We start from the raw sequence: 57,671 nt of genomic DNA on the forward strand, positions 1-57,671 counted from the left end.
CCAGGTGTCGCTACCCACACCTACATTTTTTCGCAAGTCAATTACGGATGCTCCTTGGAGGCCGTGAAAGCGCCATTTGAATCTTGCGCAAAGAGCCTCTCTGCGAGTGGGGAACTAGACCCCGCGCCAGGTGCCAGAAATATCGGAATTCCGGCAGAGGCGGCACATTCGGCCGCAAGCCGTTCAGGCGCAGTTTCACCATCAGACCATCGATGCCTGAATAGAGTCGCAGGCGCAAACCGGCATCAGCTTCGAAGTGTGGAGCTTTCGTGTTCTCGCCGGCTGCGCTGCCCCCAAGGGTTGCAAGCCGAAGACCATTTGCAAGATCAGGCCGCTGACACCGCTCAAGAATATCGGTGAACCACACGAGCCACTCGGAATCTGTCCGATCGGGAAGCTGATGAACGCTTTTCCGATCGCTGCCATCCGATCTCGGGACAACCGCATCAGCCGAACCACCGAGTTGCGCGATGACAAGGTGCGCGCGCCTGATTTCGTCGTGAAATAGAGAAGGATAAAAGTCTTGCAGCTTGGACGCCTGCTTAAGCTGGCCTCTGCAGATCAAAGCGAGCAGGAAATAAGCCCATTCGACCGGATCCGGGTCGGGCGCCCCATAGTCCGTCATCGTTACCTTTACGAGGTCTATCAGAAGGCCGGAGGCACGATCGGCGTCGCCCTCTTGCAATGCACATAAGGCAAGGCGGAATTTCGCTTCGGGCAGGTAGGAGACAAAGTCCAGGCAGCGTTCGTAGCAGTGCTTGGCGTCCTCCACTCTGCCCTGCTCGAGGAGCAAGTCCCCCTGCTTCAGCAAAGCGCGATCGCTCGCTTCTCCAACGATATGGACGCTCTGTTGCATTGAGGTACGCCCTACCTTCGCAAGTTCGCCGAAGGGGCCGGATTGGATGATCCTTTCGCCGACCTGCAGGCCTTTGCTGAGCATGAACCACTGATATATTTGCGGCCTGTGGGTCAATGTATGACACGAATGGACCAAGTCGTAACCGGCTGCGGTGATCCGCCGTATTTCGTCGGGATGAGCAAAAAGGTAATCCAGTTTCTCGACCACGTTGCTGCTGTCGACAAAAACACAGTTCTCCATGTCGACAAAGCCAGCCGACTCCACCGCTGCCGTTCGTTCCGCCACGAGACAGGACTTTGCCCCGGGGATCTCAAAATGCTTGCGCACGACCTCGCCGCCCATGGTGCCGCATGTGGGGGCGACGAGGCTTGCGTTAAGCGCGCGCGCATAGGCCTCTCCGGATAAGAGCCGGGACGCCAGCTTGCTCTCATAGGCGTGTTGCGGTGAGACCAGGCAGGGATAACGGTCGCGGATGATCGGAAAAATCGTCTGTCGCCAGGGATAGAGACCGTAGGCCTGACCTGTGAGGGTGACCGGGATGACCTTTTGCTGCCCATAGTCGTGGTAGACTTCGGGATCGATGAAATTTGGCCAGACGAACAGATTTTCCTTTACCGCCGGCATGTATTCTGGAGTCATCGTTGCGATTGCGAAATAGGTCTCGATGCCCCACTGCTCCATATCGGAAAGGAAGCCGGCGCGCCGATCGCACCATGGGTCGGCATTATGAAGGCCAAGCTTCGGGACCGCGATATTGGTAGTGGTGTTGGTGATTTTTATCCGACGTGAGCCGTGCGACCGATAACCGCTTTCAAACAGCGTCAGATCCGGTTCGTACCTGTCGCATATCTCTGCATAATCGCAGTCGCGGTTAACGACGACGACATCGAAATGTGTTGCCAGGCACTTGACCTGCTGCTGCATGTGCAGCAGCAGGTAACCGGCCGCGTTTGCATTGGGTTGGTGGTCCCATTGGAAAAAAACGAGGCGCGGTTTTCGATGATCAACCTTGCTGTTCATGTCCCTATCGGATGGCTCCAGGAGCAGTGACTTCGACGCTCGGAGCTGCCAGATGTGGATAGGGCTCTTGCCAGGAGTTGACACCAATCCTGTTCTTTAATCCACCAGAAAGCTTCCACTCGAAGTAAGCGATCGTTCTCTCAAGCCCCTCACGAAGGTTCACCTTCGGTTGCCAGCCGAGGTCCTGCTGTGCGCGGGAAATGTCGGGCTTGCGCTGCGTCGGATCGTCCATCGGCAAGGGATTGTAAACGATGCGTGATTTCGAGCCCGTCATCTCGATGACCATTTCGGCCAATTCCCGGACCTGGAATTCTCCTGGGTTACCGAGATTGATCGGACCGGTAACACCGGCCGGCGCACCCATCAGGCGGAGGAAGCCCTCGATCAGATCGTCTACATAGCAAAATGAGCGCGTCTGCGTGCCGTTGCCGAAGATGGTGATCGGCTCGTTTTGAAGCGCCTGAACGATGAAGTTGGAGACGACCCGTCCGTCATTGGTCTGCATGCGCGGCCCGTAGGTATTGAAGATCCGCGCTACCCGAATTTCCACGCCATATTGGCGATGATAGTCGAAGAACAGCGTCTCGGCGCACCGCTTGCCTTCGTCGTAGCATGCCCGCGGACCTATGGGATTGACGCTGCCTCGATACTCCTCGGGCTGGGGGTGGACGGCCGGATCGCCATAAACTTCACTCGTCGATGCCTGGAAGATCTTCGCCTTGGTGCGTTTGGCCAGGCCGAGCATATTGATGGCCCCGTGCACATTGGTCTTCACCGTCTGCACGGGGTCGTGCTGATAGTGGACCGGAGATGCCGGACAGGCAAGGTTGTAGATCTCGTCGACCTCCACATAAAGCGGGAAGGTAATGTCATGACGGAGCACCTCAAAGCGAGGATCGTCGAGAAGATGCAGGACATTGTCGCGCGAACCGGTGTAGTAATTATCCACGCAGAGGACGTCATTGCCTTCTCGCAAAAGCCTTTCGCACAGGAATGATCCCAGAAATCCAGTGCCGCCGGTAACCAAAACTCGCTTGTGTCCGTGCATTGATGTGCTCCATTGTTGATGATTGTGCGCAGGACGAGAAACAGGTCAGCAGGCTCCCTTGCCCTTCAGGACCGCAGGAATTGTGCTGAGAAGAATGTACCAGTCGAACCACAGGGACCGGTTGTCGATATAGAAGCCGTCGAGTTGCTGCTGCAGCTCGATATCCGCATCGCTTCGTTCGGATATCTGCCAGAGGCCTGTCAGCCCCGGTACTACCGAACGCCGCTTGTCACGAAATTCGCTATCCATCGCCGAGAGGTGATACTCCGGAAACGGACGGGGTCCCACCAGGGCCATTTCCCCTGCAATGATATTCACCAGCTGCGGGAGTTCATCGATGCTCGATGCGCGAAGGAGATGTCCGATCACCGGCAAAACGCGCGGGTCCTCCCGAAGCTTGAAGTGAGTGGACCATTCTGCTTGTGCGGCTGGATTGTCTCGGAACAACGCTTCGAGGCGTTGTTCCGCATCTCTGTACATCGTCCTGAGCTTCAGGACGTGAACCGGCTTGCCAAACAAACCTTCCCTGGCATGTCTGAAGAAAACCGGCCCCGGATCGATGGCATAGATCGCCGCAGCAGCAATGAGAATGATGGGCATAAGCACCAGCACCGCGGGAATGGCGATCGCCAGATCGAGGGCGCGACGCACCAGGTTCGAGTTTGCCGCCCCCCCGCTGCTCGCCAAGCGAACACCGATCTCGCCGCCGATCTCCGCCGGTCGCAATCCGGCTACTTTGACGTTTGGCGTATCGGAGAGGAGGATGACTTCGGCGAACGTCTGACGCAACGTCGCCAACTCGGCGATGTGTGAGCCCGTATCATCGGCGATCAAGGCAATCGATGGGCGGTCATAGGGCGATAGGTCCGAAATGTCGGGGACGCAAGATTCCGGCCGAATGCCATACTGCCAATGATCTGTGAAATGCGCGATGAGCGCGGGGATACGATTGCTGCCGCCGATGATCACCGCCTGCTCTCCCCAGACACCAAGTCTGCGCGACAGACCACGGGCAGCCCCATGCATGGCAGGCTGAACAATCAACCCGAGGCCAAGAAACCCAAAGAGGGGAAGCAGCAGTCGCGTCCCTTCCGGTAGAAGGATTGCCCCAAGCGCCGCAATGACAGCCACCTTGACAGACGCCATCGTGCGGCGGCGCAGATGTTCGTGGTCGTGGATCCGATACCCAGGATAGAGCGCGCTCGATGCATAGAGGATGATCGCTGCCAGTGCTGCGAGTGCGCAAGCACGCTCCAGTAGCATGTTCTCCGAACCGTATGGAAGAAACAGCAGAAGAAGAGAGTAGGCGATGAGATAGCTCGCGATGTCGCCGGCAACCAAGATCGACGACGTAGCAAGCCGAGATGCCTTGCGTCTGATGGGAGCTGGTATATTCAGCCTTAGCCCCTTGCTGAACGCAGCGCCCGGCGTGGCGTTTGCCATCGGCGGGACAGAATTTGCCGGACCTGTTCGTGCGGCCACATCGTTTGCGGTGATTGCCTTCGGCAGGTCGGAGATCGACGCTAGTAGGGACATGATGGCTTTACACCTTTACAGCTGCTGCTTTTGGCGCGGTCGATCCAAAAACCTCGTCTTCGATCGGAAATTTCCGAAGTCCCAGTCTCTGGAATGCTGTCAGTGAGATGAAGGTCGGCACGACCAGCGCATAGCGCCGCCACAGCCGCCGCGGCTCGCATAGAAGGCGAAACACCCATTCGAAGCCGCTTCTTTGAATGATCCTGGGAGCCTGTCGTTTCAGGCCGGCGTGGAAGTCGAAAGCCGCTCCGACACCGATGAGCATTGATGCATCAAGACGATCGCGCATGCGAGCCATCCAGAGTTCCTGCTTGGGGCTGCTGAGACCAACCCAGATAATATCCGCGCCTGACCGATTGATCCGGTCTGCAATATCCGTCTCTTCTTGCAGCGACAATTGATGAAACGGTGGTGCGTAGGAGCCGACTATCTGCGCTTCCGGGAATTTTGCGAGAAGGCGTGCCTGCAACCGATCCAGCGTCTCGGTTGTCGCGCCATAGAGGAAATGGCGCACGCCTTTGGCTCTGCCGGCGTCGAAAACAGACAGCATCAGGTCAGGTCCGTAGACCCGGTCGCTTTCCAAATGGCCCGCACGTTTCAGTGCCCACACCAACGGCATGCCGTCAGGGGTTACGAGGAATGCCCGGTTATGTATCGACCGAAGTTCGGCATCGTCCTGGCATCGGACGATGCCGTGCGCGTCGCGAACGCACACATATCCCTTCCTGCCGTCTTCAATCGCGGTTTGAATAAGCCCGGTCGCGCTTCTGAGATTGACCGCCGAAACGCGAACACCAAGGACATTCGTCCATCCCAAGGCGCCCTTCGGATGGAGAACTGAAGTTTGGCTGCTGTCTGCTGATTGCTTTCTCATGACCTGCGCTTTCGCGACCGAAACTGTCATCAGAATATCCTGGCAGACCGATTGCCTCCATACTTGCCGCTCCAGCTATTGGACGTAGAACAGACTTGTCGTTTACGTCTTACGCCGAGATGACGTACAATATTTGAAGTAAGTCTGTGTACCCCATAGCTTGCCACGTTGCTCCTTATGATGAACGCGGCCCCGAAATTGCGGTTTGACCCTAACGGAACTGCAGAAGATACCGTTTCGTGCGAGCAAAGATGGTTAGGCTTGAGCACTAACAAAGCCGGCAAGAGAGAACATGGTGAAGGGGGAGATGACAGCTCCGGCCGGCGAGCCTTCGGTTCGATCGCCGCGCCCAACTCGTCAGTTGCCGGCACCAGGCAACCATCCTTGATCGGCAGTACAAGTTGCCATAGCCAGGCTTAATCGACGCAGAATTCTGCTAGTGGCGGCGCCCTTGTCACTCGGGCGCGACCACGCTTCCCGAGTCCGCGCCGGCCTTCTGAAGATCCGCCAGACTGCCATATTCTCCGGACCGCATGATCCTCGGATCTACTCGGAAGCTCTGGTTGCTCAAATTGCCAATGTAGCGGTTACCCGCGAACTGCACATATCCAGGCCCGTGATCAGGAGCGTGGACGTATGCCGCAAGCCCGTTGCTACTGTCGATCGACACGACATTGTTCTCGATACGATTTGGCTTGGCCCATGGTGGGTGCCAGCCTCTGCCGGTTCCGTCATCGACGCGAAAGGCCGCACCCGATCCGCCGGTGATCACGTTTCCCGTCACCAAGTTGCTCCAGCCGCCGTTGATGCCGATCGCCGATATGTTGTCCGAGAGCGAATTTTCTTCGATGCGGATCCCGCTCGCCTTTCCATCCGTGTAGATCGCCCAGCTGATGGGAGTGGGCCATTCGCTGGTATTTTCGTATTCGGGAGGCCAGAACGTCCCGTCCGGCCTGTTCATAAGGTAGCCGGTCCCGGTCACGACATTGGAGCGGATGGTGCTGTTCAAGGGGTCGGCTTGCTCGCCCATCATCTTGATGGCGCCGCCATCGGCAGTCTGCTGGTTGGCGTTACGGACCACATTGTGCTCGATGACGGCGTTATAGACCGCGTCATTAGAACCCCACAGTGAACCGCCGGCGATCCCGAACTGCGCGGTGTTCTCGACGAGGTTGTCGGCGATCCTGACATTGTCGGCAGCCTGGAACCATACACCGGCTGTCTCAATGTAAATCTTTCCAATGTCATGGATGTAGTTTGAAAGGATTCTGGCACCGTCCGACTTGCCGAAGGTGCCATAATTCGTGCCGACGTAAATCCCGTTGCCAGCCACATCCGCGATCACGTTGCCGGCAATCAACGCGTCCTTGCTTTCCGTCACATGGATCCCGACGCCGACATTCTCGATATTGTTGCCAAGGATTTTAACACCATCGGCGTGTTCGATTCGGATGGCGCCAAATCCTCTCGTATCCGTAAAAAATTTGCCGCTGCCTTGGGGCGCTCCGTCTCTGAACTCGAGCCCCGATACAACCACCCCATTGGCCCCGTCCAACTTCAAGAATGTCGGCAATACGCCAGCAACGACGACGGAATCGGGGAACGACTGATCGATCGGGGTATAATGAAGCTGGCCCGCGGCAGCGTCGTGCCACCACTCTCCAGGCGCGTCGAGCAAGCTCTTGGCGCCGGTCAGGAAGTAGCGGCTGCCTTCGGCGGTAAAGAAATAACTTGTGCCTTTGGTATGGACGGTCCGGCCGCCGCCATCGATGGATACGACCGGAAGCGTATCATTGCCCCACTGGCCTCCGGGTTGATACCCACCAACGATGTCGACGACCAGCCCGCTCGCATTCCCCACATCCGGAAGATCGCCGGCACGGAAACAAAAGCGCGTGTTTCCTTCCCAAATATCGATTGCAGGTTCGCACTTTGCCGCGAATAACCACCCCTTGCGGGGGTCGCCATCAGCCGGAGCATTGGGAAATCGAGCCCGAGTTTGCCGTATCCGATTGACGAAAAGGTCACCGACGCTCTCCTCCGGCGGCAATGTCAGCGGCGTCGTCCAGCGGCCATCGGACTGCCGCGCCCAGTTATCCACGCGTGGCCCTCCATGCAGAACCGGCGCTTCATTGCATCTAGCCGTGAGGATCAAACCCGTATCGCGGGCGTCAAAGACGATCGGCTGGGTAAGGTAGTAATCGCCTTTACCGAGCGCAATTAGATTGGGACCGCCTTTCTCGCGGGCAGCATCACGGGCTCGTTCGATGCTGGCGAAAGGTCCATCATTCCGCTGCTGATTTGCGGTCGGAAGCAGGCCGCCCCAACTGTCTTTTCCATCGGGAGAAACGTAGAATACTGTCCGCGCCGCGGTGCTGCTGCTCAAGGTGTCGCGTAAAGAAGTCCCACTCAATTTGGCTGCCGAAGTCGCGGAAGCTTCCGCGCAGGTCGCGTCCCGGATGAGCATCTGCAGGCGCTCGGGCGCATCCCCCTCTGTCCCGGCTGGAGCCGAAATGCCGGAATTCGGAAAGAGCATGACAGGCAAGATGCTCAGGATCAGTCCAATACGCCGCCTCATGATTTCTGCAACCCTCTCATAAGGCCACGCGAGGCGCCCGCCAAGATGGCGAAGGGCTGCTCGAAACGACGGGCGCGTATAGCGAAAACATGATGATGGCTGTGGTGAACAGGATGAAGATCGCGTCATTCTGAACCAAAAAAATACTCTCGGTCAGATTCATCACCAGGATCATGATCGTAAGGACATTGAGCCAGAGCCATCCATACTGCGCATCATAACAATGAAGGAACGCGCCCTGGCGGATTGCATGGGGAAGCATCAGGGCAAACGGGATCATTCCCATTATTCCAAAGCTTAACAAGATATCGCGATATCCATTATGCGCGTGTGGCGCGGCCCATCCTACTTTTGTCCAGATGTGCGCCGCTTCGGGGTTGGCGTCCGTCCAGAAAGCCTGGTAACCATAACCGAGCAACCAACGATCGGATATGTCGCGATCAACCAGCTCCCATAATGGCACCCGACCCGTCAACGTCGCGTCCTTGCCGAGCGCTTCAAGGGCCGGAACCAGGAATTCGTGAAGCGAAATCAGAATGCCGACAGACAGCTGAACGAAAAACAGGACGATGACGATGCGGCCAATGCTGCTGCTACTTTGCAGGAGGGAATAAAAGCCGATCAGGCAAAACGCGACTGTCGTCGCAATGATTGCTGTCATTGATCCGGAGCTCGCCAGGCAGATAATACCCGCGGCCAACAGGATGAACGCGGTTCGCCGCAGGTCGAGCTTGCCGTCGATCAGCACGGCGGTCGCCACCAAGATCATCAGCGCCGCGTACCAGCCAAGCACGTTCTTGTGAACGAAGATTCCCCGCATCGCACCATCCGGCATAGTGGCGAGGGCTGGTGACACCACAGAGATAACCACACTGAGGAGGATACAGGCTCCCAGGGTCATAAATAACAGGAACAGCAACTGCCTTGGCGTGAAACGGATCGCCAGGACGTAGGAAAGAAGCACGCAAAACAAAAGACCGATTGCGCGCCTCAAGGTCGATGAAGGTCCTATTGACCACAAGGTCGACAAAAACGGCAGAGCAAGGATCAGAGGAACAATCAGATTTCGCCTGACCGCCGTTAGAAATTGCGGAAAATTGCGTATCAGGACCAAGATTGTAAATGCATATATTGGAAGGCAAGGAAGACGCAGTATAGATTTGGCAGATTCGCTGAGCGTTCCGTCCGCATCTGACAGCATAAGTGGCAGAAGGGCGCCTGTCTGAAAAAAAAGGGATATGCCGGCGCCCCAGCATTCTATGGCCCGCCAACTGATGGTTGGTCCGCTGGCAGTTCTGAGGCTAGCTACTCCCATGATCCGTTCCGACTGAGTTGAACAGACAAGCGACTCTTGATCCGACGGATCAAAACAACAGGTGTCGGCCTTTTGCGGCACTGCTTTCAAGCAATCATCCGGCCACATCAGCAGTCAACCTGTCCTAGGGAACGGCGGGCTACGCCTAATGCACCCTCTCTCCACCCAAAGGCGATGTTGGGGTTAAGCTCCGAGCTTGCATTACCCCAAAGGCGGGTCGGTATGCCCGCATGATTGCCCTTAAGAGCAGATGTTGCGCATGTCCGTTCACCGGTACCGTGGCGACGATGTCTTGTGAATCGTGGTGAAGCCGCGCTCCACTGGACTGAGGCAACAATTCTGGCAGAGGCTGTTTCTGCAGTCGAAGCCTGCAAGGTTTAGGATTGCTATGTTCCTGCGTCATGATCCTAGTTCTCCATCCAACGCCACCGGCGCAGCAATCGTCGCGGCGATCTCATTGGCTCCGCGCCAGGCGCTGTTCGGTCGACGCAGTACTTTGGATATCGCCATCACCGGGGCACTAAACTTCGTCGGCTGCGTGACGCTCGGCCTCCTGCGCAACTTTGCGCCGCTGCAGAGCGGCGCATGGCGACAACTTACCTGAGGGGGCGTCATGGAACGGCCGACCCTCAGTGTCCTCATCAACAATTACAACTACGCACGCTTTGTCGGGCGGGCGATAGACAGCGTGTTGAGCCAAGCCGAGGGCAATGTCGAGATAATCGCCGTCGACGACGGATCTACCGACCACTCGCGCTCCGTCCTGGAAGCATACGGCAACCGGGTGAAGGTGATCTTTCAGGAGAACGCCGGACAGGCCGCCGCGATCAATGCCGCGGTAGGATCGAGCACCGGCGAGATCCTCTGTTTTCTGGATGCCGACGACTGGTGGGCACCGAGCAAGCTATCAGCGACCGCTGCAGCCTTTCGCGCGAACCCTCAAGCATCGCTCGTCTATCATCGACTGCAGCCGACGCTTGTCGATGGCACGCCGACGTCCAAGCCAATCCCTCGAACCCTCTGTTCGGGCGCGTTGTCGTCGCTGCTCACACGCTCTGCCGGTTGGTGGCCATTCCCGCTGACGTCGGCGGTCGCGGTACGACGCAGCGCTTGGGATGCTGCGGGCAACATTCCAGAACAGTTCCGCATATCGGCCGACGCCTGGCTCGTGGGAATCTATCCGTTTCTGGGGGATGTGATCGCCATGCCGGATCCGCTTGGATTCTACCGCATCCACAATAACAATTGGTATCGCCCCACCGAAGATGCCGCGACGCTCAGGAGACGGATGACGCACTGGCAGCATACTGTTGAAGCAACGAACCTGTTTCTCTCAACTCATGAACTGCCGGCAAGACTACATCTGAGGGATCACTATCCCTATCGCGTTGCGTCGGCAAAGCTGCAGGGCGCCGATGCGCTCACGAGGGTCAAGCTTGCCATCGAAGGCCTCTTCTTTGCCGGCGAGCCGAACCTGCTCAGGCGGACGCGCGACAGCCTGCGCTCGGCGCGCGGCCTGTCGCGGTTCGGTCTGGATGTGGGCTTGCCGGGGGTAGCGAAATGAAGGCGCTGCTATTGGTGTCCGAACTGGAAGACTATACCATTTCCTTTGCCAGCGGCGTTGCTCAGCACCTCGATGTTGTGCTTGCCGTGCCGCGCCGGCGCTATGCACATCTCGCCTCTTCCTTCGACCCGGCTGTCGATCTGCACCTTCTGGACTGGCCGAGACACCGTTCTCTCTCCAATCCGTGGTTCCTGTACCAGCTCACGCGCCTGATCCGGCGCGAACAGCCGAACCTCATTCATCTCCTCAGCAATTCGACGCTTTGGCTGAACCTCGCTGTTCCGTTCTGGCGCCCTATCCCGCTTGTGACGACGATCCATGACGTCGAAATCCATCCGGGCGACGCCGATACGCGTACCTTGCCTAGCTGGGCTCCCGAACTGATGGTGAAGCAATCCGGACACCTCGTCGTGCATGGCGAGGGGTTGAAGCGGATGGTCCTCGACCGATATGCAAAATCGCCCGACCGCGTCCATGTTCTTTCGCACCCCTCCATCCTTCGCTATGCGGAGCTCGCCCGGCGACGGAAGATGACGGCGCGCGAAGCGGATGGAACGATACGCGTCCTGCTGTTCGGACGGATATTCGCCTATAAGGGTCTGGAACATCTGGTCCGGGCCGAAGCGATGCTCAAGGACGCGCTTCCCAACCTGCGCGTCACGGTCGCGGGCCGTGGCGACAATCCGGCGATATTCCTGCCGCTTATGGGGCATGCCGACCGCTATGATATTCGCAATCGTTTTATCGAGGATGCAGAGGTCGCCCAGCTTTTCCTGGACACCGACATCGTCGTGCTTCCATATACGGAAGCCTCCCAAAGCGGCGTGCTCAACCTTGCCGCCGCATTCGGCAAACCCGTCATCGTTACTGATGTCGGCGAGTTGCGGGATACCGTTGAGCCCAACGGGTTGGGGATGGTGGTCCCCCCCGGCGATCCCAAAGAGCTCGCGGCAGCGATCAGGACATTGGCAGACAACGGCGAGCTTAGAATCAGGTTGGGCGCCAATGCGCTCGAATGGGCCAAGGGGCCGAATTCGCCTGAACGGGTCGGCGGCCGGGCCGCGGCAGTTTATCGGGAGGTGGTCGGGTCATGCTGATGGAAGCCCTCACAGACAGAAGCCGGCCGGCGGCCCGCAGCGCGGCTAGCGTCCGCCATTATCTTCCGGGCGGCTGCGAGAACGGCGGCGGCATCGGCAGGCTTGTCGGCTATATAATAGAGACGGCGAAAGAGACCGGCGCGAAACATTTCGTCACCGATACAAGAGGGGCTCGATGGTCCAAACTGACTTCGCCGGCGCGACTGGTCGGGGCGATCCTGACAATGGCAAAGGACCGGATCGTTACGCCTGATCGCATTCACCATATCCACATCGCTGGCCGCGGCAGCACTTCTCGCAAACTGATCCTGGCCGAGGCTGCCCGCCTGTTAGGGTGCTGCCACATATTGCACCTTCACGACTACGATTACGCCGGCGATTTCGCGCAACGCTCGCCGCGTCAACAACGGCTCATACGTCGAATGTTTCAGAATGCCGACCGTGTCGTGGCGCTGGGCCAGCGCGATCGCGCGACGCTGACGACCCTTCTGGGTGTTGACGAGCGCCGCGCGGTCGTCGCCCATAATTGCGTCCCCGATCCCGGGACGCATAATATTTGCGACGGCGGGACACCGCTGATCGTATTCCTCGGCCGGTTGAGCGAACGCAAGGGGGTCACTGAGCTTCTATCGGCCCTGAACCACCCGCTTATGAAAGAACTCCGGTGGCGGGCCGTGCTGGCCGGCGATGGTCCTGTCGAGCATTATCGCCGTCTGGCTGACGCCATGGCGCTTTCCGATCGGGTCGAGATGCCCGGCTGGCTTGACGCCGGTGAGGCGCGAGCCTTGTGCGCGCGTGCAGATATTCTGGTCCTGCCGTCGCACGCCGAAGGGCTGGCAATGGCCGTGCTCGAAGGACTGTCCCATGGGCTCGCCGTCGTAACGACTCGTGTTGGGGCGCATGAGGAAGTCATTACCGATGGTGAGACCGGGATTTTCGTGCCGGTGGGAGACCAGAATGCCCTGGGCGCAGCTTTGGCAAAGCTGGTATCTGACCGCGAATTGTGCATCCGCCTCTCCGTCCAGGGGCGCGCGCATTATGTCAACTATTTCAGCATGATGGTCTATATGCGCTCGCTTGAAAAACTTTACGAAACCGTATCCGCGAAACACCAAGGATGGGCTGCCGCACGATGACGATTTCCACTGTTCCGCCGGACCGCAACCTTCCGATCTCGCCAATGCGGTATGATCCTCGCGCTCAGGTCGAGACCAAGGCGGATAACCTAGACCTCGCATCCGCCTTTCGTATGCTGCGGCGAAGAATGGTCACGATCATTGCGATAACCTTGCTGCTGGTGGCGCCCGCGGCGATTATGATCTCTGGGTTGAAGCCCACCTATCAGGCCTCGGCCCGATTGATCGTCCACCAGCCTCTCGCGACATCACTTGGTGCGGAGGATACCAGCCGCGGCAATCCGCTTGACGTGAAATCGGAGACTGAGCGGCTTTTATCCAGAAGTATTGCAGAGCGAGTCGTGCGCGAAATGCGGCTTAACATGCGGGACGAGTTCAATCCAGCGCTGCGGAAGGTCTCGTTTTTTGAGAGTATCCGGGCAAACCTGCGAGGCCTTTTCGACACGGAAAAGCCCGCTTCGGCGGCACGAGACAGCATCGAAGCCACTATCCGGGAATATTATCAGGCACTCGGAGTGTGGCACGAAGAGAGGAGCGAAGTTATCCAGATCAGCTTCACGGCAAATGATGCTGAACTCGCAGCCGCTGTTCCTAACCGTGTCGTCAGCATTTATCTCGACGAGCGGAAGGGCAGTGTCGGTGCCCGCCTGGATGCAGCGGAAACATGGATCCGACAGCGCATTGCCGAACAGAAGGGTCGCGCGGTTATTGCTCGCGACGCTGCCCGCAACTATCAAGAATCGATGGACATCGTATCGAAAGAGGACGCTCAGGATGAACGTATCAAAACCCTCCTGGAACTCACCGGGCGCGAAGGTAAAATCGAGGAAAGCCGGCTTGAGGTAAAAGCGACGATATCGGCGCTCGAAACCGCGGATAATCCTTCGGCTGCGGTGCAGAACATCGCCGTCCCCGATAGCATCTCCACGAAGCAACGCGATCTTCGCGCACAGGAGGAAGATCTTTCCCGTCTGCTTGAGCTATATGACAGCAATGCCGAGGCAGTGGTGGATTTACGCAGGAAGATCGAACAATCCCGTATCGATCTCGACCTCGCAACCAAGCAATATCTCCAATCAATGCGCGCCAAGCTTGCCGCCCTTGATCATGAAGCCAACGCAGTGCAATCCATCTTGGCTGTCGCTAAGGAAAAACGCACACGCGATGCCCTGGCGCAGACCGAATTGACACGACTGCAGCGTATTGCCGAAAACGAGCAAGCCGCACTCGACAAGCTTGAGGACCAGCGTCGGGACCTCGCCGCCAAGGCCACACTGCCGGGCGCGGAATTGGAGGTTTTCTCACCGGCTTCGGTGCCGCTCGTGTCACAGGGACGTGGAAGGCTCTTCTATCTGGTGGGCGCCCTCCTGGCTGCAATCTCGGCAGCCGTGACCGCTGCTTTCGTACTCGAGATGTGGGACCAGTCCGTCCGGAGTTTCGATCAGATAGCAGGAATGGCCCGCACGATACCGGCAGGACTTATCCCACGGCTGGCGCGGAAGGAAAATCCGAAGACGATTTTCAGACTTGTGCAGGTCCCGATGTTTGACGAGGCAATTCGCACCGTGATCCTGACGCTCAAACAATCCAACGGGGGCAAGGTGCCGAACAGTATCGTCGTTACGTCGGCGCACAGCGGAGAAGGCAAGTCGCTTGTCGCAAGATCGCTGGCTATCGAGCTCGCCGCCGCGGCAATTCCGGTGCTGCTGGTCGACGGCGACCTTCGACGGGGAGAACTCGATTCGTTCTTCAGGTCGGGGCTACAGCAGGGTTTGAACGAATACCTGAACGGCCAGGCAGATATCCGCGACATCGTCTACCACCATCCAAGCGGTATCGACTTCATTCCATCTGGCAAATTCAGTCTTCAGCGACGCGTTCGTCCGAACGGCCTGACAGATATCATCGAGGTGGCGGGCGCGGCCGGCCGGATTGTCATCTTCGACAGCGCGCCCGTGCTCGCCTCGACAGACACCGTGCTTCTGACTGCGCTCGCGGAAAAAACACTGGCTGTTGTCAGATGGGGAAAGACGAGCCGTCGCGCGGTCGAGTTCAGCCTGCAGCAAATGAAAAGCCCGCGAAATTCGGAAATCCTTGTCGCGATCAACAATGTAAGCCCCGACAAACACGCGCTGTATAATTTCAGTGATTCAGAGCTTTTTTCCAAATCTCTGATGAAATATTACCAGCCTCACACCGACGATACTCTGAAAACAATAATTAATAATATATTTTCTTTGAAATCGAAGATAATACATAAATGAATGAACTGCCGCACTATTGTTCGAGTTGGAGGGCAATCATGGATATGGGTATGACAAAGAACCAAAAAGTTGCACTGATTACGGGCATAACAGGTCAGGACGGTGCGTATTTGGCCGAAATGCTCCTGGACAAGGGCTATATCGTTCACGGCCTCAAACGACGCTCATCGTCCTTCAACACCAGTCGTATCGAGCATCTGTACGAGGATCCCCATGTCGAGAATCCTCGCTTCATTTTGCACTTTGGGGATATGACGGATTCGACCAATCTCATCCGCGTCATCCAGGAAACGCAGCCGGACGAGATTTATAATCTCGCCGCACAGAGCCACGTTCAAGTTTCGTTCGAGACACCGGAATATACCGCAAACGCCGATGGAACCGGCACCCTGCGGCTGCTGGAAGCAATTCGCCTCCTTGGGTTGACCAAGAAGACCCGCTTCTATCAAGCGTCCACCTCGGAACTCTACGGCAAAGTTCAGGAAGTTCCGCAGAGCGAAACGACGCCCTTCTACCCTCGATCACCCTACGCGGCGGCCAAGCTCTATGCCTATTGGATCGTCGTCAATTATCGCGAGGCATATGGCATGCATGCCTCGAACGGGATTTTGTTCAATCATGAAAGCCCGATCCGCGGCGAAACATTCGTGACGCGTAAAATCACCCGGGCGGCGGCTGCGATCCATCTTGGATTGCAGGACAGGCTCTATCTCGGCAATTTGGATGCGAAGCGCGACTGGGGACATGCACGAGAATATGTCCGCGGTATGTGGCTGATGCTGCAACAGGACGAACCCGGGGATTATGTCCTTGCGACCGGCGAGACGCATTCGGTGCGTTCCTTCGTTGAAAAGGCTTTTGCCAAGGTGGGCATGCCGATTGATTGGCGTGGGAACGGGGTCGAGGAAAAGGGATTCGACAAGACTTCAGGTCAGTGTGTCGTGGAGATCGATCCGGCCTACTTCCGCCCGACCGAAGTTGATCTTCTGATTGGCGATCCGACAAAGGCGCACACGAAGCTTGGCTGGAAACACGAGACCAGTCTCGATCAGCTGGTCACGGAGATGGTTCGCGAGGATCTGAAAGTCATGGCACGAAATGTTCCGTCCGTGGGCGTGACGAAAAGTTTTGCTTATGCCTGAAGAGCCCCACGGGCTCTCCGATCAAAAGGGAGTTGCGCCTGCGTGCCGTGCGCGCTGCAATGTCAATCGCCGTCATACCAGTCTTCCGCTCCCATGATAGGGAAGCAATCCGATTCCGGAGAGGCACAGCTCTCGCCGTCGCCCCCTCATTCGCTGCATCCTGCGTCCCCTCGACGTCCTGATGATGAACTGCTCCAACGGCAATCGAAGGGAACGAAATTCAAGCGGTCTGGTTTGGTCCTTGAAGCGCCTGTCGCGCCCTGGCGACAAGGCGGCCCGAGGAGCACGTTGCTGTGAATGTTGTAAGGTTCCCCCGCAGAGAGCACTCCGACGATCCGGATCGCGCTTTCGTAAGCAGCGACGCAGACGCGCGACGTCTCTACAAATTCGCCCTTCAGTACGAGATGGATGGCAAGAGCTGGGCCACCGAAATCTGGGCCTATTCCTCCAAAGACGCCGAAGACCGGGTCGCTGCCATGCGGCGATCGCTGACGATGTGCGGCCAGATCTATGCTGAGGTGGAGGCCGAAGCGCCGACATCACCCTGACCGCCTGCGACATTGTTGAGCCGCCAGGGATCTTTCATTCATCCCTCAGTCCCGGCAATCGTCAGGCGCCTCCGCCGGTCCGCCGGGAACAGTTCGTTCCCCGGAGAGTTCGGGCCGCGAATAACTTGCGGGATTCCCGCTTCGGCACTGTGGGGAGCTAGAGATGTCAACGAAATCAAAACAACGCCCAACAATCGGTGAAAATGCACGGACGGCGGGCGGCTGGGGAGCGGCGAGATCTGTGGGAGAAATCCTTCTGCGCGAGCACGTCCCGCGATCCGGGTCGTCGATGCTTGCGCATCACAATAAACCGGACGGCTATATGTGCGTGAGCTGTGCCTGGGCCAAACCTGCAAAACCGCATGCGATGGAATTCTGCGAGGAGGGCGCAAAAGCAACTGCTTGGGAGATCACCACGCGTCGCGCGAACCGCGCGTTTTTTGCCGCCCATACATTGCAGGAGCTGGAGCAATGGAGCGATCACGATCTCGAGGAGCAGGGCCGGCTTACCCACCCGATGCGATGGAACAGCGCGACGGATAAATACGAACCGGTGAGCTGGGACGAGGCCTTTGACGAAATCGGCAGAGAGCTGCGTGCCATTCCTCCGCAGCAGGTGGATTTCTACACGTCAGGTCGCGCCTCCCTGGAAACCTCCTATATGTACCAGCTTTTCGCACGCATCTTCGGCAGCAATAACCTACCGGACTCGTCGAATATGTGCCATGAAAGCACGTCGGTGGGGCTTCCGGAAAGCATCGGAGCGACCGTCGGCACGGCAATCCTTTCGGACTTCCAGAACTGCGACTGCATCTTCTACCTGGCGCAGAACGTCGCCACCTCGTCGCCCAGAATGCTGCACGATCTGCAGGATGCGGCCGACAGAGGCGTCAAGATCGTCACCTTCAATCCGTTGCGCGAAGCCGGCCTTGAGCGTTTCATCAACCCCCAAATGCCGAGCCAGATGCTGACCGGCCGATCGACATCAATTTCCTCGGAATATTTCCAGGTGAAGAACGGAGGTGATATCGCAGCCCTGTTCGGGGTCTGCAAAGCCTTGATCGAAGCCGACGATGCCTTGAAGGCGATGGGCGCGAGCAAGGTTTCAGGCTCCGACGCGGCCCCCGACAAACCGGACAACGCTGCGGCGGTCGCGTTTGCCGCTTCCATCGCCGCAGCCGACAAGAAGCACGTGCTCGACCACGATTTCATCAACACGCACACGTTGGGCTTCGAAGAGTTCGCCGAGACCGCCCGCCGCCACGATTGGGCCGAGCTGGAGCGTGTTTCCGGCCTGACCCGCGAACAGATGATCCAGGCGGCGCGCATCTATGCTCATTCAGAAGCCGTGCTGATGATCTACGGCATGGGATTGACCCAACATGTGATGGGCGTCCAGAACGTCCACATGGTCGCCAATCTCGCGCTGTTGCGCGGGAATGTTGGTAAGCCGGGCGCAAACATCTGCGCGGTGCGAGGACACTCGAACGTTCAGGGACAGCGAACGGTCGGAATAACCGAGAAGCCCGCCCTTGTCCCCCTCGACAAGCTGTCGGAACTCTATCAATTCGATCCGCCGAAATGGGAGGGTCGCTCGACGGTCGATACCTGCAAAGCCATCATGCAAGGTGAGGCAAGGGCGTTCGTCGGGCTGGGCGGCAATTTCCTGCGTGCGGTCCCGGAAACGGACGCGATGGAAGAGGCATGGCGGAAGCTGCGCCTCAGCGTCCAAATTGCAACCAAGCTCAATCGCAGCCATGTCATCCACGGCGAGATCGCCTATCTCCTGCCCTGCCTCGGTCGGCTCGAGATCGATGAACAGGCGAGTGGCCCGCAAGCCGTCTCCATCGAAAGCTCGGTGGCGCATTTCCACGGCTCACGCGGAAGGGCAAAGCCGGCTAGCCACGAGCTGCTGTCGGAACCCGCAATTATCGCCGGCATCGCCAAGGCGACACTGACGAGAGGCCAGGTGCCCTGGGCTGAATGGATCGGCGATTATTCGAAAATCCGCGACGCGATCGAAGCGACCTATCCCGAAACATTTAGGGACTTCAACAAACGCATGTTTCAGCCGGGCGGCATTCCAAGACCGTTGCCGGCGCGGGAGCGCAAGTGGACAACTCCCACCGGGAAAGCCAATTTCCTCACTCCGCCGCGCCTCTTTCCCGAGCTCGATATCGGTTCCGACGCCGGAGAGGTTCTCAACCTCACCACGCTGCGCTCGAACGATCAGTTCAACACGACGATCTATGCCTACGGCGATCGCTACCGGGGTGTGAAGGGGACCAGACAGGTGGTCTTTATGAACGAGGAGGACATTCTGCGGTTGGGCCTCAAAGAGGGTGATTTGGTTGATCTGACGACGGCCATCGATGTCGTAACGATGCGCCGCGTCATGAATTTCAAAGTCGTGCGGCACGATATTCCGGCCGGCTGCTGCGCAGCCTATTATCCGGAGGCGAACCCGCTCTTTCCGCTGGCGCATCACGATGCGAAGGCCAAAACGCCGTCCTATAAGTTGTTGCCGGTGCGTCTCAGCCTCTCCGCCCAATCGTCGCGGTCCTGAACCGGGGTCCCGGCGATGAACCAAAGCAAGAATCGAAGCCGGGTTGTGGCAGCAACGCTTTTCTGCGTGGCCGCCGCAGCGGCAGCTATCGGCTGGGCAAGTTTCCCACGGCAGGATCGCGCCTATCCCGCCATGTTGGGAGCCCTGGTTCAGTTACCGGCGCCCCCCGACCGAGCAACCGAAAGAAAGCCAGGAATTTGGTTCGTATCGACAGCAATTCTCTGCGCGTTTGCTATCGGCGCCGTGATCGGATCGGCAAGACATCCGAGGCAATATCGCACCGATCCCCCTGTTAGCTCAGCGCTCGACCAGTTCCGACTGATGCCCAACAAGATCGGCGGGACACCTCCCGACGTCTATTTCGCCCTCGACAGCCCCTATGAAACCACCGCCTATGATCTAGGCCAGGGCAAGCGTCTTTATTCCTGGTTCGGGTGCCCTATGTGCCATGGAGATGGGCGAGGCGGAACCGGCCCTTCATTTCTCGATGGCTGGTGGCTGTACGGCTCGGAAATGGTCTCGATCGTGGCATCTATCCGGGACGGACGACCTCATGGCATGCCCTCCTTCGCCAACAGAATGACGAGCGACCAGATCTGGCAGCTCGCGGGCTACGTCAGGACGATCGGCGCCTACTCGGCGCTCTATACCGCGCCGAGCCGGAACGACGACAAACATACCAGACCGGCCGAGAACCGGGCGCCGGCAGCAAGCCATTTCGAGGAGGGACCGACCGGCGTCCGTTCCGATCGAGGTGTTCGGCCTTGAATATCCCCCGCGCCTCCCTGCTATTCCCCCATCTCCTGTTTCTCTCTGGCTGCACTAGCGATCCGCAATCGGCTCTTAATGCCGATGGACCTTCAGCCATGGAGCTTCGAGAGTTGATATCGCTGTTTGTCGCGGTCTGCGGTGTCGTCTTCGTGCTGGTCATGGTCGTCATGACGTGGGCCCTGGTTCGCAGGAGGAACCCGGCGCCCGGCAGGCCTCAGACCGAGCGCTCCATGGGCAGGGCCGTAAGCGCGGCAATTGTAGGGACCGTTCTCGTCATAACCTTTCTGACCGTTTCGAGCTTTTACGCCACGCGCAGCATCGACTGGCGCGAGGCTGATCCTGCGACGGTCGTCGTTCGGGGCCAGCAATGGTGGTGGCAATTCACCTATCTTAATGCGGATCCGGCGAAAACCGTCCAGACCGCCAACGAACTGCATATTCCGGTGGGAACCGACGTCCGGCTGCGTCTGGAGGCAACGGACGTCATTCACTCATTCTGGGTACCTAACCTGACGGGAAAGCAGGACCTGGTTCCCGGCCGCGAGAATGGACTGACGCTTCATGCCAGCAAACCCGGCGTCTATCGCGGTCAATGCGCCGAGTTCTGCGGCCTGCAGCACAGCCACATGGCTCTGCTGGTGGTTGCCGAGGAGCCTGACGATTATGCCCGCTGGCTGGAAGCGCAGCGAAATGCGGCGGTCGAGCCGGCCGACCGCGATGCGGTGGCGGGCAAGCTGGTCTTTATGAGCAAGCCTTGCGCCGCCTGCCACACGATCCGCGGCACGGCGGCGGGCGGCACCTCAGGACCGGATCTTACCCATGTCGGCAGCCGCAGCATGATCGGAGCGGGACTGCTGGAAAATACGCGGGGATCGATCGCCGCCTGGATCGCCGATCCGCAGACGCTGAAGCCGGGAAACAACATGCCCTTGGTTCCTCTCACCAGCGAAGAGCTGCAGCAATTGAGCGCCTATATGAGTGAGCTCCGATGACGTGCCAGGACAAGACTCCGTCACCCGCCGATCTGGCAGCCGGCAATGAACCGGCCGAAGCCTTTCTCAGGCGAACTTGGTCGACGCCGTCGGGGCTGTTGGCCGCGCTGTCCACGGTCGATCACAAGGTCGTCGGACGGCGCTATATCGCGACAGCCTTCATGTTCCTGCTCCTCGGCGGCGTGCTTGCGCTGGCGATGCGCCTCCAGCTCGCTTTCCCGGAGGCGCGCTTCATCAGCGCGGACCGTTACAACCAGATCTTCACGGTCCATGGGAGCAACATGATGTTCCTTTTTGCCGTGCCAGTGATGGAGGCGATGGCCGTCTATCTGGTCCCGCTGATGGTCGGTACCCGCAACATCGCCTTTCCCAGACTGAATGCCTTTTCATATTGGATATTTCTGGCCGGGGGGCTGCTCCTCTGGATCTCTCTCCTGCTCGATACGGGCCCTGACGTCGGATGGTTCGCTTACGTTCCCCTAGCGGGCCCGCAATATGGCGCAGGGAAGCGGGTGGACATCTGGGCGCAGATGATCACTTTCACCGAAGTGTCGGCCCTTGCCGTCGCCGTCGAGATCGTCGTCACCGTCTTCAAGCTCAGGGCGCCAGGTATGTCGCTCAATCGCATTCCGCTTTTCGTGTGGTCGATGCTGGTGACGGCCTTCCTTGTCATTCTGGCGATGCCGGCGATCATGTTCAGTTCTTCGTCGCTCATTCTCGACCGGCTGGTCGGCACGCAGTTCTACAACCCTTCGGAGGGTGGCGACGCCCTTCTCTGGCAGCACCTATTCTGGTTCTTCGGCCACCCCGAGGTTTACATCATCTTCCTGCCGGCAGTGGGTATGGTATCCGCCATGATCTCCACCTTCACCCGGCGGCCTGTTTTTGGATATCTGCCGCTAGTCTTGGCAATGATCGCGACCGGTGTGCTGGCTTTCGGCCTCTGGGTGCATCATATGTTCGTCGCCGGTCTGCCGCGTCTTGGAAGCAGCTTCTTCACCGCCTCCAGCATGGCGATCGCCATTCCCGCAGGAACCCAGATCTTCTGCTGGCTGGCGACGCTGTGGGACGGACGTCCCATCTTCAAGACACCGTTGCTTTTCATCATCGGCTTCCTGATCACCTTCGTGATCGGCGGAATGACCGGGGTGATGGTGGCCTCCGTGCCGCTCGACACGCAAGTTCACGATACTTATTTCGTCGTGGCGCATTTTCATTATGTGCTGATCGGCGGGTCCGTCTTCCCGCTCATCGGCGCTATCTACTACTGGTTCCCGAAAATGACCGGCCGCATGATGAGCGAAAGGCTCGGCCGATGGGCCTTCGGCCTCATCTTCACCGGCTTTCACCTGACCTTCTTCCCTATGCACATCCTCGGCCTTCAAGGCATGCCGCGCCGCGTCTACACCTATCCGCCGGAATTGCCCTGGGCAGGCTTGAACCTCTTCGTCAGCCTCAGCGCCATCATCCTGGCTGCCGGCTTCCTCATCTTCTTCACCGACGCCGTGCGCAGCTTCAAATTCGGTCCGGCCGCAGGGCCGAACCCCTGGAACGCCTCGACGCTGGAATGGGCTACGTCCTCGCCCCCTCCCCCCTACAACTTTCGCCACATCCCGGTTGTTCAATCCGCCGAACCGCTCTGGGCGGACGGAGAGACCTTGCCGGTGGCCACAGGCCTTAGACTCGACCGACGGGAAGTGATTGTCAGCAGCGTTACGGGAGCCGAGCCGGAAGCGCGGGAATCCATGCCAGCCAATTCGATCTGGCCGCTCCTGGCAGCCATCGCCACCAGCGTCATGCTGATCGGTTCAATCTTCACCCCCTGGGCGGTGATCTGGGGAGCGATCCCGATAGCCATCACCCTCACGGGATGGTTCTGGCCGAAGCAAACTCCGGAGGACGAGTCATGAAAGAACGTATCGCACTCGACCTGTCGAAGCTTCCCCTGCATGGCATGGGCAGTGCGAGCCTGACCTTCTGGGGCACCGCCGCGTTCATGTTGATCGAAGGCATGGGATTTGCACTGACAATCGCGATCTATTTCTACCTGATGAGCCTGGCGCCGCGTTGGCCGATCGAAGCCCCTCCTCCGGATCTTCTTCCGGGGACGGTCCTCACCCTGCTGCTTCTCGTCAGCATCGTGCCGAATATGCTGGTGTCGCGGTGGGCGCAACGCAAGGAGCTGCGCAAGGTGCGCCTGGGGTTGATTGCCATGGCCTTCATGGGCGCGATACCGCTCATCCCCCGCGTATTCGAATTTCCTGCCCTTCATATCAGCTGGGACGACGACGCCTACGGATCGATCGTCTGGACGATTCTTGGTCTGCACACTATCCACATCGTCACCGATCTCATCGACACGATCGTTCTCGCCTGCCTGATGTTTTCCAAGCATGCAGACAATACCCGCCGCTACGGCGATGTCGAAGACAACGCGCTTTACTGGAACTTTGTCGTCCTCGCCTGGCTTCCCCTCTACGGATGCATTTATTGGGTGCCGCGGCTATGAGAGCAGGAACAACGATCGCCTTGCTGGCCATTATGGCGGCACCGGCCTCGGCCCATGACGGCCATGCCCATTCCGGCTCTTTTCCGTGGACCATCGACCCCTGGATCGTTGTACCGCTGGGTCTCAGCGCGGCCTTATATGCATGCGGCAGCCTTCGCTTCCGGCCGCGCTCCCTAGAAAGCCGCCGTTCCTTCGTCCAAAGGCTTGTGACCTTCTGGACCGGTTGGTTCATTCTCACCGGCGCGCTCGTGTCTCCCCTGCATTGGCTGGGTCAACAGCTTTTCAGCTTCCATATGGTCGAACATGAATTGGTCATGGCCATTTCGGCGCCGCTGATCGTGCTATCGCGGCCCTCGGCGATGCTGCTCTGGGGACTACCGAAGATCGTCAGGCGCCAGACGGGACGGGCACTTGCTTCAAACGCGATGCGCAGCGCGTGGAACTGTCTCAGCAACGGCACAGTGGCGACACTGCTGCACGGCGTGACGATCTGGGCCTGGCACGCGCCGATCCTGTTCGACGCCACGATTGACAGCCCGCCCCTCCACCGCCTGCAGCACCTTTCCTTTTTCGCGAGCGCCGTCCTGTTCTGGTGGTCCGTCATCTGGAAGAAGAATCGGGGACTGGCTGCCTGGCACGTCTTTTTGACCATGCTGCATATGAGCATTCTCGGTGCGCTCATCACACTTGCGCCGAGAGTGCTCTATGGGGTGCAGACGCGAGCCTCCGAGACCTGGGGGTTGTCGCCGCTCGAGGACCAGCAGATGGCGGGCCTGGTGATGTGGGTACCTGCAGGGATCATCTACGCCATCGCAGCGCTGACGCTGACCGCATTGTGGATCAGAGACTCGGGAAAAGGAGGCGCAGGTGGAACGCACATCGTTGCCCCGTAACTCGCTTCTGCCTGCTTTCGTCGCGGCTGCCTGCATGGTCAGCTCTGCGGCAGCGGTGTTCTTGACCGACATCTATCGCCAGCGCTCCGAACGCCAAGCCGCTGCGATCGCGATGACGAAAGGCGATCCCGCACGCGCACCGGCGATCTTTCGCCGCTATGGCTGCGCCGGATGCCACACGATTCCGGGCATAGAGGGCGCCGACGGCAAGGTCGGCGGCGATCTCTCCGGTCTGCGCGAACGGGTCTACATTGCGGGCGTGCTCAACAATTCCGCCGATAATCTGGTCGCCTGGATCGTTACACCGCAAGCCTATTCGCCAAAGACCGCAATGCCGGCCACGGGCATATCCGAAGCGGAAGCGCGCGACCTGGCCGCCTATCTCTTTGGGCGTTAGGCACTGAGCGACCGATTCAAGGACGAGGCGTCGGCCGCGGCGGCAATGACTTCAGATATCGAGCCATGGCGATGCGGTCCGACTCGGGGAGTTCAGACGTGTTTTCCACGACGTCCGCCATCGACCAGCCGACATAACCGTGATCGGGCGTCCTGCCGCTCCGAAGCATTTCGGCGATTTCCTGCTCGGACCACGAGCCAATGCCCTCCGGCGTGATGTTCGGATTAAAACCGACACCTTCGGAACTCACCCCTCCGGCAAATCGCGTCTTGGGCTTGATTGCGCCAAAGATGTTGCGGGAGGAATGGCACTCGGCGCAATGGCCGAGCGCTTCGACCAGATAGGTCCCGCGATCATGCATCGGATCGCCGATCGCATTTCCTTCCGGCCGACCTTCATGGAAGAAGAGCAGCTTCCAGAAGCCGACGAAGCGTCGAATGCGAAACATCGGATCGATATCATGCGGCTGCGGACGTTCCGCGACCGGTCGGAGCGTATGCAAATAGGCATAGAGGTCCCTGACATCGTCAAACGTCATGCCGGTATAGCTGGCATAGGGAAACACGGGATAGTAATGCTGTCCCGACGGAGACACGCCGGCGATCAGCGCATTGGCCAGATCTGCGACTGACCATGAGCCGATGCCGGCCTGCGGATCGGGCGAAATATTAGGTACTCGAAAGCTTCCATAGGGGGAGGCCAGAGCGAGGTCGCCGCCCAGTTTCAGACGATCCGGCTGGCCCGGTGAAGCATGGCAGGAGGCACACCCGCTCGCGGCAAATACCAGCCGGCCGCGCTCAGCATCCCCGGGCGTCAGCCCGGAATCGCCGGCCGCAAAAAGCGGATGCGGTCTGGTCACGAACCAGACCAGGGTCGCGATGACGAGGATCGCAACAATGGCAAAGGAAACCGGTCTCGTACCCTCCAACATTCTGCACCTGCATCCTCCTATCGAGCGGTCGCCTCAAGGGGGCGGCGGCTCGACCATGTAGGGCCGTCGGCCTCGGCGACAAAGATAAACGTCGCGCTCGGGATTTGTCTCCAACGCAAAGCCGGAGCTTCGCAACATGGCTTCGACCGCTGCCTTGTTTGGGATGAACCCGTTGGTAGGATCGGCTGCATAGCGCTCTTCGACGAAGAAAGGCGTCGGGTAGTCCCGCCGGTCGAAAACGTTCCATTGCGAAAATTCATAGTCACCTTGAAGCGTGGATATTGTGGAACCAGGCCCCAGTTCGTTGATGCACCACTTCAAAGCCGGATTCATCATCGTCTGCATCCGCCTTACGATCAGTTCTCCAGAAAGGCAGTGTGCGAGGCTGCCATTCTGCGACGATGGCGAGGCGCTCCTGTTCGCCTTCGTGGGCGATCGTCCAGATTGGCGGCGAACCAGTCGATCGTATATCTGAGCCCTTCGGCAAGCGGCACCGTCGGCTGCCAATTGAGAAGCTCCATTGCACGGGAAATATCGGGCCGGCGACGCTGGGGATCATCCTTCGGCAGCGGCCTGTATGCGACAGCGGTCTGGACCGGCATCATTGAACGGACCATCTCGGCGAGCTCGTTGATGGTGAACTCCCCGGGATTGCCGAGGTTGACCGGCATGCCGGGGTTGGGCCGCACGTCCATGAGCGCTATGAGACCGCCGACAAGATCGCTGACATAGCAGAAGGATCGAGTCTGCGTGCCGCTTCCATAGATGGTCAGAGGCTTCCCGGAAAGGGCCTGCACGATCAGGTTGGAGACGATCCGGCCGTCATTGGCCTGCATGCGCGGGCCATAGGTATTGAAGATGCGGGCGACCCGCGCGTCGACTCGGTCCACGCGAAGCATGTCGAAGCAGAGAGCTTCGGCGGCGCGCTTTCCCTCGTCGTAACAGGCGCGTGGCCCCGTGCAGCTGACATTGCCGCGATAATCCTCCCGCTGCGGATGCTCGGCCGGATCGCCATAAACCTCGCTGGTCGAGGCCTGTAGAAAGGAAGCCCCCTGCCGGTCGGCCAGCGCGAGAAGGTTGCCCGTGCCGGCGACGCAGGTCATCATGGTATGAACGGGATCGGCCTGATATTGTGGCGGCGATGCGGCGCAGGCCAGATTGTAGATCTGGTCGACAGGCTCATCAATCTTCAGGAATTCGCAGATATCTTGTTCGATCAGCCGGAAACCCGGATGGTTCACCAGCGGCCTGACATTGTCCCGCGATCCGGTGATATAGCTGTCGACGCAAATGACGGCATCGCCACGGCCGAGAAGAGCATCACAGAGATGCGAGCCGACAAAGCCCGCGCCCCCTGCGACCAGGACAGTCTTGCCTGTGCCGCGATGATTGACTTGAAGCATCGATACTCTCCTTACGCTGAGATACGGTCCAAAGCTGGCTTGGCGGGCAGTTGCGAAAGAGCGCGAGCGAGCTCACCGGCACGCGCGGCGCCCGTATGACCGCTCATCACCAGTTTCCTTGCGGCAGCGGCGACCGCCAAGCGGTCGCTGTCGGGAAGGTCCGTCAGCAGCGCCACAACATCTTCCGGCGCGCGTGCGATGAGAGAGGCCTCCCCGTCCGGCAACAGTTCGTCGAGGCCGCGCCAGAAATCGCTGATGATGGGCGTTCCGCAGGCGGCGGCCTCGAAGAGGCGCACGCTGGGCGACCAGCCGGCGGCAATCATGTCGCTGCGGGTCACGTTCAGCGTGAACCGCTGCCGGCTGTAAAAACTTGCATGATCGGCGGGCGCCAGATGCTTGATGCGTTCGACATTGGCCGGCCAGTCGATCTCGGCAGGATATTGCGGCCCGGCGACGACGAAGCGCATGGCCGGCAGGCGGCGCGCCGGCTCCAGAAGGAGACGCTCCAGCGTCGGCTGCCGGTCCGGGCTGTAGGTTCCGAGATAGCCAAGATCCCAGGCGGGGGCCTCTCCCGTGTTGCCATAGCGCTCCTGATCGACGGAGCAGTAGAGCGCAACGGCGCTCTGTGCACGGTAGTTCTGCTCCAGCCGCGCCAGCACCTCTCCTCCCGAGAAGGAGAAGTAAGCATCGAACAACGGAATCTGCCTCAGCGCCAGATATTCCTCATCGCCGCGGTCGAGCTTGGCTAAGGTCACCGGCGTGTCAATGTCGTAGAAGCAGAGGCGTTTCAGGTTCAACGCGGCGAGCCTGTCGATCAGCGCCACGCCATCCGGTACATAGGATCCTGCAATGACGGCATCGGCCGTGCGCAACCTTTCCCCGTAAAGCTCGATCAAGGCACTCAGATCGGAATAGTAACCGAGCTCGCAAAAATCAGGCGAAGCGAGATCCCTGTGATCGGCGTACCAGGGCACGTCCCGCTCCAGGAACAGAATGCGGTGAGCATTTTCCCGCAAGCCTTTAATGAGCGCTCGATACGTCGTGGCGTGGCCGTTTCCCCAGGAGGAGGAAAGCGAAAGGCCGAGGAACACAATGTCGAGAGGTCTTGTCATTCCGCCGCCTCCACGCGCGCGCCGAGGCGGGCGCGAAAGATCGCATCCACCGTTTCGGCGCGATTGGCATAGGTGTGCTCGGCCAGCACGCGCTGGCGCGCCCGTTCTCCGATCTCCTGCGCGCCCCGGCGCGCCAGACCCGCAAGCAAGGCAGCCACGTCTTCTCCATCACGCGCAACGAGGATCTCCTCGTCGGGTTTGAGGAACAAGTCGATGCCTTCCCAATAATCGGTGATAAGGCAGGCGCCGGCGCCGGCCGCCTCGAAGACCCGCGTCGCGGGCGAAAATCCGGTCTCAGCCATGCTGGCGCGCGATATGTTGAGAACCGCCATCGGAGTGACGTTGAAGGCATTGTGATCGCGCGTCGGCACGTGGCCGATATAGTTGACATTGGACGACATCGGCTTGTCGTGCCAGCCGGAGCCACCAAGCAGGAATTTCCGGTCCCGCAGACGAGAAGCAGGCTCCAGGAAGAAGTGCTCGACCCGCGCCTCCCGGTCCGGCAAGCGATTGCCGAGGAAACCGAGATCGGCGACAAAACGGGGGTCCTCCGGCACCGGGTGATGCGTTTGCGGGTCCAGCGCATTGTAGACAGGTATGCATTCGGCCGCGCCGACGGAGCGGTATGCACTCACGACAGGATCGCCGCCACCGTAGGTCAGCACAAGATCGATCCTGGGGAGCGCTCGGCACAGCGGATGGTCGGGATTGACCCTGAGTTCGGCAAGCGTGGCCGGGGCATCAACGTCCCAGAAGATTTTGATGGCCTTCGCCCGCGCGTTGCGAAGCACTTCCTCCAGCAGCAGATCGTCTTCGAAACCGACGCCGCTCGCCTTGACCACGATGTCGGCGCTGGCCGCTTCGCCGGCAACGGCCTTTAATGCGTCGATCGTTCCCTCGTAGACGACGACCCTGCACCAATCCGGCGGATCGATGTCGCGGTTTTTCTGCCGATCGTAGACATTGGGCTCGTAGAAGGTGATCTCATAGCCTTTCCCCGACAGCGCCCGCAGCAGGCCGCGATAGTAAGTAGCGGCACCATTCCAATAGGCGGAGACGAGGCTCGAACCATAAAACGCGATTTTCATTCCGCCGCCTCCCGTGGCTGAAGCTTCGCGGTGACCTTGCTCGTGCCGCAGTTCGCCAAGATTTCCAGCAGTTCATCAACGCGGTGCCGGCAGGTGTGACGCGCCTTGATGGTCGCAAGACCGGATGCAGCGAGGCTCGCGGCGAGGTTCGTATCGAAGAGGACGGCACGCAGGCTTTTCTTCATCTCCTCGCCATCGCCGACAGGCAGATAATCCAGGCCTGGGGTGAAGAGATGCTCGATATCAGCCCAAGGTGCAGAAATCAGGGGGATGCCGCAGGCTAGCGCCTCGAAGACCCGGATCGTCGGAATACCGGGCAGATGCTCGATATAAGGCCGCCGCGGGATGTGTACCGTCACTTTGTGGCGAGCAAAGGCGGCCGGAACATCGGCGTTAGCGATCCAGCCGCCATAAATGATGCCGGTATTGCGAAGTTGGTCCCGCGCATGGTCGGGGTATCGAACGCCGCGAACCATCGTCTTGAGCGCGAGATCTCTGGCGGGCCGGATCAGGAACTCGGCAATCTCAGCCGATCGCTCGTCATCGCCCCAGTTGCCGATCCAGATGAGGTCTCCTGACTTCTCGACATTCGGCAACGGCCGAAACAGCGAATCGTCCGCTGCCTCATGCCAAGTGAAGACGGACTTTCCCCAGCCTGCCCGACGATAGCGCTCACGCAAGGTCTGCCCAAAGGCCAGCACACCATCGTAGTCGTCCAGCATGAGCGACGCGATATCCCCTTCCGCCGAGACGGCCCGGTGATGCGTATCGTGGAAGAGCAGGGTGAAGGCAGCGCCTTTGCGCCGGATGCGCCCGAGGCTCTCGACCAATCGCGGCTCCGTCCACTCGTGCACAATGACGACATCGGCATCGGTAAGTGCTGCCTCGTGGTCGAAAGCCTCGTCGTAGATCTCCGAGCGATGCTGCGGAAAGGCCTGATGAAAGCGCTCGACGGCAGCCGGCCCCTGATCGCTGATGAGATTGGTGCGGCTCCAGGCGCCTTCCGGCTCCAATGCCAGCGTTTCGTGACCTCGCCGCTGGAGATCCCGCATGACGCCGCGAAGGAAATGTGCATTGCCATGGTTCCAGTCGGAAATCAGCGAATGGGTATAAAAGACGAACTTCATGATCACTCCGCTGCTGTTGAAAAGGGCCGGCCAAACATGCCTGAGTAAATTCTGCACATCGCCTCCGCTTGAGCGTCGAGACCGAAGCGCTCGGATCGCACGCGCGCTTTCAGTCCAAGCGTAGCGCGCCGTTGCGGATCATCGGCAAGAGTGTTGAACGCATCGGCGAAAGCCTCAGGATCACGCGGATCGGCAAACAGCGCGGCGTCCCCCCAGTTCTCGCGATAGGTCGGTATATCCGCAAGGACCAATGCCGCGCCCGCCCTCGCCCCCTCGAGAGCTGCAAGGCCGAACGGCTCGTAGATCGAAGGCGAAGCCACAATGGCGGCCTGCCGCATTGCGGCTGCCATCTGGGAGTAGGGAAGCTCACCGCGATGGTCTGCATGGCGAAACTGCATCGATTGTCCGCTGGGCCCTTTGCTTGCCCCGGCCACCACCACCGGCCAGCGCGTCATTCCTGCCGCAGCATCCAGGACGGCGCCATTTTTCCCGTCATCCCACCACCGCCCGGCGGCCAGAACGAAACTTCGCTTCGGCTCATCGGACGATTGAAGAGCGCTCGCATTGTGAACGACATGGAGATCCGCAATCGGCCCGTAGACCGCTTGCATTGCCTCGGCATGGCTGCGACTCGGCGCTATCACTTTATCCGCGCGCGCAAAGCCGGCCTGGTTGAGCCGATATTGCCACTGCCAGTCCTGCGGCACGTGGCTGCGGCGAACGGCCGCGAACCAGGTGACGACGCAGGAATGGCAAGCCACCGTAACCGGCAGATCCGTTTCCATATAAGCCGCTTGCGACGGCAGATTGACATGCAGAAGGTCGGCCTCTTCGCAGCGAGCAAGATCAGCAATCAGGCGTGGGACGTCAGCAACTGCCCTTTCGTCCTCCACCATCCAGTCGAGTGGCGCGTCCAGCCAGACGAGTTTGCCGATCCGATTTGCCTCCGCCGCCTTATCCTTGCCGGGGCCGGGACCAAGCCCTGCGAAGACCATCTCAACCTGCTTCGGCCTGAGCGCCGTGGCGAGATCCATAGCATAGCGCCAGACGCCGCCCACGGCATCGACCGTCATCACCACGCGGCGATGTCCCTTGCGTCGTTCCCGTCGGATCATGCCGACACCTTCCGCTTTTCCCTGCGGATCTGCCGACCGCCTAAACGATTGGCAATCAGCCATTCAGCGAGATGCCGCAGGCCGTCTCTCCATCCAATACGGGCCTGCCAGCCGGTTTCGCGTTCCAGCTTTTGAGTATTGGACACGAAATAGAACTGGTCGCCGGCGCGCCACGGGCCGAAGCTCCTTGCGACGGGATGTTCCGTCAGCTCTCCGATCGCGCGCAGCACCCCCAGCACGCTGACGGCGTTGCGCGGCCCCCCGCCGAGATTGAAGGCATTACCGCTGACGCGATCAATATTCGCAAGCAACGATCGATAGGCGGCGACGGCATCGTCTACATGGAGGATATCGCGCACCTGCTTGCCGTCGCCATAGATGGAAACGGCTTCTCCGCCGAGAGCCCGGATCAGGAAATGCGCCACCCAGCCTTGGTCCTCGGTGCCGAATTGGCGTGGCCCATAGATGCAGCTCATGCGCAGGACCGCGGAGGGTATTCCGAATGACTTGGCGTAGTCGAGAATATATTGGTCGGCAACGCCTTTCGAGCAGCCGTAGGGAGTGCAGAAATCGAGGGGCCGGTCCTCGCCGATACCCTGCGCCCTGATGATCTCGCTTTCGGGAAGGTAACGATCGTCGAGTTCGATCATGCCGAGATCATCAAGAGCACCATAGACCTTGTTGGTGCTGGCGAAAATGACCGGCGCGCGCCTGCCCGCCTTGCGCACCGCTTCCAGGACATTGAGCGTGCCGCGAGCATTCGTTTCAAAATCCTCCAGCGGATCGACGAGGCTCGTGGTCACGGCCGTCTGGGCGGCATAGTGAAAGACAGCCTTGGCATCACGAAAGGCAGCTTCGATCCCCATCAGATCACGAACGTCCGCAAGAACCGGATGCACCCGCTCGCCATGCCGTTCTATTAGCCACGAAAGGTTCTGATCGACTCCCGGTCGTGCCAGACTGTCCAGAATGACGACGTCCTCTCCGTCGTTCAGCAAGCTGTGCGCCAAGTTGCAGCCAACAAACCCGCTCCCACCGGTGACCACTATCGGCGCGGCACCGGAAGAGATTTGAGGGGTGGCCAGCGAAGCGACCGCTTCCAGCCTGTTAACGCCTCCCTCCATCAGCAGGCGTGCAAGCAGCTTCGGCTTGTTGTCGTGGGTGACCGCGCCGAGATGATAATGCCGCGGGTCGAACCACAGGCCTTCCTGAACCGGAACATCCGGCGGAACGTCGCGCCAGGAATACCAGTACATGCGGTCGGCCGGGACAGTGAGCGCCTTGATGAAGCGTCGCGCCTGCTCGATCTCGTCGTTGCGCCATGTGGAATAACCGGCCTCGGTAATCCAGATCTCGGCATCGGCGTTATAGCGATCGATAATCCCGCGCATCTCCCCCAGATGCATGTCCCAACCGCCCCAGGTGGCCTCCTCGCTATCCCACGTCCCGGGAAAGCCGTGGAAGCCAACGGCATCGACGACACCGAGGACTCCGCGCGTGCCCATCAGGTTGAGCCAATAGGGATCGAAGGGGCACGGGCCGCCAAGCACCGGTTTGTAGCCTCGCTGCTTGGCCCAATAGGCGGCACCGCCGATCATCTCGCAGAAGAGCAGAAAATCGCTGTCCTGGCGCCAATCCCAGTCGAGAAGATTATTCGGCTCGTTCCACAGTTCGATATGACGAAAATAGCCGCCGTAACGAGTTAGGATATGATCGACGAAGTCGGCGTAGGATTTGAGATTGACCGGCGCGCCGGAGGACTTGCCCGTCCGCGACAGTGATGGCGGCGTGTAGTGGATGCAGGGCAGAAGATCGATTTCGCTGCCGACGCGGGGGATCAGCCAATCGAACCACTCCTGGCCCCCCGGCGCGAGATATTCCGCCCAGGATAGATGTGTCCTGAGATAACTGGCGCCGCTCGCCAGAATATCCGGCAGCAGCGTCTCGGTCCGCTCATGTTCTCCCGGTCTGAACCATTCGACGAAGCCGAAGCGCCGAGTCTCACGCTGGCTGGATCCTCGAGAACCGGTCCTGTTCATGAAACCAGCCCCCGTTCTTCCAGTTCCCGCTTCATCTCGGCGCCGCGGTCGATCGCCCCAGTCTGCCGGACCCAGTCGACGAAAGGAGCGAGCGAATTTTCGAGATGGTATCTCGGCTCGAAGCCGAGGAGTTCACGCGCCTTGGATATATCGGCAAAGCAATTGCGAATGTCGCCAGAACGCGCTTTGTTCATGATATCGGGGGTGATCTCCGGAACGCCCATCGCGTCGGCAAGAAGCGTTGCGACGTCGGCGATCGAATAGACCTGGCCGCTGCCGATATTGATCACGTGGCCCGATGCCGCGGGCTTTTCCAGGGCCAGCCGGAAGGCCCTCGCCACGTCGCGCACATGGACGAAATCGCGACGCTGCTTGCCGTCCTCGAAGATCATCGGCGGCTGCCGGTTGGCCAGCCGCGAGCCGAAATTTGCGAGCACGCCGGTATAGGGATTGGAAAGGGCTTGGCCGGCGCCAAAAACATTGAAAAGGCGCAGGGCGACGGCATCCACACCATAGGCTTCGCCGAAGATCAGGACCTGTTTCTCTTGGACATATTTCGTCAGGGCGTAGATCGAAGCCAGATCGACCGGCTTCTCCTCGTCGGTTGCGACGGGCGTCAATGGCTCGTCATCGGGTCCGAGCGGATCCCATTCACCACGCTTGATATGATGGTTTCGTCGCCTGACATATCCGAGCCGTCTGCCGTCTCCGGTCAGATAAAGCCCTTCTCCATAAACGCTCATGGAGGAAGCGACGACGATCTTTCTGACAGGCATGCCGATCATGGATTCGAGCAGCACTGCCGTTCCGAGGTCGTTGGAGCCGACATAACGGGCAATTTCGTACATTGATTGCCCAACGCCGACTTCGGCGGCAAGATGGATGACGCCGTCGACATTCGCCAGCGCAGCGCGCACTGCGTCCTTGTCCCTGACGTCGCCGCGAACGACCTCGGCACCCTCCGGCACGACAACCTCGGCGTCGGCATGCACCTGGTCGATCAAGGCATCGAGGACGCGCACATCATAGCCGCTTTGCAGAAGTTCGTCAGCAACATGGCGGCCAATGAAGCCGCACCCACCTGTTATCAAGATCGTCATTATAGGATCCGTCCGGTTGAAGAAATTGCTTCGGAGACAGCGGCCGAACCGAGCGTAGGTGGAAAAGTTCCTTCTTCAATGACATCTTTATTGACTTCATCATCTATGACTTCTTTGACATCTAGCGGGAACTCTTCGCAGGACCCACGGTTCTAGGGATGCCTTACCTGGAGGATCTTCCATGGACACTGCGGCGAGCCGAAAGGCCGAACTCATGCGGACTGCGATCGTCACCGGCCCCGGACAGATCTCACTGGAGACCCGCCCCTTACCGGAACCCGGTCCGGGCCAGGTCAGAGTAAGACTGGAAGGCTGCGGCGTCTGCGCTTCGAACCTCACGCCCTGGGCGGGACCGGAATGGATGACTTTTCCGACCGAGGCCGGCGGATTGGGCCATGAGGGCTGGGGCGTCATTGATGACGTCGGTAGCGGCGTAACAGCCCTTCAAAAGGGCGACCGGGTCGCGGCTCTGTCCTACCACGCCTACGCCACACACGACCTCGCGGATGCCGCCATGGTTGCCGTGCTGCCAAGAGAATTGGATGGTCAACCGTTTCCAGGCGAGCCGCTTGGATGCGCCATGAACATCCTCGCTCGCAGCGGTATCGAAAGCGGCAAGACCGTCGCCATCATCGGCATTGGTTTTATTGGCGCCCTCCTGACCCGGCTCGCCGCGGCAGCGGGAGCAAAGGTGATCGCCATCTCTCGGCGGTCCTATTCGCTCGAGGTCGCAAGGAGAATGGGCGCTGCCGAGGTCATCCCCATGGACGATCACTGGCGCATCATCGAGGACGTCAGGAGGTTGACGGACGGAAATTTGTGCGACTGCGTCATCGAAGCCGTAGGCAAACAATGGCCGCTCGACCTGGCGGGCGAGCTTGCCAAGGAGCGGGGGCGGCTTGTGATCGCCGGCTATCACCAAGATGGACCTCGTCAGGTGAACATGCAGCTCTGGAACTGGCGCGGGTTGGATGTCATCAATGCTCATGAGCGTGATCCCGCCATCTATATGAAGGGCATTCGCGAGGCGATAGAAGCGGTGCGCGAGGGTCGGATCGACCCTCAGCCGCTCTATACGCACATTTATCCCCTGGAACGGCTGGACGAAGCGCTGAACACCACGCGCGATCGCCCCGACGGTTTCCTGAAAGCCCTGGTGCAATATTGATGAATGAGCTGGTTTCGGCGCAGACGGCGACCGCCCTCAAACAGGTGAAGCTCGGCTTTCTCGGCGTCGGATGGATCGGCCGACACCGGATGAAAGCGATGCTCGACAGCGGCTTCGCCGAGGCCGTCGCCATCGCCGACCCGTCGACGGACATGTTGCGGCAGGCCAGGACACTCGCTCCCGATGCGATGATTGCGACCGATCTGGAGGAACTGCTCGATCAGCAGCTCGACGGCGTCGTCATTGCGACGCCGAGCGCCAGTCATACCGAGCAGGCCATCCGCGCGCTCGAGGCCGGTATTGCCGTCTTTTGCCAGAAGCCGCTCGGCCGAACGGCGTCGGAAGTGAAAGGCGTCGTGGATGCCTCCAAGACAGCGAACAGATTGCTTGGGGTCGACCTTTCCTACCGCCATACGCAGGGCATGCGGCAGATCCGTGAACTCATCCGCTCCGGTGCTCTTGGAATGGTATTCGCGGCGGACCTGACTTTCCATAACGCCTATGGCCCCGACAAAGCTTGGTTCTACGACAGGACACTGTCCGGCGGCGGCTGCCTTATCGATCTAGGGGTTCATCTCATCGACCTCGCCTTATGGTGCCTCGATTTCCCATCCGTCGCCACGGTTACGAGCGAGTTGCGAGCCGGCGGAAAAAGGCTTGAGGAAAGCGGCTCCGTCGAGGACTTTACCGCGGCGACGCTCACGCTCTCCGACGATCGAGTGGTGCGTCTGACTTCGTCCTGGCGGCTTCAGGCCGGCTGCGACGCCGTGATCGGCGCCGATTTCTTCGGAACCGAAGGAGGCGCCTCATTCAGGAATGTCGACGGATCGTTCTATGACTTCACCGCCGCAAGGCTATCAGGCACGTCGCGCGAAATCCTGGCGGAGCCGCCGGAGGAATGGGGCGGACGAGCCGCCGTGGATTGGACGAGCAGACTTGCTCGAGGACAGCGCTACGACCCTGCCGCTGAAGAGTTCGTCGCGGTTGCTTCGGTGATCGATCGCATCTACCAAGCGGGCGGTTGCGATCTCAAGACCCCTTGAAGAGGCCGTAGAAGACAATCGTGGCATAGAGGATGAATGCCACGACGCCGACCGCGCCGACTAGGATGAGGGCAATTCGGCCCGCATTGAGCCTGGTGCGTTTGCCCGCCGAAGAGGATGATGGTCGCTGAACAGGATCTTTATCCCTCTCGCTCATCGTGCCTGCTCCGTCGCCGGCACGGGTGATTTCCCATGGGGTTCGCGCGGATGTGTTGTCAGCATGAAAGCCAGAGCGGCCAGACAAGCGACAAGAAAAATGCTGATGACGAATATCATCATTCGCCATGACGGCTTTGCATCATCGTAGCCCGGGCCCGAGGGGGAAGGGCCGACTTTTCTCACCTCGGTCAAGGCGCGCTCCTTTGTGGAAGATCGATCTGCTCATCGAGCTCGTCCTTGAGATCGTCGAGCCGATCGCGCAGCAGCGAAGCGTTCGTGCGTTTGATGTCCTCATCCGTCAGCTCGACCATGCGGCCACTGTCGTCGGGAATACCTGGGCCGCTTCCGGAGACGGTTTCGTTTCTCGGCCTGTCGTTCGCGCCCGTCGATATCTTCGCTCGTCTGTCCATGACATCCTCCAATCAGCACCTGGGGCGTTTCCGCAGACGCGACATGCGTCCAAGGGTCAAACAACGCGGAGATGGCGAAGTTCCTGACTGATCCGGTCCGCTCGCCGAACAGCTCCCACGTCGGGAGCCACCGCCTTCAGCGACCATTTGGAACATTGAACGACTCCATGTGTTGCTTTGCGTAGCAACGCAGGAATCGACGATGACCGCGCGAACAGCCGGACAAGGCAGACACAATGATGTGCTGATCAAAGCGAAGGCAGTTCCGCAACTCATCGATCCGGCCGCCGAGCCGTTCGTTACCGAAGTTATTCGGGAGCTCGTCAAATCCCGCATCCCTTTCCTCGTCGCCGGTACCTATGCCGTCTGCGCCTATACCGGCATCTCGCGCCAGACGAAGGATTTCGACATATTCTGCAAGGCCGGCGACTATGCTCGCATCCTGGGTCACTTCAAATCGAAGGGTTACACGGTCGAAGTCGAGGACGAGCGCTGGCTTGGAAAAGTGCTGAAGGGTAATCACTTCTTTGATGTGATCTTTGCTTCCTCGAACGGAACCATGCCGGTCGGCGACGACTGGTTCGACGATGCACGCAGGGTCGAAATGTGCGGTCACACGGTCAGAATCGTCGGCCCTACGGAACTCGTCTGGTCGAAATGTTTCGTCCAGCTGAGACACCGCTATGATGGCGCCGATGTCGCGCATGTCATCTTGAAGGCCCATGATGCCATCGACTGGCGCAAACTGCTCGCTTATCTCGAAGTGCATTGGGAGGTGCTTCTAATCCATGTCCTCAACTTCAGGTGGATCTACCCAACCGAGCGGGACAAGATTCCCCGGTGGCTGCTGGAGGAGCTTTTGGACCGCCTCAAGGCGCAGCAGGAACTGCCCCTGCCGCAAATGAAAATATGCCGAGGCCGGATGTATTCCCGTGTCGATTTCGAGATCGACGTCAAGGAATGGGGCTTTGCCGACGTCGGCGGCGAAGGCGAACTGCGAGGCGATTAGGAGAAACGCGATGGATGATAAGCCAAAGAGCGTGACGGTTGCGGCGGTGGCCGACCTCCATGTGACGGAGGATGGGGCAAAATCCTATAAGGAACTGTTTGCCGAGATTTCCTCGGTCGCCGATGTCCTGGTCATTGCCGGTGATCTGACCGATCTCGGCAAGCCTAAGGAGGCCGAATTGCTCGCCAGTGATCTGCGCCATTGCACCGTCCCGACCGTCGCCGTGCTCGGCAATCATGATCACGAAAGCGGCCAGGTCGATGACGTCTGCAAAATTCTGACCGACGCCGGCGTCAAATTGCTGAACGGCCATGCAGCCGAGATCTCCGGTGTCGGTTTCGTTGGTGTCAAGGGTTTTGCCGGCGGCTTCGGGCGCCATATGCTGGGTTCGTTCGGCGAAGCCGCCATCAAGGCGATGGTCGCCGAAAGCGTCAAGGAATCGATGCGCCTCGAAAACGCCATGCGGCAGGTGCGGTCCGATCGCTCCCTCGTCGTATTGCACTACGCCCCGATCGCCGAGACCGTGGCAGGCGAGCCGTTGGAAATCTATCCGTTCCTCGGCTCCTCGCGGCTTGCGGAAACCATCGATCGGTTTCGGGTCGACGCCGTCGTCCACGGCCATGCCCATCGCGGATCGTATGAGGGCCGCACACCGGGCGGCGCCCCAGTTTATAATGTCGCGGCCCATGTCGAAAAGCCGACCGGCAAGCCCTACGCGTTGCTAGAGCTTTGACGTTCCGCCGACGCCAGTGGCTATTTATTGGTCCGTCCGCGCCGGAGCGGATCGACGCCGCCCCGGGGCGTCGTATCGTTGGCGGTATCGCCTTCAACGGTGTTGTCGGCCTGCATCGACTCATCGTCCGGTGGAGATACGATGCCGCGGGAACGGCCGATACCCGGGTCGTCCGACAGGTCGAGATCGCTTGGTTTGGTCGTCTTTGCATGTTTGGACGAAGTCATGATTTCCTCCTTCGTGATCGGAAGTTTGAGGTTCAGCGAAGCGCCACGGCAGATTTGCCGTTGCTGGCGCCCTCAGGGCGAACTCGTACGGCGAGCCTCTGTTCCGCACCGCCGCGCTCCGATCGGAAGCTCCGAACAACGGGAACATTTCGCAGAAGCTGAGGTTGGAGCGCCGTCGACGATCACAAGCTAGATACTGCGACCGGCCAGTCAAAAAAGGATGTTGCGGGCGAAGTCGCGCGCATCGGCTATGACGCGATGATGGATGGCGAAGGTGATGTCGTTAGCGGCTGGACGAACAAGCTCCAGGCCGCCGTTGCCAACGTCACCGCCGCAAGTGTGCTCGCGCACCAGCATTCGAAGATGGTGAACCCGGGCTCTGGCCGTAAATGACACCGGCCCTCAGCACGAACGCGGCGATGGGGATCGCCGCGTGAGGCATTCAGTTACGCTCGACGAATTTGTTGAAGCGGCTGGTCTTCCCGTCCTTGGTCTTGTCCTGGTAGAGAAAGGCAAGCTTGTTTTCGTCGAAGATCTTGAAGAACTCGTCCCAGTCGATTTCGTCGAATTCTTCTTCCTTCTCTCCAAAATCGATGCGCAGGACGCCGCCTTTGCCGCGGGTGCGGATCGCCGCCGGCCTGCCTTTCCTGTCTTCTGCCCATTTGCGGATCTTCTTGTGGTCCGTCGTCGTTTCAGAGCTGCTCATCTCTACCTCCGTCTATTCTTTGCATTGCGCAAACAGTCACAGCAGCGGCTGCCTTTGCTTCCAGTCGCGATATGGCGCGAGCAGTCGGCCAGGATAACGACGCTCAATTTCGCTTTCTGTCAGAGCGATGCGGGACAGGACCTCCGCCGCCGCGTCGTGCTCGGCTCTGTCGCTCGCTTTTTCCAGCTCATTCATGCTTTCGAACAGCTCGTCGTCCGTCATTGCTTCCAGGCGGTTGGCGAGATCTTCGACCGGTTCGCTCAATAAGGGATTGGTGGACATTGGCGCCTCTTGCTGATGCCTGTCCAACTTCGCTCTCCACACTAAGTTCCGCAGAGAGCATGAACGAAAGGTGTTATCCCGCCGGCTGTTCCTCCCGATAGAGCCGCCAGGGAACCGTGGCCACCGTTAGCCGCGGACCTCCGAGCTTGACGAGCTTTGTCCGCAGCCGCCCTGCCCTGTTCATGTGCAGAAGCTTCTGCCACCATCTATCTTTGACGGTTTCGGGAATGAGAACCGCGACACGCTTCTCCGGACTGTCCGCATCCAGCTTTTCGATCAGCCGCAGCAGCGGTTCGTGCAATTGCCGATAAGGAGCAGGGATGAGCATGAGCCGCGGCGGCCTCAATCCCAATGCGGCGATCGGCTCTTCGACCTCGACACGCCATTCCTCGCGGAGCGCCTTTTCGCCCTCCTCCCGATCAGGTCCGCCAAGACGAATGAAGTGAACCGCTACGACATCGGGCGAGATGGTCAGGGCAAATTTGATGGCGCGTTCGCTCAGTCTGTTCCATGCTTCGGTTATGACGAGAACCGTCGGCGGCTCGATATCTTCGAGGGTGATCGGGCCGGGCTTGCGCAGTTCGCGTTGAAGCGAAATATAGTAGCTCTTGATCATCTTCAAAACGGCTATGGCTACGGGAACAGCAACCAAGGTGATCCATGCACCCTCAGCAAATTTCGCGATCAGAATGATGACAAGCGCTGCCCCCGTCGAAGCCGCGCCAACCGCGTTCATCGTGAGCTTTGCCCCAAAGCGCCTGGACCGGCGGCGCCAATGCTGGGTCATCCCGGCCTGAGAAATCGTGAACGTCAAAAAGGCCCCGATCGCGAAGAGGGGTATCAAATTGTCGGTAATCCCCCCGAAGGTGATGAGAAGCAGCGCGGCGGAGCCGGAGAGAAAGAGGATGCCGACGGTAAACACCAGTCGGCGCCCCGGCTGAGCAAAGGCCTTTGGGAGATAGCCATCGGCGGCGACCATCTGGCAGAGCCTGGGAAAACCGACAAAACTGGTATTGGCCGAAAGGCAAAGAACGCTTAGAAGGCTTGCCATGGCGATATAATAGAAGGCGCCATGACCGGCGATGACGGCAAGCAGCTGCGATAGCACGCTCTGGTAGCCTTCCTTCGTCTGATCCATTGCACCGATCTCATAGGCGCTGGCGATGGTCGCCACACCGCCGAGCAGCAAGCCGAGTACGACGACAATAATCGTGAGAGTGAGATAGGCGTTGCGCATGACCGGCTGCCTGAACGAGCCCATTCCGTTGGAAACAGCCTCAACGCCGGTCATGGCCGTGCAGCCGCTGGCAAATGCATGCATAAGGAGCCATAGAGTTGCGCCTTGTGCCGCCGGGTGAAGCGGCGGCGGCGCGATGGCGGGTGTTGGCTTGTCCCCCAGGCCGAGTCCGACCAGCCCATAGGCGATAGCGCCCAGAAAGCAGATGATGAAGAGATAGGCCGGCAGCGCGAACAGCCAGCCGGCCTCCCCCGTTCCGCGTAAGTTGGCCAGCATGACGACGAAGACGATCACGAGGCAGAGCGGCAGGATATAGGGGTGAAAACTCGGTATCGCCGAGACGAGCGCCCCTACCCCTGCCGAAACGCCAACCGCAACATTCAGCACGTAATCGATCATCAACGCTGCGGCGGCAAGCAAGCTCGGATATTCTCCGAGATTTTCTTTCGCCACCACATAGGCGCCGCCATTCGTCGGATAGGCCGCGAGAGTCTGCCTGTAGGAGAAATAGAGGATTGCCAGCAGAGCGACGATGCAACCGATTACCGGGCCGATATAGACCAGGCCGAACGCGCCAAGTGGAATGAGAACGGTGAGCGTTGCTTCCGGGCCGTAGGAGGACGATCCCAGGCCATCCAGTCCCATCGCCGGCACGGCTTCGATCCAACCGATCTTCTTGTCTTCGTACTCGCGATTGGCAAGACGCCGACCGAATACGAGGGTGCTGAGGTTCAATTTCCATTCCTATTCAGGCTGGGCGATAACCAACAACCGGAGACCGCCCCGGTTCCCGAGGCAAAGCGATGGAAACGAGAGGCCCTGTCGCCGATCCTCCGCAGCGCGCAAATCAGTGCCGTGCGGGCTGGCGGGCGCGGCGATCCGGCTGCCCGCGGAGACCATGGCGACAAACGAGCCCAAGCCATAGCCAGCCAGGCTACCGGCCGACTGCTTCGGAACAACCACCTGCTTTCCGCTGTTTTCTTCGAGAGTGGAGGTGATCCGATGGATATGACCCGCAAACGAGACCACATGGTGGAACATCATGTCATTCGCCGCGGCATCCACGATCGAAGCGTCACCAGGGCGATGCGCATGGTGCCCCGGGAAAAATTCGTCGATCCGGGCTTCGAGGAGTTCGCCTATGAGGATGCGCCTTTGTCGATCGGCGAGGGTCAGACGATCTCACAGCCTTCCATCGTCGCGCTGATGATCGAAAAGGCCGCTCTGGATACAGAAGACAGGGTTCTCGAGGTCGGAACCGGTTCCGGATACGCCTCTGCGCTCATCAGCCGGATTGCGCGACACGTCTATTCCATCGAACGCCATGAAAGGCTGGCGCTTCAGGCCAGAGAGAGGTTTGAAAAGCTGGGGTACCGCAACATCGACGTCCGGGTGGGCGACGGCAGCAAGGGCTGGGCCAAAGCCGCTCCTTTCGACGCAATTATCGTTTCCGCTGGTGCACCAGAGGTGCCGGCTGCTCTGAAGGAGCAGCTGGATCTCGGTGGGCGGCTCGTCATCCCGGTCGGCCGCAGCGACGAACAGCGCCTGAAGCGCATCACGCGCACGGGGGCGGCCAGCTTCGAGGAGGAAGATTTGGGCGGCGTGCTCTTCGTCCCGCTGATTGGCGAGGATGCCTGGACCGCGGCACATCCGATGTACACAGCGACAGCTCGCTCATCGCCCAAGGAAGAGATCCCCTGCAAGATGATCTCGGCAGCGGCGGAAGAGTTTTCATCGATCGAGGACAAGAGCTTTGCCACCCTCGTCGATCGATTTGCTGACAGCCGCATTGTTCTGCTTGGGGAATCCAGCCACGGCACAGCCGAATTTTATGAGACGCGGGCTGCCATCAGCCGGCATCTGATAGCACATCACGGATTTAATCTGATTGCCGTCGAAGCGGATTGGCCGGACGCAGCCGCCATTGACCGCTGGATCAATGGCCAGAGGCTGAAAGATGGCCAGCCATTCAGCCGTTTTCCCAGGTGGATGTGGCGGAACCTGGAGTTTTCGCGGTTCATCGGCTGGATTAAGGAAGAAAACGAACGGCGCAAGGCATTACACGGGGATCCGGTGCGGTTCTATGGCCTCGATCTCTACAACATGTCGGGATCGATCCGCTCCGTCCTCGACTATCTCGAAAATGTCAGTCCGGAAACCGCCAAGACTGCCAGAGAGCGCTACGGCTGCCTCAGCCCTTGGCAGAGCGATCCCGCCACCTATGGCCGGGCCGTGCTGACCGAAGCCTACAGATCATGCGAGGATGCGGTGCTAAAGCAATGCATTGAACTTCTGGCCCGATCGCTAAATGATGCGGCCTCAGAGAACGATGATTTCCTGAACGCCGTCCAGTCTGCAAGATTGCTCGCCGCCGCCGAACGCTATTATCGCGTCATGTATTACGGCGGTGCCGAAGCCTGGAACCTGCGCGACACTTACATGGCCGACACGGTCGAGCATCTTCTCGACTTTCATGGAGCAGCGGCAAAGATCATCATCTGGGCTCACAACTCACACATCGGCGATGCCCGCTACACAGACATGGCAGCGGCCCGCGACGAACTCAGCCTCGGTCAGCTGTGCCGGCAGCGCTTCGCAGAGACGACAAGCCTCGTCGGACTGGGAACGCATTGCGGAGAAGTGCTCGCTGCCGACGATTGGGATGGGCCGGCGGAGAGGAAGCAACTCAACCCGTCGCTTCCGCAGAGTTACGAGCGCTTATGTCATGACGCCGCGAAACCGCAATTTCTCCTCGACCTCAAGGCCGATGAGGACCTGCACGCAAGCTTGGTCGAACAGCGGCTTCAGCGCTTCGTGGGGGTGATCTACAGGCCGGATTCCGAACGGCTGAGCCACTACATGTCGACATCACTGTCGCGACAATACGACGCTTTCATCTGGTTCGATGAAACGCACGCGCTATCACCGCTTGTCGCTACACAGTCCGGTAGGGGCGATCAGGAAACCTTCCCGTTCGGTTTGTAGCCTGGCACCTCTACCGAAGCGCGCGAGACCGCTGTCGTGCGCGATAAGTGGGAACTCTCGGCGCATCCGTAAGTTTAGCGGATGACCAACCCAGGAGATCCATATGAAACGCTTTGTTGTCGCATCGCTCGCCATTTCGCTTGCCGTTCCCGTTTTCGCGCAGTCGGCGGCTGAAAAAACCGGCGTCAATTCCCTGATGGGCGTGCCGCCAAAAACGGAGGATTTCGTGAAGGAGGCTGCCGCAAGCGACATGTTCGAAATCGCCTCCAGCAAGCTCGCGGTCGAGCGCGGCGACGATGCGACGAAAGCCTTTGCGCAGCAGATGCTGACCGACCACCAGAAAACCAGCGAGGAACTCAAGGCGCTGGTATCGGGCGGCAAGGTCAAAGCGACCCTTCCGAACGCAATGACCTCGGATCAGAAAAGCATGCTCGACAAGCTGAACGGCCTTAAGGGCGACGATTTCAACAAGCAATATCACTCGGATCAGGAATCCGCCCACGAAGACGCGGTCGATCTCTTCAAGCGCTACGGCGACGAAGGCGATAATCCGGAACTCAAGGCATGGGCGGCAAGCACGCGGCCTGCTCTGGAACACCACCTCCAGATGGCCAAAAAACTCAACAAATAGCCACAGACCGAAGGGTTCAGGGCAACACGAGTCGGCCGGGGCACAGAGAGACGGAAGACATGCACGAATATGTCAGCTATCCCGCAGGCGCCGTTCCGGCCGGCTCCCTGGTCGTCAAACTCTATCGATCGGGGAACAAGATCAGAGGCTACGTCCGCAAGGTCGCGGATATGGACCAGGACGATACGCTCTTTCCCGGCGAGGAAATGGAACCTGAGGCAGCGCTCAAGCTTGCGGAAACCCATCGTGGCAATGCTCCCATCTTCGTCGATCTTGTCGAAGACGTTGCGTGGGATCCGTCCTGGGGGCGCCTCAGGCACTAGGAGAACCGACAGGCGGAGCCATCGTTAGCCGGTGATCTGATCTCGCAGTGCCTTAGTCGGAGCTGCTAGCGCGATGACTATTCCGCAAATGAGGATATCTTCCATGGCGAAAACGGTCGGCGATTTCATTGTGGCACGGCTTGGCGAATGGGGCGTGCGGCGTATGTTCGGCTATCCCGGCGACGGCATCAACGGCGTCTTCGGAGCGCTCCACCGCGCGTCCGACAAGATGGAATTCATTCAGGCACGACACGAAGAAATGGCGGCGTTTATGGCCGCCGCCTATGCGAAATTCTCAGGCGAACTCGGTGTCTGCATCGCCACCTCGGGACCGGGCGCAACCCATCTGATCACAGGTCTCTACGACGCCCGCATGGACCATCAGCCGGTTCTGGCCATCGTTGGCCAGCAGGCGCGCCGTGCGCTCGGTGGGCGTTATCAGCAGGAGCTCGATCTCGCCGCCCTCTTTAAGGATGTCGCCAGCGATTTCGTGCAGCAGGCCGCAGCCCCCGCCCAAGTGCGTCATCTGATCGATCGAGCCGCCCGCATCGCACTCGCCAACAGGACGGTAACAGCAATCATCCTGCCGAACGATCTGCAGGAAATGCCTTATGAGGAGCCCGCGCGAAAGCACGGCACCGTGCATTCGGCCCCAGGTTACCGGCCGCCGAGGGTCTTTCCTCATGGAGACGATCTTCAGGCTGCGGCCGATATCCTCAACGCCGGAAAGAAGGTGGCGATCCTTGTCGGCGCGGGTGCGCTCAATGCCGCGGACGAGGTCATCGCCGTAGCGGATCGCCTCCAGGCTGGCGCTGCCAAAGCCCTGCTCGGCAAGGCGGCACTGCCGGACGAGCTCCCTTGGGTAACCGGTTCGATCGGACTTCTCGGGACAGAACCCTCATGGAACCTCATGCGGAATTGCGACACCCTGCTGATGATCGGCTCCGGCTTTCCCTATTCCGAATTCCTGCCGGAGGACGGTCAGGCGCGCGGCGTGCAGATCGACATCAATCCCCACATGCTGTCGCTGCGTTATCCCATGGAGCTCGGTCTGACGGGCGATGCAGCCGAAACGCTACGGGCGCTCTTGCCTCTGCTGCGCGAAAATCCCGATCGCAGCTGGCGGGAAACCGTCGAGAAGGACGTCACCGCCTGGTGGAAGACCCTGGACGAGCGTGCGCATGTCGAGGCAAATCCGGTCAATCCGCAACGCGTCGTCAGCGAGCTCTCGCTTCGGTTGCCGGATAACGTGGTCGTCACCAGCGATTCCGGCTCCTGCGCGAACTGGTACGCGCGCGACCTAAAGATGCGCCGCGGAATGAAAGGGTCTTTGTCCGGCGGACTGGCCTCGATGGGCGCTGCCGTCCCCTATGCGATCGCCGCGAAATTCGCCCATTCCGAGCGACCCGTTGTTGGCCTGGTAGGCGACGGCGCTATGCAGATGAACAACCTCGCAGAGATGATCACTGTTGCCAAATACTGGAAGACATGGACCAATCCGACCTTCGTCGTTTGCGTCTTCAACAATCAGGATCTGAACCAGGTAACCTGGGAACAGCGGGTGATGGAAGGCGATCCGAAATTCGATGCGTCACAGTCCATTCCGGATCTGCGCTATCACAAATTCGCCGAGCTTATCGGGCTCCGCGGCATCTTCGTCGACCGGCCAAATCAACTCGGCGCCGCCTGGGAAGAAGCCTTGGCCGCCGACTGCCCCGTCATTCTCGAAGTGAAGACCGATCCCGAAGTGCCGCCGCTGCCGCCGCATATCACCTTCGAGCAGATGCGGAACATCACCTCAGCCCTGATGACCGGAGATTCACATGAAGCCGGCGTGATCGCCGGCACCTTCCGCCAGCTCTTTGCCGGAATCTTGTCGCGGCGATAGGCCTCGACCATTCGCGAGCGACGTCTCACGGTCTCAGAACGACAAATCGAGCGCCCTGCCCTCGAACAGACGGTCTCGGGATCCTTCGAGATGCGCCTTCATCAGCCTTTGCGCATCATCCGCGCGGCCATCGGCGATCGCCTTGTAGATGGCGTTATGCTCTTCATAGACCTGCTCCAGCCCCTGACGCGGGCCGAGCAGGGAAAGGCCGTGCAGATGCATGCCGACGGCGATATGGGCTTTGAGCGCATCGATCGAGGCTGTGTAATAATGATTGTTGGCAGCTTCGGTCACGGCGCGATGGAAGATGAAATCGGCATCGGTGCGGTGAAGCTGGTGGCTGGTCGCTTCGCGCAGGTCCGCAAGAGCGCTGGCGATCTTCTGGATCGCCTGCTCATTGCGGCGCTTGGCGGCGAAATAGGCGGCGGCCGGCTCGATGGTCAGGCGGAACTCGTAGCAGCGCTGAATATCGGCAATGGTCTTGACCGGCGAATAGGCAAGCTGTGTCGTCGGCGAACCATGGGCGCTGACGAAGGTGCCGGCGCCTTGCCGGGCATAGACCATGCCCTGGTCGCGCAGACGCGCCAGCGCATCCCGGACGATCGGCCGTGAAACACCGAGCATCGAGGCAAGTTCGTGTTCGCCGGGAAGGCGTGAATCCGGCGGATAGTTTCCGCCGCGGATCCGCTCGAGCAGCTGGTCGAAGACGCGATCGACCAGCTTGACGGCCTTGCCACGTTCGGGCTTGCCCGGCGGGCCGGCTTCCGCGTTCAAAGATTCGCCATTCGCTTCAGTCACGTCATTCTCCCCGACGGTATCTTACTATGCCGCCTGATTCCGAAGTACCAGTCTTAGCAAACTATCAGGCTTGCCGAAGCCCCCCGATTTGACGGCGCACCGGAAAGGCCGGCCGTCGGCTGCCGCGACATCGAACCACGGAATACCGGCCTCGATTTCGCCCTTGGGTGTGAGCACCTTCACGTCAAGCGCATGGAGGATTGCCAGCGCCGTATCGCCGCCGCCGACCATCAGCATATCGGGCCTGGTATCGCCGATCACCCTTTTGACACCTGCGGCAAAGTCATGGGCGACGTGGGCCGCATCGGCCGTCATATCGCCGGTGCAGCGCAGCAGCACCGGCAGCGCCAGGCCCTCCCCGCAATCAATCTGCCCCATCGGCGCGTCCACCACCATCCGCAAGGCGCCGGAGGCTTCGAGCCGGTTCATCTGGGCGCCAGTTATCGGATCGCGCGAACCGAAGGCAAACAGCGTGCGTGGGGTTGTCACAAATTCCGTCACCGGCCGCCGCTCGCTCTCGCCGAGCCGGCGGGCGAAGGCCGCACCGAGGCCCCGCGCACCGACGGCGAGCGTCGTCAGCCAGACATGACCCGCGACGATCTGATCGAGATCGGCATCGTCCGCGGCATCGGCAACGATGACACTGTTCACGCGGCTCTCGAACAGATCAGAGATCGGCAGCGGCTTGTTGACGCCGCGGCCGACGACGCAGCCCCGGTAGGTCAGGCGCTCCTGATCGGGGATAGCGGGCGCCACGAGGATATTCTTCAGGCCGAGCGCATCCGCAAGCGCCAGGCTTTCGGCCGCGACATTGCCCTTCAGCCTGGAGTCGATCTTCTTCATGACGACGCCGGGCGTCACGTCGCGAAACACCCCGGCCGCCCACCGCACCCTTTCGGCGGCTTCATGCCCGCTCAGCGCGCGCGAGGCAGTATTGACGACGACGACATCGCAGCCGGTGGCAATAGCATCCTGCGCCGCTCCGACATCGACGGCGACCGCGACCGAGAGGCCGGCCGCAACGAAGGGGGTGCCGGTATCGAGCGCCCCCGTCAGATCGTCGGCGATGATCGCGGCCTTCAGCGTCATGCGATCTCACCCGTATTGACGGCGTGGCAGGCGACGAGATGGCCGGGCTTGGCTTCCTTCCAGACAGGAATGACCTTGCTGCAGACATCCATGGCGATCGGGCAGCGGGTGTGGAAACGGCAGCCGGACGGCGGGTTCAGCGGGCTCGGCACGTCTCCCTGCAGGATCTGGCGTTGACGCGTGCGCTCATGCTCCGGATCGGTCTCCGGAACGGCCGACAACAGCGCCTTCGTATAGGGATGCAGCGGGTTGTCGAAGAGTTCCTCGCGGGTGGCAAGTTCGGCAAGCCGACCGAGATACATGACGCCGACGCGGGTGCTGATATGGCGCACCACCGCAAGGTCATGGGCGATGAAGAGGTAGGTCAGCCCGTATTTCTCCTGCAGATCGAGCAGCAGGTTGATGATCTGCGCCTGGATGGACACGTCGAGCGCCGAGATCGCCTCGTCACAGACGATGAATTTCGGCTGGCAGGCGAGCGCCCGGGCAATGACGACACGCTGGCGCTGGCCGCCGGAAAGCTCATGCGGGTAGCGCTGGGCAAAACGTGTCGGCAGGCCGACATCGGTGAACAGCGTCGCCACCCTCTCCTTGAGCTCGGCCTTGGTGCACAGCTTGTGAAAGAGGATCGGCTCGCCGATCGCCTCGCCCACCGTCATGCGCGGGTTGAGCGTCGAATAGGGATCCTGGAAGACGATCTGCAGGTCGCGACGGAACGGCCGCATCTGCTTTTCATCAAGCTTGGCGAGGTCCTGGCCCTTGTAGACCACCTTGCCGCTGGTCGCCTTGTAGAGGTTGAGGATGGTGAAGCCGGTCGTCGATTTGCCGCAGCCGGATTCGCCGACGAGGCTCAACGTTTCGCCTTCCATGATGTCGAGATCGACATTGTCGAGCGCATAGACGGTTGCCGTGCGTTCGCCGAAGGCGCCGAGCTTGACGTGGAAATGCTTGACCAGATTTTCGACTTTGAGCAGCGGTTGCGCAGCCATCACGCGGCCTCCTGCATTCTCTGGACGACGAAACAGGCGGCGCGATGATTGCTGCTGCCGCTCAAGGGTTCGAGTCGCGGCACCTGCTCATGACAGATCGCTTCGACAAGCGGACAGCGCGGCGCAAAGGGGCATCCCTTCGGCCGGCGGCCGGGCTCCGGCGGCGTGCCGCCGATCGAGCTCAGCCGGCTTGCCGGCGGATCTGACAGTTTCGGGATCGAGGAGAGCAAGCCGCGCGTATAGGGATGGCTCGGGCGGGCATAGAGCTCGTCGACCGGGGCGTCCTCGACGACCGTGCCGGCGTAAAGCACGGCGACGCGATCGACGAGGCCGGCGATCAATGCCAGATCGTGGGTGATCCAGACGACGGACATGCCGAGCTTAGCGCGCAGATCCTTCACCAGATCGACGATCTGGGCCTGGATGGTGACGTCGAGCGCCGTCGTCGGCTCATCGGCGATCAGAAGCTTCGGATTGCAGGCAAGGCCGATCGCGATCATCACGCGCTGGCGCATGCCGCCGGACAGCTCGTGCGGAAAGGCCTGCAGCCGCTCTTCGGGGCCGGGAATGCCGACGAGGCGCAGGAGTTCGACGGACCGGGCGCGGGCTTGCGCCTTCTTCATACCGCGGTGATAGATTAGCGGCTCGCAGATCTGATCGCCGACGCGCATGACCGGGTTGAGCGAGGTCATCGGGTCCTGAAAGACGAAGCCGATATCGCCTCCGCGCACCTTGCGCAGCTCGCGATTCGACATCGTCTGCAGATCGCGCCCGGCGAAGGTGGCCGTTCCCTTGGTGACCTTGATCTTGTTCGGCAGGAGCCGCATCAGGCTCAGCATGGTGAGGCTCTTGCCGCAGCCGGATTCGCCGACGACGCCCAGCGTCTCGCCCTTGTCGACATGGAGGTCGATGCCGTCGACGACGACGGCCGGACCATTGCGGCCATCGATCTCGACGGTAAGCCCCCTGACATCGAGCAGGCGTTCTCTGTTTTGCGTGTCCATCATTTGCTGCCCCGCGGATTGAGCGCGTCGTTGAGGCCGTCGCCGAGGAAGCTGAAGGCAACTGAGGCAAGGCCGAGCACGGCCGCCGGAGCGGCGAGAAGATGCGGATAATGCTGCCAGACGCGCAGGCCGTCCGAGATCATGTTGCCCCAGCTCGGCGTTGGCGGATTGACCCCGACGCCGAGGAAGCTGAAGGCGCTTTCCAGCACCATTGCGGTGCCGAGACCGGCGCTGACCGAGACGATCAGCGGCCCGAGTGCATTCGGCACGACATAACGCTTGATGATGACCCAGTTCGACAGGCCGAGCGCCTGGGCGGCGGTGATGTAGGGCCGGCTGCGGATTGACAGCACCTGGGCGCGCACGAGGCGCGCATAGGGCGGCCAGGAGATCAGCGCCATCGAGCCGAAGACGAGGATGAAATCGACCCATATCGTCTGGCGATAGAAGGGATTGAGGGTCTCGAGGTAGCGCGCTTCCATCCAGCGGGTGATCGGCGATTTCAGCGAAGCGTTGATGACGACGACGAGCAGCAGGTTGGGAACCGACATGGTCACGTCGGTCAGCCACATGATGGCGCGGTCGAAGGGATTGCCGAAGAACCCGGCGACGGCACCGAGGGTGAGGCCGATCAGCACCGCAAAGAAGGTGACGATGACGGCAACGAGGAAAGCGGTCCGCGTGCCGAAGACGACGCGGCTGAAGACGTCGCGGCCGAGGTCGTCGGTTCCGAAGAGGTGGCTCATCGACGGCAGTGCGTTGCGGGCGTTGAGATCCTGGCTGAGAAAATCATAGGGCGTGAGGTAAGGCCCGAAGATCGCCGTGAAGGCGAGGATCAGGACGACGATGAGGCCGAAGACGGCGAGCTTGTTGCGTTTCAGCCGGTGCCAGGCGTCGCGCCACAGGCTGACCGGCGGCTCCTCGATGGTCTGGGTGGTGGAAAGAGGGATTGCGGACATGGTCAGCGGCTCCTTCTTGAATCATTGGCGCGGGGGTCGAGCAGCGGATAGAGCACGTCAACCAGCAGGTTCGACACCATCACCAGGAACGATCCGATCAGCGTGATGGCAAGAATGACGGGATAATCGGAATTGATCAGCGCCTGCACCGTCAGGCGTCCGAGCCCCGGCAGACCGAAGACCAGTTCAACGAAGATCGCGCCGTTGACGATGGTGATCATGATCAGGCCGAGCTGGGTCACCACGGGTGTCAGCACTGGCCGCAGGATATGGCGCAGCGCCACGATGATCTCCGGCACGCCCTTGGCGCGGGCAGTGCGGACGAAATCCTCCGACAACACCTCGATGACGGCGGCCCGAGTCTGACGCACGATCAAAGCGATCGGCTGGAAGGACAGCACGAGCAGCGGCAGCAGGATGCGGACATCGAAGACGCCGCCCCAGCCATAAGGCACGCTCGTGCCCGGCAAAAGCACGATGAGGCCGACCATCAGCAGCGGACCGGCGACATAGGCGGGGATCGCCCAGAGGAAGAGCGCTGAACCCAGAATGGCATAGTCGAGGCGCGAATTCTGGTTCAGCGCGGCGATCATGCCGAGCGGGATCGCGACGACAGCCGTCAGGATGATGGCGCAGAGGGCAAGCTGGAACGAGACCGGGGCGGCAGCCGAGACCATCGCCCAGACGGCGCGGCCAGATGTCAGCGAATTGCCAAACTGGCCATGCAGCAGGTTCCAGATGTAAAGGCCGAACTGCTCGATGAAGGGCCTGTTGAGGCCGGCACTCTCACGGATGGCTTCGATGCGCTGCGGATTATAGGCGACGTCGCCCGGCGCGCGCAGGAAGATCAGCTTGATCGGATCGCCGGCCCCATAGAAGGCCAGCGCGTAAACGGCCAGCATCACCACCAGAACGGACGGAATCCAGATGGCAAACCGGGATAGCACGTAGCGCAGCAAGGCCACCTCCCACCTGTTGTTCGATGCGGTCCATCCTTAAGCCAGGCAGATCGCATCTCTTCGTCTTGAAACTTGCGCGAAGGCCTTGCAGCCTTCGCGCGCTTACTGCCGGGCGACTATTGTTCCGGATCAGCCGATGGAAATGTTCCAGGGTTCGGCGATCTGCCAGTCGAGGTTCTTCTCCATGCCCTTGACCTCCTTGGTGGCCCAGCGCGACATCGCCTGAGAATACCATGGAATGAAGGCCCAATCTTCGCGGAACGCCTTCTGGGCCTCCTGGGCGAGAGCAACGCGCTGCGGATCGTCCGCAGCCTTGGTCGCCGCTTCGGCAAGGGCGCCGTCGACCTTGTCGTTCTTGTATCCGCCGAGCTTGTTCTGCGCGTTCGAAGAGGTCGAGGCGATGCTGCCCGTGAGATAGGAGACGGCGTCCGGGACACGGGTGCCGACGTCGTCGCGGAAGATCTGGACCGAGTTCTGATCCGGACCAGCATAGGCGTCCTGCTGCGGTTTCATGTCGACGGCCGTGATGCCGAGGTTCTGGCGCCACTGCTCCGCGATAAACTGGGCGGCGGCCTGAATGGCCGGCGCCGAAATGCCGACGAACAGGATCTTCGGCAGGCGCTCGGGCCCGCCATAGCTCGATTCGGCAAGCAGCTTTTTGGCGGCTGCCGGATCATAGGGAAAGGGCTCGAAGCCGGAATTGTCGGCGCCGGGAACCGAGTTGAGGATCTGGTCGGCCTTCTTGTGCGGCCCATCCGGATAGGACGCCTTGAAAAGGCCGTCGCGGTCGACCGCCATGATCAGCGCCTGGCGCACCTTCGGATCATCCATCGGCGCGCGGGAGATATTGAACCAGAAGTGCTGGCTGGTCGGGATCAGCGGGCCGGCCGAGAATTCCGGGCCGAGATCCTGGATGATCGTCGAGGTGACCAACTCGGTATGGGCGTTGAACTCGCCGGATTTGATCAGCGATGTCGCGGTGACATTGTCCTCGATCGAGGTGATGTCGATGCGGGCAAGCTTCGGCTTCGGCCCAAAGAAGTTCTCATTCGGCTCGAAGGTGATCTTGCCGGCATCGATATCGATGCTCGTCAGCTTGAACGGACCGGAGAAGACCGGCTTGTTCTCCGGCTTGTACCAGTCGATAATCTCCTCGCCGTCGCTGCCGCGCGACTGCGACGCCTTGGTGATCGGTGCGATGTGGTTGGCGAGGCGCATGAAGAAGATCGGATCGGCAGCGGTCAGCGTCACCACCACCGTTCCCTCGTCGGGCGTCGCGACACCGGTCAGTTCGTTGCCCGAGCCGGCGGCGATTTCGGCATAGCCCTTGACCTTGCTCAGCACCTGGTCGGCGCGCTGGCTCTTGGTGTTCGGCATCGAGGCGACTTCCCACGACCCCTTGACGTCGGCAGAGCTGATCTTGCTGCCGTCGGAGAAGACCGCCTTCGGGTCGATCTTGAAGGTCCAGACCGTGTTGTCGGCCGATTCCCAGCTGGTGAAGACGTAGGGCTTGATATTGCCCTGACTGTCGAAATACATGGGCGAAGCCCACCAGATCGAGTTCCAGCGGAACGTTCTGCCGCCGCCGCGCAGCGGCGACCAGTCCTGGTCGAAGGCCGGATGGGCGACCTTCAGGACCTGGCCCTCGTCGGCCAGCACGATGCGGGCATTCATCCCGAATACGGTCAGCCCGATGCCGGCGGCAAGGCCGAGCTTCAGCGCGTTGCGACGCGATAGATTGGTTTCATCCGATTGATCAAAAGACATGGCATTCCTCCCAGGTGAAATCGGCAGCGCTCTCCCTGCGCTGCCAGGCGCAGCACAATCCGTCGCCTATCGTTCTCTCGTTATTGTAAATATGTCAACAAAAAATCACGATTTTCATTCGAACAAAATTTATCTCTGAAAAAATGTAAGTAATTACAGCCAGATAAGCTTTCGATTTCAGGTCAGGCCATTTTGTCTTCTTGACAAAAGCGCCGCAATGGAAAAGTTCTTAGCACTCCATCGCAGATAGATGCATGACAATCGGGCGCAGTCGAGCGGTTCGGACACGGATCGGCAAGCCGGGACGCACTGGAGGAGGAGAAATGAGCCATCACAGGATCACCGGTGTCTTCAGCGCGGCGGCAACGCCGCTGACCGCAGACAACACCCCGGATCTCGCGCTTTTCACCGACCATTGCCAGCGGCTGCTGGCCGAGGGATGCCACGGCGTGGCCCTGCTCGGCACGACCGGTGAGGCCAATTCCTTCTCCGGCAACGAGCGGCGCGCCATTCTGGAAGCGGCTGTGAATGCCGGCATACCGGCCGACAGGCTCTTGCCGGGCACTGGCGTCGTCGCCATCCCGGAGACCGTGGAACTGACCCGGCACGCGCTGTCGCTCGGCGTCACCAAGGTGGTGATGCTGCCGCCCTTCTATTACAAGGGCGTCTCCGACGACGGCCTGTTCGCCGCCTATTCGCAAGTGCTGGAAAAGGTCGCCGACACGCGTCTGCGGGTCATTCTTTATCATATTCCGCAGGTTTCTGGTGTTCCGCTCTCCCTCCCGCTGATCGGCCGGCTGATTGCGGCCTTCCCGGAAACCGTCGTCGGCATCAAGGAATCGGCCGGCGATTTCAACAACATGCAGGCCATCATCGCCGCTCATCCCGGCTTTTCCGTCCTGGCCGGCGCCGATCCGCTGCTGCTGCCGCTGATGAAGGCCGGCGGTGCCGGCTGCATCACCGCCACCTCCAATCTCGTGGCGGATTCGCTCCGCACCGTTTACGATCATGTCCATGACGAGGCCCGCGCCGCCGATGTCGAGGCGGCGCAGGCGCGCATCAACGCCTATCGCACGCTTTCCAACTCCTACGTCCAGATCCCGACGATCAAGGCAATGGTCGGGCTGAAGACGGGTAACCCCGCCTGGAAGCGCACGCGCGCACCGCTGATGCCGCTGAGCGAGGCCGACTATGCCGCACTCGCCGATAGCTACGCCAAGCTGCCTTGAGGAGATCCACCATGACATTTACCGGCCTGCCTCCGGAAGCCGTGCCCGCTCTGATGACCGGGATCGTCACCCCTCACCCCTCTATCGCCGGCCGCGCCGATGCCTACCTGCCCTCACCCTGCATCCAGAACCATGCAGCAAATCTCGCCTTTCTTCCCGACGGCACGCTGACCTGCGTCTGGTTCGGCGGCACAATGGAGGGCATGGGAGACATTTCGATTTACATGTCGCGGCTGGCGCCTGGCTCCCAGCGCTGGTCGGAACCGGAAAGGATGAGCGACGATCCTGAGAAATCCGAGCAGAACCCATTGATTTTCAATGCGCCGGACGGAAAGACATGGCTGCTCTACACATCGCAGACCTCAGGCAACCAGGATGGCTCGATTGTCAAATGCCGTATATCGGATGACGGCGGCAAGACATTCGGCGCGGTCAACATCCTCTGCGGCAGTCCCGGTACCTTCGTTCGCCAACCGATCATCGTCAACGATCGGGGCGACTGGCTGCTGCCGATCTTCCGCTGCGTCGGGCTTGAGGGCCAACGCTGGAGCGGCGATGCCGATACGGCAGCGGTGCTGGTCTCGCGCGACGGCGGCGCGAGCTGGCAAATGCGTGATGTTCCGGACAGTCTCGGCGCCGTGCACATGAACATTCTGCCGCTTGGCGGCGACGAGATGATCGCCTTCTACCGCAATCGTTTCGCCGAAACCATCCTTTCCAGCCGGTCGGCGGATGGCGGCGAAACATGGAGCCCGCCCGAGCCGACCGGACTGCCGAACAACAACTCCTCCATTCAGGCCACCGTTCTGAAAAATGGGGGGATTGCAATCGTCTACAACCATTCGAACGCGACGATGTCGGACGCGCGGCGGCAGTCTCTCTACGACGAAATCGAGGGTGACGAAGCTGGAAAGAGCGCTGCAATCGTTGCCGACGCCGGCCCCAAGGCGGTCTGGGGTGTTCCGCGCGCGCCGCTCAGCGTGGCGATCTCAAGGGATGGCGGCAGGACCTTTCCGGATCGCATGGATCTCGATACGGGCGACGGCTTCTGC

The 57,671-nt window shown here is 60.1% G+C and carries 52 protein-coding genes and 2 pseudogenes (1 of these 54 running past the window's edge); 25 read left to right on the forward strand and 29 right to left on the reverse strand.

The window, feature by feature from the left end:
- Window positions 1-37: 37 nt before the first annotated feature.
- From GGI60_RS14595 to GGI60_RS14620, 6 genes are all read right to left on the reverse strand, one after another.
- Window positions 38-1,879 (reverse strand): glycosyltransferase, encoded by a 1,842-nt coding sequence (locus GGI60_RS14595; RefSeq protein WP_183916850.1) that lies wholly within the window; start codon window positions 1,877-1,879, stop codon window positions 38-40.
- Between the two features lie 4 nt (window positions 1,880-1,883).
- A complete protein-coding gene (locus GGI60_RS14600; protein WP_183916852.1) occupies window positions 1,884-2,927 on the reverse strand; it encodes a UDP-glucuronic acid decarboxylase family protein in 1,044 nt (347 codons plus the stop codon).
- A gap of 45 nt (window positions 2,928-2,972) precedes the next feature.
- Window positions 2,973-4,463, reverse strand: coding sequence for a sugar transferase (locus tag GGI60_RS14605; protein ID WP_183916854.1), 1,491 nt, complete (start codon window positions 4,461-4,463; stop codon window positions 2,973-2,975).
- Window positions 4,464-4,470: 7 nt separating this feature from the next.
- Entirely contained in the window at window positions 4,471-5,337 is an 867-nt protein-coding gene (locus GGI60_RS14610; protein WP_183917027.1) for a WecB/TagA/CpsF family glycosyltransferase, read from the reverse strand.
- 454 nt (window positions 5,338-5,791) lie between these two features.
- A complete protein-coding gene (locus tag GGI60_RS14615) occupies window positions 5,792-7,915 on the reverse strand; it encodes a right-handed parallel beta-helix repeat-containing protein (RefSeq protein WP_183916856.1) in 2,124 nt (707 codons plus the stop codon).
- Between the two features lie 16 nt (window positions 7,916-7,931).
- A complete protein-coding gene (locus GGI60_RS14620) occupies window positions 7,932-9,230 on the reverse strand; it encodes an O-antigen ligase family protein (protein WP_183917029.1) in 1,299 nt (432 codons plus the stop codon).
- Between the two features lie 388 nt (window positions 9,231-9,618).
- Here GGI60_RS14620 and GGI60_RS14625 point away from each other — a divergent pair, with 388 nt between their 5' ends.
- From GGI60_RS14625 to GGI60_RS14690, 14 genes are all read left to right on the forward strand, one after another.
- Window positions 9,619-9,834 (forward strand): hypothetical protein, encoded by a 216-nt coding sequence (locus GGI60_RS14625; RefSeq protein ID WP_183916858.1) that lies wholly within the window; start codon window positions 9,619-9,621, stop codon window positions 9,832-9,834.
- A gap of 9 nt (window positions 9,835-9,843) precedes the next feature.
- Window positions 9,844-10,794, forward strand: a complete 951-nt coding sequence (locus tag GGI60_RS14630; RefSeq protein ID WP_183916860.1) for a glycosyltransferase — start codon at window positions 9,844-9,846, stop codon at window positions 10,792-10,794.
- A complete protein-coding gene (locus GGI60_RS14635; RefSeq protein WP_183916862.1) occupies window positions 10,791-11,891 on the forward strand; it encodes a glycosyltransferase family 4 protein in 1,101 nt (366 codons plus the stop codon). Before GGI60_RS14630 ends, GGI60_RS14635 begins: the two co-directional genes overlap by 4 nt.
- Complete coding sequence (locus GGI60_RS14640; protein WP_183916864.1) at window positions 11,885-13,027, forward strand: glycosyltransferase family 4 protein; 1,143 nt, start codon at window positions 11,885-11,887, stop codon at window positions 13,025-13,027. Before GGI60_RS14635 ends, GGI60_RS14640 begins: the two co-directional genes overlap by 7 nt.
- Entirely contained in the window at window positions 13,024-15,291 is a 2,268-nt protein-coding gene (locus GGI60_RS14645) for a tyrosine-protein kinase domain-containing protein (RefSeq protein ID WP_183916866.1), read from the forward strand. Before GGI60_RS14640 ends, GGI60_RS14645 begins: the two co-directional genes overlap by 4 nt.
- A gap of 38 nt (window positions 15,292-15,329) precedes the next feature.
- The gene (gmd, locus tag GGI60_RS14650; RefSeq protein ID WP_183916868.1) at window positions 15,330-16,433 is read left to right on the forward strand and encodes a GDP-mannose 4,6-dehydratase; all 1,104 of its coding nucleotides are present in this window, start codon (window positions 15,330-15,332) and stop codon (window positions 16,431-16,433) included.
- 293 nt (window positions 16,434-16,726) lie between these two features.
- Entirely contained in the window at window positions 16,727-16,981 is a 255-nt protein-coding gene (locus GGI60_RS14655) for a hypothetical protein (protein ID WP_409527263.1), read from the forward strand.
- A 163-nt stretch (window positions 16,982-17,144) separates the two neighbouring features.
- Entirely contained in the window at window positions 17,145-19,547 is a 2,403-nt protein-coding gene (locus GGI60_RS14660; protein WP_183916870.1) for an FdhF/YdeP family oxidoreductase, read from the forward strand.
- A gap of 45 nt (window positions 19,548-19,592) precedes the next feature.
- Window positions 19,593-20,315, forward strand: a complete 723-nt coding sequence (locus tag GGI60_RS32030) for a c-type cytochrome (protein WP_409527264.1) — start codon at window positions 19,593-19,595, stop codon at window positions 20,313-20,315.
- Window positions 20,312-21,310 carry a cytochrome c oxidase subunit II gene (coxB, locus tag GGI60_RS14670; protein WP_183916872.1) on the forward strand — a complete coding sequence of 333 codons (999 nt, stop codon included), beginning with the start codon at window positions 20,312-20,314 and terminating at the stop codon, window positions 21,308-21,310. The genes GGI60_RS32030 and coxB overlap by 4 nt, the downstream gene beginning before the upstream one ends.
- Window positions 21,307-23,220: a cytochrome c oxidase subunit I gene (gene ctaD / locus GGI60_RS14675; protein WP_183916874.1), complete on the forward strand. Its 1,914-nt coding sequence runs from the start codon at window positions 21,307-21,309 to the stop codon at window positions 23,218-23,220. The genes coxB and ctaD overlap by 4 nt, the downstream gene beginning before the upstream one ends.
- Window positions 23,217-23,819 carry a cytochrome c oxidase subunit 3 gene (locus GGI60_RS14680; RefSeq protein WP_183916876.1) on the forward strand — a complete coding sequence of 201 codons (603 nt, stop codon included), beginning with the start codon at window positions 23,217-23,219 and terminating at the stop codon, window positions 23,817-23,819. Before ctaD ends, GGI60_RS14680 begins: the two co-directional genes overlap by 4 nt.
- Complete coding sequence (locus GGI60_RS14685) at window positions 23,816-24,712, forward strand: cytochrome c oxidase assembly protein (RefSeq protein ID WP_183917037.1); 897 nt, start codon at window positions 23,816-23,818, stop codon at window positions 24,710-24,712. The genes GGI60_RS14680 and GGI60_RS14685 overlap by 4 nt, the downstream gene beginning before the upstream one ends.
- A gap of 34 nt (window positions 24,713-24,746) precedes the next feature.
- Window positions 24,747-25,109: a c-type cytochrome gene (locus tag GGI60_RS14690; protein WP_183917035.1), complete on the forward strand. Its 363-nt coding sequence runs from the start codon at window positions 24,747-24,749 to the stop codon at window positions 25,107-25,109.
- A gap of 16 nt (window positions 25,110-25,125) precedes the next feature.
- Here the strand turns inward: GGI60_RS14690 and GGI60_RS14695 are convergent, their stop codons facing one another.
- The 9 genes and pseudogenes from GGI60_RS14695 to GGI60_RS14735 all read right to left on the reverse strand — a co-directional run bounded on the left by GGI60_RS14695 (window position 25,126) and on the right by GGI60_RS14735 (window position 35,024).
- Window positions 25,126-26,040, reverse strand: coding sequence for a cytochrome c (locus GGI60_RS14695; RefSeq protein WP_183916878.1), 915 nt, complete (start codon window positions 26,038-26,040; stop codon window positions 25,126-25,128).
- 33 nt (window positions 26,041-26,073) lie between these two features.
- Window positions 26,074-26,322 (reverse strand): annotated as a pseudogene (locus GGI60_RS14700) (TIGR04290 family methyltransferase); the annotation flags it as partial.
- A gap of 74 nt (window positions 26,323-26,396) precedes the next feature.
- Complete coding sequence (locus GGI60_RS14705) at window positions 26,397-27,443, reverse strand: UDP-glucuronic acid decarboxylase family protein (RefSeq protein ID WP_183916880.1); 1,047 nt, start codon at window positions 27,441-27,443, stop codon at window positions 26,397-26,399.
- 11 nt (window positions 27,444-27,454) lie between these two features.
- Window positions 27,455-28,555, reverse strand: coding sequence for a glycosyltransferase (locus GGI60_RS14710; protein ID WP_183916882.1), 1,101 nt, complete (start codon window positions 28,553-28,555; stop codon window positions 27,455-27,457).
- Window positions 28,552-29,643, reverse strand: coding sequence for a glycosyltransferase (locus tag GGI60_RS14715; protein ID WP_183916884.1), 1,092 nt, complete (start codon window positions 29,641-29,643; stop codon window positions 28,552-28,554). The genes GGI60_RS14710 and GGI60_RS14715 overlap by 4 nt, the downstream gene beginning before the upstream one ends.
- Complete coding sequence (locus GGI60_RS14720) at window positions 29,640-30,770, reverse strand: glycosyltransferase (protein WP_183916887.1); 1,131 nt, start codon at window positions 30,768-30,770, stop codon at window positions 29,640-29,642. Before GGI60_RS14720 ends, GGI60_RS14715 begins: the two co-directional genes overlap by 4 nt.
- 2 nt (window positions 30,771-30,772) lie before the next feature.
- On the reverse strand, window positions 30,773-31,885 hold the full coding sequence (locus GGI60_RS14725; RefSeq protein WP_246720392.1) for a glycosyltransferase family 4 protein: 1,113 nt from the start codon (window positions 31,883-31,885) through the stop codon (window positions 30,773-30,775).
- Window positions 31,882-33,924: an NAD-dependent epimerase/dehydratase family protein gene (locus GGI60_RS14730; protein WP_183916889.1), complete on the reverse strand. Its 2,043-nt coding sequence runs from the start codon at window positions 33,922-33,924 to the stop codon at window positions 31,882-31,884. The genes GGI60_RS14725 and GGI60_RS14730 overlap by 4 nt, the downstream gene beginning before the upstream one ends.
- Window positions 33,921-35,024: an NAD(P)-dependent oxidoreductase gene (locus GGI60_RS14735; protein ID WP_183916891.1), complete on the reverse strand. Its 1,104-nt coding sequence runs from the start codon at window positions 35,022-35,024 to the stop codon at window positions 33,921-33,923. Before GGI60_RS14735 ends, GGI60_RS14730 begins: the two co-directional genes overlap by 4 nt.
- 181 nt (window positions 35,025-35,205) lie before the next feature.
- Here GGI60_RS14735 and GGI60_RS14740 point away from each other — a divergent pair, with 181 nt between their 5' ends.
- Together GGI60_RS14740 and GGI60_RS14745 are read left to right on the forward strand one after the other, a co-directional pair.
- Entirely contained in the window at window positions 35,206-36,192 is a 987-nt protein-coding gene (locus GGI60_RS14740) for a zinc-binding dehydrogenase (RefSeq protein ID WP_183916893.1), read from the forward strand.
- A complete protein-coding gene (locus tag GGI60_RS14745; RefSeq protein ID WP_183916895.1) occupies window positions 36,192-37,235 on the forward strand; it encodes a Gfo/Idh/MocA family protein in 1,044 nt (347 codons plus the stop codon). Before GGI60_RS14740 ends, GGI60_RS14745 begins: the two co-directional genes overlap by 1 nt.
- Here GGI60_RS14745 and GGI60_RS14750 read toward each other — a convergent pair.
- Both GGI60_RS14750 and GGI60_RS14755 read right to left on the reverse strand, forming a co-directional pair.
- The gene (locus tag GGI60_RS14750; RefSeq protein ID WP_183917044.1) at window positions 37,222-37,521 is read right to left on the reverse strand and encodes a hypothetical protein; all 300 of its coding nucleotides are present in this window, start codon (window positions 37,519-37,521) and stop codon (window positions 37,222-37,224) included. The genes GGI60_RS14745 and GGI60_RS14750 overlap by 14 nt on opposite strands.
- A gap of 61 nt (window positions 37,522-37,582) precedes the next feature.
- Window positions 37,583-37,804, reverse strand: a complete 222-nt coding sequence (locus GGI60_RS14755) for a hypothetical protein (RefSeq protein WP_183916897.1) — start codon at window positions 37,802-37,804, stop codon at window positions 37,583-37,585.
- Window positions 37,805-38,006: 202 nt separating this feature from the next.
- Between GGI60_RS14755 and GGI60_RS14760 the strand changes: the two genes are divergently transcribed.
- Together GGI60_RS14760 and GGI60_RS14765 are read left to right on the forward strand one after the other, a co-directional pair.
- Window positions 38,007-38,813, forward strand: a complete 807-nt coding sequence (locus tag GGI60_RS14760; RefSeq protein ID WP_183916899.1) for a nucleotidyltransferase family protein — start codon at window positions 38,007-38,009, stop codon at window positions 38,811-38,813.
- Between the two features lie 10 nt (window positions 38,814-38,823).
- A complete protein-coding gene (locus tag GGI60_RS14765; protein WP_183916901.1) occupies window positions 38,824-39,546 on the forward strand; it encodes a metallophosphoesterase in 723 nt (240 codons plus the stop codon).
- A 20-nt stretch (window positions 39,547-39,566) separates the two neighbouring features.
- On the opposite strand, the gene GGI60_RS14770 is transcribed toward GGI60_RS14765, so the two are convergent.
- Window positions 39,567-39,773 carry a hypothetical protein gene (locus GGI60_RS14770; protein ID WP_183916903.1) on the reverse strand — a complete coding sequence of 69 codons (207 nt, stop codon included), beginning with the start codon at window positions 39,771-39,773 and terminating at the stop codon, window positions 39,567-39,569.
- Between the two features lie 189 nt (window positions 39,774-39,962).
- Between GGI60_RS14770 and GGI60_RS32035 the strand changes: the two are divergent.
- A pseudogene (locus GGI60_RS32035) lies at window positions 39,963-40,166 on the forward strand (oxidoreductase); the annotation flags it as partial.
- A 49-nt stretch (window positions 40,167-40,215) separates the two neighbouring features.
- Here GGI60_RS32035 and GGI60_RS14780 read toward each other — a convergent pair.
- The 4 genes from GGI60_RS14780 to GGI60_RS14795 form a co-directional block, all read right to left on the reverse strand.
- The gene (locus GGI60_RS14780; RefSeq protein WP_183916907.1) at window positions 40,216-40,479 is read right to left on the reverse strand and encodes a hypothetical protein; all 264 of its coding nucleotides are present in this window, start codon (window positions 40,477-40,479) and stop codon (window positions 40,216-40,218) included.
- Window positions 40,480-40,515: 36 nt separating this feature from the next.
- Window positions 40,516-40,761, reverse strand: a complete 246-nt coding sequence (locus GGI60_RS14785; protein ID WP_183916909.1) for a hypothetical protein — start codon at window positions 40,759-40,761, stop codon at window positions 40,516-40,518.
- A gap of 73 nt (window positions 40,762-40,834) precedes the next feature.
- A complete protein-coding gene (locus tag GGI60_RS14790) occupies window positions 40,835-42,733 on the reverse strand; it encodes an APC family permease (protein ID WP_183916911.1) in 1,899 nt (632 codons plus the stop codon).
- 9 nt (window positions 42,734-42,742) lie between these two features.
- Complete coding sequence (locus tag GGI60_RS14795) at window positions 42,743-43,042, reverse strand: hypothetical protein (RefSeq protein WP_183917046.1); 300 nt, start codon at window positions 43,040-43,042, stop codon at window positions 42,743-42,745.
- Between GGI60_RS14795 and GGI60_RS14800 the strand changes: the two genes are divergently transcribed.
- From GGI60_RS14800 to GGI60_RS14815, 4 genes are all read left to right on the forward strand, one after another.
- Window positions 43,028-44,983 (forward strand): protein-L-isoaspartate(D-aspartate) O-methyltransferase, encoded by a 1,956-nt coding sequence (locus tag GGI60_RS14800; RefSeq protein WP_246720393.1) that lies wholly within the window; start codon window positions 43,028-43,030, stop codon window positions 44,981-44,983. The genes GGI60_RS14795 and GGI60_RS14800 overlap by 15 nt on opposite strands.
- A gap of 103 nt (window positions 44,984-45,086) precedes the next feature.
- A complete protein-coding gene (locus GGI60_RS14805) occupies window positions 45,087-45,614 on the forward strand; it encodes a DUF4142 domain-containing protein (RefSeq protein WP_183916915.1) in 528 nt (175 codons plus the stop codon).
- Between the two features lie 59 nt (window positions 45,615-45,673).
- Window positions 45,674-45,937 carry a hypothetical protein gene (locus GGI60_RS14810; RefSeq protein WP_183916917.1) on the forward strand — a complete coding sequence of 88 codons (264 nt, stop codon included), beginning with the start codon at window positions 45,674-45,676 and terminating at the stop codon, window positions 45,935-45,937.
- Between the two features lie 103 nt (window positions 45,938-46,040).
- Window positions 46,041-47,825: a thiamine pyrophosphate-requiring protein gene (locus GGI60_RS14815; protein ID WP_183916919.1), complete on the forward strand. Its 1,785-nt coding sequence runs from the start codon at window positions 46,041-46,043 to the stop codon at window positions 47,823-47,825.
- Between the two features lie 33 nt (window positions 47,826-47,858).
- Here the strand turns inward: GGI60_RS14815 and GGI60_RS14820 are convergent, their stop codons facing one another.
- The 7 genes from GGI60_RS14820 to GGI60_RS14850 form a co-directional block, all read right to left on the reverse strand.
- Window positions 47,859-48,623 carry a FadR/GntR family transcriptional regulator gene (locus GGI60_RS14820; RefSeq protein WP_183916921.1) on the reverse strand — a complete coding sequence of 255 codons (765 nt, stop codon included), beginning with the start codon at window positions 48,621-48,623 and terminating at the stop codon, window positions 47,859-47,861.
- A gap of 24 nt (window positions 48,624-48,647) precedes the next feature.
- The gene (locus GGI60_RS14825; protein ID WP_183916923.1) at window positions 48,648-49,712 is read right to left on the reverse strand and encodes a four-carbon acid sugar kinase family protein; all 1,065 of its coding nucleotides are present in this window, start codon (window positions 49,710-49,712) and stop codon (window positions 48,648-48,650) included.
- Window positions 49,709-50,701: an ABC transporter ATP-binding protein gene (locus GGI60_RS14830; protein ID WP_183916926.1), complete on the reverse strand. Its 993-nt coding sequence runs from the start codon at window positions 50,699-50,701 to the stop codon at window positions 49,709-49,711. The genes GGI60_RS14825 and GGI60_RS14830 overlap by 4 nt, the downstream gene beginning before the upstream one ends.
- Complete coding sequence (locus GGI60_RS14835; protein WP_183916928.1) at window positions 50,701-51,708, reverse strand: ABC transporter ATP-binding protein; 1,008 nt, start codon at window positions 51,706-51,708, stop codon at window positions 50,701-50,703. The genes GGI60_RS14830 and GGI60_RS14835 overlap by 1 nt, the downstream gene beginning before the upstream one ends.
- On the reverse strand, window positions 51,705-52,664 hold the full coding sequence (locus tag GGI60_RS14840; RefSeq protein WP_183916930.1) for an ABC transporter permease: 960 nt from the start codon (window positions 52,662-52,664) through the stop codon (window positions 51,705-51,707). Before GGI60_RS14840 ends, GGI60_RS14835 begins: the two co-directional genes overlap by 4 nt.
- 2 nt (window positions 52,665-52,666) lie before the next feature.
- Window positions 52,667-53,623, reverse strand: coding sequence for an ABC transporter permease (locus GGI60_RS14845; protein ID WP_183916932.1), 957 nt, complete (start codon window positions 53,621-53,623; stop codon window positions 52,667-52,669).
- A 129-nt stretch (window positions 53,624-53,752) separates the two neighbouring features.
- The gene (locus GGI60_RS14850; RefSeq protein ID WP_183916934.1) at window positions 53,753-55,390 is read right to left on the reverse strand and encodes an ABC transporter substrate-binding protein; all 1,638 of its coding nucleotides are present in this window, start codon (window positions 55,388-55,390) and stop codon (window positions 53,753-53,755) included.
- Between the two features lie 323 nt (window positions 55,391-55,713).
- Here GGI60_RS14850 and GGI60_RS14855 point away from each other — a divergent pair, with 323 nt between their 5' ends.
- Window positions 55,714-56,619: a dihydrodipicolinate synthase family protein gene (locus GGI60_RS14855; protein WP_183916935.1), complete on the forward strand. Its 906-nt coding sequence runs from the start codon at window positions 55,714-55,716 to the stop codon at window positions 56,617-56,619.
- A gap of 11 nt (window positions 56,620-56,630) precedes the next feature.
- On the forward strand, window positions 56,631-57,671 hold the 5' portion of the coding sequence (locus GGI60_RS14860) for an exo-alpha-sialidase (RefSeq protein WP_183916937.1). 147 nt of this gene lie beyond the right edge of the window; 1,041 of the gene's 1,188 nt are visible here — the first part of the coding sequence; it begins with the start codon at window positions 56,631-56,633; its stop codon lies beyond the right edge, outside the window.

The sequence above is a fragment of the Rhizobium lentis genome (assembly GCF_014200175.1).
GTDB lineage: Bacteria > Pseudomonadota > Alphaproteobacteria > Rhizobiales > Rhizobiaceae > Rhizobium > Rhizobium mulingense.

Coding starts and splice junctions, on each gene's coding strand:
- GGI60_RS14595 (WP_183916850.1), bottom strand. CDS start 1,879: ATGAACAGCAAGGTTGATCATCGAAAACCGCGCCTCGTTTTTTTCCAA.
- GGI60_RS14600 (WP_183916852.1), bottom strand. CDS start 2,927: ATGCACGGACACAAGCGAGTTTTGGTTACCGGCGGCACTGGATTTCTG.
- GGI60_RS14605 (WP_183916854.1), bottom strand. CDS start 4,463: ATGTCCCTACTAGCGTCGATCTCCGACCTGCCGAAGGCAATCACCGCA.
- GGI60_RS14610 (WP_183917027.1), bottom strand. CDS start 5,337: ATGAGAAAGCAATCAGCAGACAGCAGCCAAACTTCAGTTCTCCATCCG.
- GGI60_RS14615 (WP_183916856.1), bottom strand. CDS start 7,915: ATGAGGCGGCGTATTGGACTGATCCTGAGCATCTTGCCTGTCATGCTC.
- GGI60_RS14620 (WP_183917029.1), bottom strand. CDS start 9,230: ATGGGAGTAGCTAGCCTCAGAACTGCCAGCGGACCAACCATCAGTTGG.
- GGI60_RS14625 (WP_183916858.1), top strand. CDS start 9,619: ATGTTCCTGCGTCATGATCCTAGTTCTCCATCCAACGCCACCGGCGCA.
- GGI60_RS14630 (WP_183916860.1), top strand. CDS start 9,844: ATGGAACGGCCGACCCTCAGTGTCCTCATCAACAATTACAACTACGCA.
- GGI60_RS14635 (WP_183916862.1), top strand. CDS start 10,791: ATGAAGGCGCTGCTATTGGTGTCCGAACTGGAAGACTATACCATTTCC.
- GGI60_RS14640 (WP_183916864.1), top strand. CDS start 11,885: ATGCTGATGGAAGCCCTCACAGACAGAAGCCGGCCGGCGGCCCGCAGC.
- GGI60_RS14645 (WP_183916866.1), top strand. CDS start 13,024: ATGACGATTTCCACTGTTCCGCCGGACCGCAACCTTCCGATCTCGCCA.
- gmd (WP_183916868.1), top strand. CDS start 15,330: ATGGATATGGGTATGACAAAGAACCAAAAAGTTGCACTGATTACGGGC.
- GGI60_RS14660 (WP_183916870.1), top strand. CDS start 17,145: ATGTCAACGAAATCAAAACAACGCCCAACAATCGGTGAAAATGCACGG.
- ctaD (WP_183916874.1), top strand. CDS start 21,307: ATGACGTGCCAGGACAAGACTCCGTCACCCGCCGATCTGGCAGCCGGC.
- GGI60_RS14680 (WP_183916876.1), top strand. CDS start 23,217: ATGAAAGAACGTATCGCACTCGACCTGTCGAAGCTTCCCCTGCATGGC.
- GGI60_RS14685 (WP_183917037.1), top strand. CDS start 23,816: ATGAGAGCAGGAACAACGATCGCCTTGCTGGCCATTATGGCGGCACCG.
- GGI60_RS14690 (WP_183917035.1), top strand. CDS start 24,747: ATGGTCAGCTCTGCGGCAGCGGTGTTCTTGACCGACATCTATCGCCAG.
- GGI60_RS14695 (WP_183916878.1), bottom strand. CDS start 26,040: ATGTTGGAGGGTACGAGACCGGTTTCCTTTGCCATTGTTGCGATCCTC.
- GGI60_RS14705 (WP_183916880.1), bottom strand. CDS start 27,443: ATGCTTCAAGTCAATCATCGCGGCACAGGCAAGACTGTCCTGGTCGCA.
- GGI60_RS14710 (WP_183916882.1), bottom strand. CDS start 28,555: ATGACAAGACCTCTCGACATTGTGTTCCTCGGCCTTTCGCTTTCCTCC.
- GGI60_RS14715 (WP_183916884.1), bottom strand. CDS start 29,643: ATGAAAATCGCGTTTTATGGTTCGAGCCTCGTCTCCGCCTATTGGAAT.
- GGI60_RS14720 (WP_183916887.1), bottom strand. CDS start 30,770: ATGAAGTTCGTCTTTTATACCCATTCGCTGATTTCCGACTGGAACCAT.
- GGI60_RS14725 (WP_246720392.1), bottom strand. CDS start 31,885: ATGATCCGACGGGAACGACGCAAGGGACATCGCCGCGTGGTGATGACG.
- GGI60_RS14730 (WP_183916889.1), bottom strand. CDS start 33,924: ATGAACAGGACCGGTTCTCGAGGATCCAGCCAGCGTGAGACTCGGCGC.
- GGI60_RS14735 (WP_183916891.1), bottom strand. CDS start 35,024: ATGACGATCTTGATAACAGGTGGGTGCGGCTTCATTGGCCGCCATGTT.
- GGI60_RS14740 (WP_183916893.1), top strand. CDS start 35,206: ATGGACACTGCGGCGAGCCGAAAGGCCGAACTCATGCGGACTGCGATC.
- GGI60_RS14745 (WP_183916895.1), top strand. CDS start 36,192: ATGAATGAGCTGGTTTCGGCGCAGACGGCGACCGCCCTCAAACAGGTG.
- GGI60_RS14750 (WP_183917044.1), bottom strand. CDS start 37,521: ATGGCGAATGATGATATTCGTCATCAGCATTTTTCTTGTCGCTTGTCT.
- GGI60_RS14755 (WP_183916897.1), bottom strand. CDS start 37,804: ATGGACAGACGAGCGAAGATATCGACGGGCGCGAACGACAGGCCGAGA.
- GGI60_RS14760 (WP_183916899.1), top strand. CDS start 38,007: ATGACCGCGCGAACAGCCGGACAAGGCAGACACAATGATGTGCTGATC.
- GGI60_RS14765 (WP_183916901.1), top strand. CDS start 38,824: ATGGATGATAAGCCAAAGAGCGTGACGGTTGCGGCGGTGGCCGACCTC.
- GGI60_RS14770 (WP_183916903.1), bottom strand. CDS start 39,773: ATGACTTCGTCCAAACATGCAAAGACGACCAAACCAAGCGATCTCGAC.
- GGI60_RS14780 (WP_183916907.1), bottom strand. CDS start 40,479: ATGAGCAGCTCTGAAACGACGACGGACCACAAGAAGATCCGCAAATGG.
- GGI60_RS14785 (WP_183916909.1), bottom strand. CDS start 40,761: ATGTCCACCAATCCCTTATTGAGCGAACCGGTCGAAGATCTCGCCAAC.
- GGI60_RS14800 (WP_246720393.1), top strand. CDS start 43,028: ATGGTGGAACATCATGTCATTCGCCGCGGCATCCACGATCGAAGCGTC.
- GGI60_RS14795 (WP_183917046.1), bottom strand. CDS start 43,042: ATGATGTTCCACCATGTGGTCTCGTTTGCGGGTCATATCCATCGGATC.
- GGI60_RS14805 (WP_183916915.1), top strand. CDS start 45,087: ATGAAACGCTTTGTTGTCGCATCGCTCGCCATTTCGCTTGCCGTTCCC.
- GGI60_RS14810 (WP_183916917.1), top strand. CDS start 45,674: ATGCACGAATATGTCAGCTATCCCGCAGGCGCCGTTCCGGCCGGCTCC.
- GGI60_RS14815 (WP_183916919.1), top strand. CDS start 46,041: ATGGCGAAAACGGTCGGCGATTTCATTGTGGCACGGCTTGGCGAATGG.
- GGI60_RS14825 (WP_183916923.1), bottom strand. CDS start 49,712: ATGACGCTGAAGGCCGCGATCATCGCCGACGATCTGACGGGGGCGCTC.
- GGI60_RS14830 (WP_183916926.1), bottom strand. CDS start 50,701: ATGGCTGCGCAACCGCTGCTCAAAGTCGAAAATCTGGTCAAGCATTTC.
- GGI60_RS14835 (WP_183916928.1), bottom strand. CDS start 51,708: ATGATGGACACGCAAAACAGAGAACGCCTGCTCGATGTCAGGGGGCTT.
- GGI60_RS14840 (WP_183916930.1), bottom strand. CDS start 52,664: ATGTCCGCAATCCCTCTTTCCACCACCCAGACCATCGAGGAGCCGCCG.
- GGI60_RS14850 (WP_183916934.1), bottom strand. CDS start 55,390: ATGTCTTTTGATCAATCGGATGAAACCAATCTATCGCGTCGCAACGCG.
- GGI60_RS14855 (WP_183916935.1), top strand. CDS start 55,714: ATGAGCCATCACAGGATCACCGGTGTCTTCAGCGCGGCGGCAACGCCG.